Source organism: Arthrobacter sp. NPDC056727 (assembly GCF_042790555.1).
Classification (GTDB): domain Bacteria; phylum Actinomycetota; class Actinomycetes; order Actinomycetales; family Micrococcaceae; genus Arthrobacter.
The window spans coordinates 1-56,177 of sequence record NZ_JBHTZA010000025.1 but is presented as its reverse complement, the minus strand read 5'-3'; the positions used below and the strand labels follow the sequence as shown (position 1 = coordinate 56,177).

Annotated in this window: 55 protein-coding genes and 1 riboswitch (1 of these 56 running past the window's edge); of the genes, 25 read left to right on the top strand and 30 right to left on the bottom strand. The window is 68.1% G+C overall.

Going from position 1 to position 56,177, the window contains the following annotated elements:
- Positions 1-3,301, bottom strand: the 5' portion of a protein-coding gene (locus ACFRAH_RS20200) for an ATP-dependent helicase (RefSeq protein WP_377992695.1). Its footprint begins 176 nt before the window's first position; the window shows 3,301 of its 3,477 coding nt (coding positions 1-3,301); the start codon lies at positions 3,299-3,301; the stop codon falls past the left edge of the window.
- Positions 3,298-3,714: an MGMT family protein gene (locus tag ACFRAH_RS20195; RefSeq protein ID WP_377992694.1), complete on the bottom strand. Its 417-nt coding sequence runs from the start codon at positions 3,712-3,714 to the stop codon at positions 3,298-3,300. The genes ACFRAH_RS20200 and ACFRAH_RS20195 overlap by 4 nt, the downstream gene beginning before the upstream one ends.
- Before the next feature lie 129 nt (positions 3,715-3,843).
- Between ACFRAH_RS20195 and ACFRAH_RS20190 the strand changes: the two genes are divergently transcribed.
- The 4 genes from ACFRAH_RS20190 (at position 3,844) to ACFRAH_RS20175 (ending at position 7,307) form a co-directional block, all read left to right on the top strand.
- Positions 3,844-4,554: a 3'-5' exonuclease gene (locus tag ACFRAH_RS20190; RefSeq protein WP_377992693.1), complete on the top strand. Its 711-nt coding sequence runs from the start codon at positions 3,844-3,846 to the stop codon at positions 4,552-4,554.
- A gap of 285 nt (positions 4,555-4,839) precedes the next feature.
- The gene (locus ACFRAH_RS20185; RefSeq protein ID WP_377992692.1) at positions 4,840-5,790 is read left to right on the top strand and encodes an ABC transporter substrate-binding protein; all 951 of its coding nucleotides are present in this window, start codon (positions 4,840-4,842) and stop codon (positions 5,788-5,790) included.
- 18 nt (positions 5,791-5,808) lie between these two features.
- Positions 5,809-6,573 (top strand): amino acid ABC transporter permease, encoded by a 765-nt coding sequence (locus ACFRAH_RS20180; RefSeq protein ID WP_377992691.1) that lies wholly within the window; start codon positions 5,809-5,811, stop codon positions 6,571-6,573.
- The gene (locus ACFRAH_RS20175) at positions 6,570-7,307 is read left to right on the top strand and encodes an amino acid ABC transporter ATP-binding protein (RefSeq protein WP_377992690.1); all 738 of its coding nucleotides are present in this window, start codon (positions 6,570-6,572) and stop codon (positions 7,305-7,307) included. Before ACFRAH_RS20180 ends, ACFRAH_RS20175 begins: the two co-directional genes overlap by 4 nt.
- Positions 7,308-7,389: 82 nt before the next feature.
- Here the strand turns inward: ACFRAH_RS20175 and hemL are convergent, their stop codons facing one another.
- The 10 genes from hemL to hemE all read right to left on the bottom strand — a co-directional run bounded on the left by hemL (position 7,390) and on the right by hemE (position 18,561).
- Positions 7,390-8,721, bottom strand: a complete 1,332-nt coding sequence (gene hemL / locus ACFRAH_RS20170; protein ID WP_377992689.1) for a glutamate-1-semialdehyde 2,1-aminomutase — start codon at positions 8,719-8,721, stop codon at positions 7,390-7,392.
- 29 nt (positions 8,722-8,750) lie between these two features.
- Positions 8,751-9,836: an LLM class flavin-dependent oxidoreductase gene (locus ACFRAH_RS20165; RefSeq protein WP_377992688.1), complete on the bottom strand. Its 1,086-nt coding sequence runs from the start codon at positions 9,834-9,836 to the stop codon at positions 8,751-8,753.
- Entirely contained in the window at positions 9,836-10,816 is a 981-nt protein-coding gene (gene hemB, locus ACFRAH_RS20160) for a porphobilinogen synthase (protein ID WP_377992687.1), read from the bottom strand. The genes ACFRAH_RS20165 and hemB overlap by 1 nt, the downstream gene beginning before the upstream one ends.
- Before the next feature lie 58 nt (positions 10,817-10,874).
- Positions 10,875-11,762, bottom strand: a complete 888-nt coding sequence (locus tag ACFRAH_RS20155; protein WP_377992686.1) for a uroporphyrinogen-III synthase — start codon at positions 11,760-11,762, stop codon at positions 10,875-10,877.
- 17 nt (positions 11,763-11,779) lie between these two features.
- Entirely contained in the window at positions 11,780-12,778 is a 999-nt protein-coding gene (hemC, locus tag ACFRAH_RS20150; RefSeq protein WP_377992685.1) for a hydroxymethylbilane synthase, read from the bottom strand.
- On the bottom strand, positions 12,775-14,004 hold the full coding sequence (locus tag ACFRAH_RS20145; protein WP_377992684.1) for a ferrochelatase: 1,230 nt from the start codon (positions 14,002-14,004) through the stop codon (positions 12,775-12,777). The genes hemC and ACFRAH_RS20145 overlap by 4 nt, the downstream gene beginning before the upstream one ends.
- Positions 14,001-14,702, bottom strand: coding sequence for a hydrogen peroxide-dependent heme synthase (gene hemQ, locus ACFRAH_RS20140; RefSeq protein ID WP_377992683.1), 702 nt, complete (start codon positions 14,700-14,702; stop codon positions 14,001-14,003). The genes ACFRAH_RS20145 and hemQ overlap by 4 nt, the downstream gene beginning before the upstream one ends.
- A gap of 86 nt (positions 14,703-14,788) precedes the next feature.
- Positions 14,789-15,850 (bottom strand): hypothetical protein, encoded by a 1,062-nt coding sequence (locus ACFRAH_RS20135; protein WP_377992682.1) that lies wholly within the window; start codon positions 15,848-15,850, stop codon positions 14,789-14,791.
- 112 nt (positions 15,851-15,962) lie between these two features.
- Entirely contained in the window at positions 15,963-17,462 is a 1,500-nt protein-coding gene (gene hemG, locus ACFRAH_RS20130; protein WP_377992681.1) for a protoporphyrinogen oxidase, read from the bottom strand.
- A 4-nt stretch (positions 17,463-17,466) separates the two neighbouring features.
- Complete coding sequence (gene hemE, locus ACFRAH_RS20125; RefSeq protein WP_377992680.1) at positions 17,467-18,561, bottom strand: uroporphyrinogen decarboxylase; 1,095 nt, start codon at positions 18,559-18,561, stop codon at positions 17,467-17,469.
- A 159-nt stretch (positions 18,562-18,720) separates the two neighbouring features.
- Here hemE and ACFRAH_RS20120 point away from each other — a divergent pair, with 159 nt between their 5' ends.
- The 3 genes from ACFRAH_RS20120 to ACFRAH_RS20110 all read left to right on the top strand — a co-directional run bounded on the left by ACFRAH_RS20120 (position 18,721) and on the right by ACFRAH_RS20110 (position 23,213).
- A complete protein-coding gene (locus tag ACFRAH_RS20120; protein ID WP_377992679.1) occupies positions 18,721-20,073 on the top strand; it encodes a glutamyl-tRNA reductase in 1,353 nt (450 codons plus the stop codon).
- Between the two features lie 114 nt (positions 20,074-20,187).
- Positions 20,188-20,871 carry a hypothetical protein gene (locus ACFRAH_RS20115; RefSeq protein WP_377992678.1) on the top strand — a complete coding sequence of 228 codons (684 nt, stop codon included), beginning with the start codon at positions 20,188-20,190 and terminating at the stop codon, positions 20,869-20,871.
- On the top strand, positions 20,868-23,213 hold the full coding sequence (locus tag ACFRAH_RS20110; RefSeq protein WP_377992677.1) for a multicopper oxidase domain-containing protein: 2,346 nt from the start codon (positions 20,868-20,870) through the stop codon (positions 23,211-23,213). Before ACFRAH_RS20115 ends, ACFRAH_RS20110 begins: the two co-directional genes overlap by 4 nt.
- Positions 23,214-23,221: 8 nt before the next feature.
- Here ACFRAH_RS20110 and moeB read toward each other — a convergent pair whose 3' ends face one another.
- Complete coding sequence (gene moeB / locus ACFRAH_RS20105) at positions 23,222-24,421, bottom strand: molybdopterin-synthase adenylyltransferase MoeB (RefSeq protein WP_377992676.1); 1,200 nt, start codon at positions 24,419-24,421, stop codon at positions 23,222-23,224.
- An 84-nt stretch (positions 24,422-24,505) separates the two neighbouring features.
- On the opposite strand from moeB, the gene ACFRAH_RS20100 reads away from it, so the two are divergent.
- Genes ACFRAH_RS20100 through ACFRAH_RS20090 form a run of 3 tightly spaced genes read left to right on the top strand, consistent with a single transcriptional unit; the run spans position 24,506 to position 25,766 of the window.
- Positions 24,506-25,174 (top strand): TetR/AcrR family transcriptional regulator, encoded by a 669-nt coding sequence (locus ACFRAH_RS20100; protein WP_377992675.1) that lies wholly within the window; start codon positions 24,506-24,508, stop codon positions 25,172-25,174.
- A gap of 56 nt (positions 25,175-25,230) precedes the next feature.
- A complete protein-coding gene (locus tag ACFRAH_RS20095; protein ID WP_377992674.1) occupies positions 25,231-25,455 on the top strand; it encodes a DUF3107 domain-containing protein in 225 nt (74 codons plus the stop codon).
- 8 nt (positions 25,456-25,463) lie between these two features.
- Positions 25,464-25,766: a hypothetical protein gene (locus ACFRAH_RS20090; RefSeq protein WP_377992673.1), complete on the top strand. Its 303-nt coding sequence runs from the start codon at positions 25,464-25,466 to the stop codon at positions 25,764-25,766.
- On the opposite strand, the gene ACFRAH_RS20085 is transcribed toward ACFRAH_RS20090, so the two are convergent.
- From ACFRAH_RS20085 to thiO, 4 genes are all read right to left on the bottom strand, one after another.
- Complete coding sequence (locus ACFRAH_RS20085) at positions 25,763-26,461, bottom strand: 4a-hydroxytetrahydrobiopterin dehydratase (RefSeq protein ID WP_377992672.1); 699 nt, start codon at positions 26,459-26,461, stop codon at positions 25,763-25,765. The genes ACFRAH_RS20090 and ACFRAH_RS20085 overlap by 4 nt on opposite strands.
- Positions 26,462-26,519: 58 nt before the next feature.
- Complete coding sequence (locus ACFRAH_RS20080; protein ID WP_377992706.1) at positions 26,520-27,314, bottom strand: thiazole synthase; 795 nt, start codon at positions 27,312-27,314, stop codon at positions 26,520-26,522.
- Positions 27,315-27,319: 5 nt separating this feature from the next.
- The gene (gene thiS, locus ACFRAH_RS20075; RefSeq protein ID WP_377992671.1) at positions 27,320-27,556 is read right to left on the bottom strand and encodes a sulfur carrier protein ThiS; all 237 of its coding nucleotides are present in this window, start codon (positions 27,554-27,556) and stop codon (positions 27,320-27,322) included.
- Positions 27,557-27,590: 34 nt separating this feature from the next.
- On the bottom strand, positions 27,591-28,967 hold the full coding sequence (thiO, locus tag ACFRAH_RS20070; RefSeq protein WP_377992670.1) for a glycine oxidase ThiO: 1,377 nt from the start codon (positions 28,965-28,967) through the stop codon (positions 27,591-27,593).
- Positions 28,958-29,079: riboswitch (TPP riboswitch) on the bottom strand. Its footprint overlaps the gene before it by 10 nt.
- A 27-nt stretch (positions 29,080-29,106) precedes the next feature.
- Here thiO and thiE point away from each other — a divergent pair.
- Positions 29,107-29,811, top strand: a complete 705-nt coding sequence (gene thiE, locus ACFRAH_RS20065) for a thiamine phosphate synthase (RefSeq protein WP_377992669.1) — start codon at positions 29,107-29,109, stop codon at positions 29,809-29,811.
- 9 nt (positions 29,812-29,820) lie between these two features.
- On the opposite strand, the gene ACFRAH_RS20060 is transcribed toward thiE, so the two are convergent.
- Positions 29,821-30,507, bottom strand: coding sequence for a ferritin-like fold-containing protein (locus ACFRAH_RS20060; RefSeq protein ID WP_377992668.1), 687 nt, complete (start codon positions 30,505-30,507; stop codon positions 29,821-29,823).
- 41 nt (positions 30,508-30,548) lie between these two features.
- Here ACFRAH_RS20060 and ACFRAH_RS20055 point away from each other — a divergent pair, with 41 nt between their 5' ends.
- The 3 genes from ACFRAH_RS20055 to ACFRAH_RS20045 all read left to right on the top strand — a co-directional run bounded on the left by ACFRAH_RS20055 (position 30,549) and on the right by ACFRAH_RS20045 (position 34,934).
- Positions 30,549-32,075, top strand: coding sequence for an RNB domain-containing ribonuclease (locus ACFRAH_RS20055; RefSeq protein ID WP_377992667.1), 1,527 nt, complete (start codon positions 30,549-30,551; stop codon positions 32,073-32,075).
- Between the two features lie 304 nt (positions 32,076-32,379).
- Positions 32,380-34,056, top strand: coding sequence for a DEAD/DEAH box helicase (locus ACFRAH_RS20050; protein ID WP_377992666.1), 1,677 nt, complete (start codon positions 32,380-32,382; stop codon positions 34,054-34,056).
- A 5-nt stretch (positions 34,057-34,061) separates the two neighbouring features.
- Positions 34,062-34,934 (top strand): DNA-methyltransferase, encoded by an 873-nt coding sequence (locus tag ACFRAH_RS20045; protein WP_377992665.1) that lies wholly within the window; start codon positions 34,062-34,064, stop codon positions 34,932-34,934.
- A 60-nt stretch (positions 34,935-34,994) separates the two neighbouring features.
- Here ACFRAH_RS20045 and ACFRAH_RS20040 read toward each other — a convergent pair whose 3' ends face one another.
- On the bottom strand, positions 34,995-35,840 hold the full coding sequence (locus ACFRAH_RS20040; RefSeq protein ID WP_377992664.1) for a PHP domain-containing protein: 846 nt from the start codon (positions 35,838-35,840) through the stop codon (positions 34,995-34,997).
- 49 nt (positions 35,841-35,889) lie between these two features.
- Here ACFRAH_RS20040 and ACFRAH_RS20035 point away from each other — a divergent pair, with 49 nt between their 5' ends.
- Entirely contained in the window at positions 35,890-37,479 is a 1,590-nt protein-coding gene (locus ACFRAH_RS20035) for an aminopeptidase P family protein (protein ID WP_377992663.1), read from the top strand.
- Positions 37,480-37,564: 85 nt separating this feature from the next.
- Here ACFRAH_RS20035 and ACFRAH_RS20030 read toward each other — a convergent pair whose 3' ends face one another.
- A complete protein-coding gene (locus ACFRAH_RS20030) occupies positions 37,565-38,647 on the bottom strand; it encodes a general stress protein (RefSeq protein WP_377992662.1) in 1,083 nt (360 codons plus the stop codon).
- A 77-nt stretch (positions 38,648-38,724) separates the two neighbouring features.
- Here ACFRAH_RS20030 and ACFRAH_RS20025 point away from each other — a divergent pair, with 77 nt between their 5' ends.
- The 3 genes from ACFRAH_RS20025 to ACFRAH_RS20015 are packed head-to-tail and all read left to right on the top strand — an operon-like array spanning position 38,725 to position 41,849.
- Complete coding sequence (locus tag ACFRAH_RS20025; protein ID WP_307104086.1) at positions 38,725-40,008, top strand: magnesium transporter MgtE N-terminal domain-containing protein; 1,284 nt, start codon at positions 38,725-38,727, stop codon at positions 40,006-40,008.
- Entirely contained in the window at positions 39,989-40,711 is a 723-nt protein-coding gene (locus tag ACFRAH_RS20020) for a DUF1003 domain-containing protein (protein ID WP_377992661.1), read from the top strand. Before ACFRAH_RS20025 ends, ACFRAH_RS20020 begins: the two co-directional genes overlap by 20 nt.
- 10 nt (positions 40,712-40,721) lie before the next feature.
- On the top strand, positions 40,722-41,849 hold the full coding sequence (locus tag ACFRAH_RS20015) for an Mrp/NBP35 family ATP-binding protein (RefSeq protein ID WP_377992660.1): 1,128 nt from the start codon (positions 40,722-40,724) through the stop codon (positions 41,847-41,849).
- 91 nt (positions 41,850-41,940) lie between these two features.
- Here the strand turns inward: ACFRAH_RS20015 and ACFRAH_RS20010 are convergent, their stop codons facing one another.
- The 3 genes from ACFRAH_RS20010 to sigE all read right to left on the bottom strand — a co-directional run bounded on the left by ACFRAH_RS20010 (position 41,941) and on the right by sigE (position 43,997).
- Positions 41,941-42,336 carry a twin-arginine translocase TatA/TatE family subunit gene (locus tag ACFRAH_RS20010; protein WP_377992659.1) on the bottom strand — a complete coding sequence of 132 codons (396 nt, stop codon included), beginning with the start codon at positions 42,334-42,336 and terminating at the stop codon, positions 41,941-41,943.
- A gap of 90 nt (positions 42,337-42,426) precedes the next feature.
- Positions 42,427-43,371, bottom strand: coding sequence for an anti-sigma factor (locus ACFRAH_RS20005; RefSeq protein ID WP_377992658.1), 945 nt, complete (start codon positions 43,369-43,371; stop codon positions 42,427-42,429).
- Positions 43,372-43,379: 8 nt separating this feature from the next.
- On the bottom strand, positions 43,380-43,997 hold the full coding sequence (sigE, locus tag ACFRAH_RS20000) for an RNA polymerase sigma factor SigE (RefSeq protein WP_377992657.1): 618 nt from the start codon (positions 43,995-43,997) through the stop codon (positions 43,380-43,382).
- Positions 43,998-44,259: 262 nt separating this feature from the next.
- Here sigE and ACFRAH_RS19995 point away from each other — a divergent pair, with 262 nt between their 5' ends.
- Positions 44,260-44,892 carry an O-methyltransferase gene (locus ACFRAH_RS19995; RefSeq protein ID WP_377992656.1) on the top strand — a complete coding sequence of 211 codons (633 nt, stop codon included), beginning with the start codon at positions 44,260-44,262 and terminating at the stop codon, positions 44,890-44,892.
- Between the two features lie 88 nt (positions 44,893-44,980).
- On the opposite strand, the gene ACFRAH_RS19990 is transcribed toward ACFRAH_RS19995, so the two are convergent.
- The 4 genes from ACFRAH_RS19990 to ACFRAH_RS19975 all read right to left on the bottom strand — a co-directional run bounded on the left by ACFRAH_RS19990 (position 44,981) and on the right by ACFRAH_RS19975 (position 47,947).
- Positions 44,981-45,148, bottom strand: coding sequence for a DUF3117 domain-containing protein (locus ACFRAH_RS19990; RefSeq protein ID WP_009357720.1), 168 nt, complete (start codon positions 45,146-45,148; stop codon positions 44,981-44,983).
- Positions 45,149-45,393: 245 nt separating this feature from the next.
- The gene (locus ACFRAH_RS19985; RefSeq protein ID WP_377992655.1) at positions 45,394-46,728 is read right to left on the bottom strand and encodes a hypothetical protein; all 1,335 of its coding nucleotides are present in this window, start codon (positions 46,726-46,728) and stop codon (positions 45,394-45,396) included.
- A complete protein-coding gene (locus ACFRAH_RS19980) occupies positions 46,725-47,093 on the bottom strand; it encodes a DivIVA domain-containing protein (protein WP_377992654.1) in 369 nt (122 codons plus the stop codon). The genes ACFRAH_RS19985 and ACFRAH_RS19980 overlap by 4 nt, the downstream gene beginning before the upstream one ends.
- Positions 47,094-47,161: 68 nt before the next feature.
- The gene (locus tag ACFRAH_RS19975; RefSeq protein WP_377992653.1) at positions 47,162-47,947 is read right to left on the bottom strand and encodes a TIGR00730 family Rossman fold protein; all 786 of its coding nucleotides are present in this window, start codon (positions 47,945-47,947) and stop codon (positions 47,162-47,164) included.
- Between the two features lie 105 nt (positions 47,948-48,052).
- Here ACFRAH_RS19975 and ACFRAH_RS19970 point away from each other — a divergent pair, with 105 nt between their 5' ends.
- From ACFRAH_RS19970 to ACFRAH_RS19955, 4 genes are all read left to right on the top strand, one after another.
- Positions 48,053-48,808, top strand: coding sequence for an amino acid ABC transporter ATP-binding protein (locus ACFRAH_RS19970; protein ID WP_377992652.1), 756 nt, complete (start codon positions 48,053-48,055; stop codon positions 48,806-48,808).
- Positions 48,809-48,892: 84 nt separating this feature from the next.
- Positions 48,893-49,780, top strand: coding sequence for a glutamate ABC transporter substrate-binding protein (locus ACFRAH_RS19965; protein ID WP_377992651.1), 888 nt, complete (start codon positions 48,893-48,895; stop codon positions 49,778-49,780).
- Positions 49,781-49,879: 99 nt separating this feature from the next.
- Entirely contained in the window at positions 49,880-50,530 is a 651-nt protein-coding gene (locus ACFRAH_RS19960; RefSeq protein WP_377992650.1) for an amino acid ABC transporter permease, read from the top strand.
- A complete protein-coding gene (locus tag ACFRAH_RS19955) occupies positions 50,527-51,366 on the top strand; it encodes an amino acid ABC transporter permease (RefSeq protein WP_377992649.1) in 840 nt (279 codons plus the stop codon). The genes ACFRAH_RS19960 and ACFRAH_RS19955 overlap by 4 nt, the downstream gene beginning before the upstream one ends.
- A gap of 89 nt (positions 51,367-51,455) precedes the next feature.
- Here ACFRAH_RS19955 and dapE read toward each other — a convergent pair whose 3' ends face one another.
- The gene (gene dapE, locus ACFRAH_RS19950) at positions 51,456-52,580 is read right to left on the bottom strand and encodes a succinyl-diaminopimelate desuccinylase (protein WP_377992648.1); all 1,125 of its coding nucleotides are present in this window, start codon (positions 52,578-52,580) and stop codon (positions 51,456-51,458) included.
- Positions 52,581-52,729: 149 nt separating this feature from the next.
- On the opposite strand from dapE, the gene dapD reads away from it, so the two are divergent.
- Both dapD and ACFRAH_RS19940 read left to right on the top strand, forming a co-directional pair.
- Complete coding sequence (gene dapD, locus ACFRAH_RS19945; protein WP_377992647.1) at positions 52,730-53,758, top strand: 2,3,4,5-tetrahydropyridine-2,6-dicarboxylate N-succinyltransferase; 1,029 nt, start codon at positions 52,730-52,732, stop codon at positions 53,756-53,758.
- A gap of 72 nt (positions 53,759-53,830) precedes the next feature.
- On the top strand, positions 53,831-54,682 hold the full coding sequence (locus ACFRAH_RS19940) for a hypothetical protein (RefSeq protein ID WP_377992646.1): 852 nt from the start codon (positions 53,831-53,833) through the stop codon (positions 54,680-54,682).
- Between the two features lie 39 nt (positions 54,683-54,721).
- On the opposite strand, the gene ACFRAH_RS19935 is transcribed toward ACFRAH_RS19940, so the two are convergent.
- Positions 54,722-55,333, bottom strand: a complete 612-nt coding sequence (locus tag ACFRAH_RS19935; RefSeq protein WP_377992645.1) for a hypothetical protein — start codon at positions 55,331-55,333, stop codon at positions 54,722-54,724.
- 88 nt (positions 55,334-55,421) lie between these two features.
- Complete coding sequence (locus ACFRAH_RS19930) at positions 55,422-56,060, bottom strand: TetR/AcrR family transcriptional regulator (protein ID WP_377992644.1); 639 nt, start codon at positions 56,058-56,060, stop codon at positions 55,422-55,424.
- Between the last annotated feature and the right edge of the window lie 117 nt (positions 56,061-56,177).

Here is a 56,177-nt window from a genome sequence, read left to right as displayed (position 1 = left end):
GCTCCTGGTGCTGGATGCCCGGGCTCTTGGTGGTTGTGCCCAGCTGGGCAAGCACTGCACCGCCGGGCACTGCACCCTCGGTCACTTCACCGCCTGGCTGCACACCGGCGTCGGATCCCCCGGAGGCGCCAAAGCCCCCGGCCAGAACCGCAGCCTGGTAGGCGCCCAGCTGCGGGTGCCTGCCCAGTTCCGCCTTGCCCGGCTGCCGTTTCCCGGTCTTGAGGTCAACGATCACCAGCCGCCCCTCGGCGTCGATCTCCAGCCGGTCCACCTGTCCGCGCAGGACGGCCGACCGGGGCCCCTCATCACTGGGAACGTCGCTGCGGGGCACGGCACCGGGCTCCGGCAGGGCCACCTCGAAGTCCTGCTCGACACCCGCAAGGCGCCGGCCATCGCTGCGCATGACGAGGATGTACTGCGCCAGTTTCCGGACCATGGCTTCCGCCCGGCGGAAGTCCAGCTGGCCCTCCCAGTTGTCCTTCATGCCCAGGGCGGGCCACCTTTTGACGAGCTCTGCAAGGTATTCGGTTCCGCTGGCATCGGGGAGGTCCTGGGCGATGGCGTGCACCAGGGTGCCGAGGCTGCGGGCGAAATCCGTGGCGGCCTCGCCCCCGGCAGCCTGGATGAACCAGTCAAGCGGTGATTTCTGCACCGACTCCACCTTGGACGGCGACACATAGACGGTGCCGCCGGGAGGAACCACCCGGTCCACGGAGGTCAGCGGGGCAAGCCCCCACCACGTCTCCGGGTGGGCTCCGGGAACGGCGGGCTCCGCCGTGGCCAGGCGGGCCAGGACGCGCACGGCCTCATCCGCCTCGGCCGCAAACCTGCCGTCCAGCTGGGCGTACTGGCGGAGTTCGGCCACGAGCGCACGCAACGTCAGGGGCCGTTCCACCGGGGTGTAACCGCGCCCGTCCTGGTCAGGCAGCAGCGGCGCGACGTAGTCCAGGAAGGAGGACGGCTGTTCATCCTCGGACGACACGGCGGTGCACAGCAGCACCTCTTTTGCCCGGGACACCGCCGTGGAAAAGCTGCGGAGTTCGTCATAGCGGATCTCGCGCAGCCGGCTCAGCTGGCCCAACTGGAGCGCGTACTCCACGCCGTGTTCGACGGCGTCCGCAAACAGCGTGCTGCCCAGGAGTTCGCCGCGGAGGCGGGTGTTGGGCCAGACGCCTTCCTGCAGGCCGGCGACGATGACGAACGGCCATTCCCGGCCGGCGGCGCTGGCGGGCGTCATGAGCTCCACGGCGTCGTCAACCTGGGCACGCGCCGCCAGGGTGTCCATGGGCAGTTCCTGGTTCAGCAGGTATTCCAGGAACTGTTCCGGGCCGGATCCGGGCATCTGGTCCACGTAGCGTTCGGCCGTGTGGAACAGCGCCATCATGGCATCCAGGTCCCGGTCGGCCCGGGACCCGACGAGTCCGCCGGCCAGGGCCGCGGCCGTCCATGCCCCCGACAGCCCGGTGGAGTGCCAGAGTGCCCACAGCACCGTCTCCGCATTGGCGCCGGGTTGGGCAACAGCATTCCGTCCCGCCTGGATCATCCGCGCCACCCTGCGCGCCGACCGGCCCTCGATGCCCAGTGAGCCGAGCGCGCCCGGTTCAAGAAGCGCCTCGACGAGCAGCGAATCGCTGGAGCGGCCGCCGCCGCCGAGCAGTTCCTCCCGCCGGAGCGACTGGCGGAGCCGGCGCAGCTCAAGCGACGTGGCCCCGCCTACCCGGGACGTCAGCAGCGACACGGCGGATTCCGGCGTGAGGACCGCCGGATCCAAAGCCACCGCGTAGGCGTCGAGGAGCGGGCGGACGGCCACCTCATCGCGCACGGCGGATTCAGCCACCGGAATCCGCACGGGAATCCCCTGGCCGGAGAGGTAGCGCTGCAGCTGGCTGAGCTGGCCGCCGTTCCGGACAATGACGGCGATGTCCTCGAGCGCCCGCCCGTCCCTGAGGTGTGCCTCGAGGATCCTTTGGGCGACGTACCGCAGCTCATGCACCGCCGAAGGAAGGAGGTGCGCTTCCACGGTGCCGCCAGGCCCGCCGGCGGCATCAGCAGGCCCGCCAGCGGCATCAGCCGGGCCGCCGGCAGTATCAGCAGGGCCGGCGGTATCAGCAGGGCCGGCGCCCACCGGGTCCAGGCGCCGCGCGAGCTGGCCGCCGGCCCGGAGGGAAATCCGGTCCGCGACCCCAAGCCAGGCCCGGGCCACCGCCGGCCGGTGGCGGTGGGCATGGGCCAGCGGCTTCTCAAGAACTGACCGTTCCTCGCCGCCCAGAAGGCCGGGCAGTTCGGCCACCAGATCCGGCCGCGCACCGCGGAACCCCTGCACCACGGTGTCCGGCGCGGACGTCACATAGACGTCCTTGCCGGCGGCCACATCGGCCAGGAGTTCAAAAACGGCGGGGTTGGCCTCCTGGATGTCATCCACAAGGATCAGCTGGAGGCGGTCGCGTTCGGCGGCCAGGAAGTCCGGGAAATCCTGAAAGAGCTGGCGGGCCGCGGTGATGATGCCGGCGGGGTCGAACGCCTCCGGCATGCGCAGGTCGAGGACATCGCGGTACTCGGCATACAGTGCCGCGGCGGCAATCCAGTCCGGCCGCCCGCAGGCGTGGCCAAGGCCGGCGAGGTCATCGGCTGTGCGGCCCGCCTCCGTGATCCGGTCGAACAGCTGGCGGACCTCGTGCCGGAACCCGCGCGTGGGCAGGGCTGCGGTGAGGTCTTCGGGCCAGGGCAGTCCGAGGCCCGGCAGGGCATGGCCCTCCAGCAGTTCCTTGATGATAAGGTCCTGCTCGGGGCCGGACAGCAGCCGCGGGGCCTTCGACAGCGGCAGGAGCCCTTCCGCTTTGGCGCGGCGGATGAGGTCAAAGGCATACGCCGCCCACGTGCGGGCCGGCGTGGTGCTCAGGCTCCGGTTCAGCCGGGCGGTGAACCGGTCACGGAGCGTATCGGCCGCGAGCCGTCCGGGAGCGAGAATGAGGATCCGTTCGGGGTCCACCCCGTCCGCCTCCACCCGGCGGATTGCCGCTTCGATAAGCACGGTGGATTTTCCGGTGCCGGGCGCGCCGGGGACCAGTACGGGGCCAGTACCCCGGGGCACTTCGACGGCGGCCAGCTGGTCCGCGGTGAGGACCGGGACGCGGGAGTGCACCTGGCGAGGGGGCAGCAGACGAAGCCCGGTGGGCGCGAACGAGGCAGCGGAAAGGGAGTCCGTGTGGTCCCGTTCCGCCGTGAGGACGGAGCCCTGGCCGGCTGCGGTGTTATCAGCGTCGGTGTTATCGGCGGCAGTCTGATCAAGTGTTGCGGTCACACGGACATTCCATCATCGGGGACTGACAATTTTCGCAGCGACGCCTCCAGCCGCTCGGCAATCACGTCCAGGGCGTCGAAGTCGGCGTCGGACGGTGCCCACCGGGCGGCGGTCAGATCCACCCGCCACCGTCCTTCACCCGTCCTGGCAAACTCCCGATACTCGCCGCGCAGGGGCGTGCCTTCCTGCAGGTAGTGATTGAGGGCCTCGGACTCATGGCCGTCCGGCGCCAGTCCGCTGGCCCGCAGCACCCGCCACCAGGGAACGCTGCTGCCGTAATGGCTCAGTACGGACCCCACCTGCCGTGGCCCTCCCGCGCCAAGAAGCTCTGCGACATCCCCGTAGGCCACCGCCGAACCGGCCGGGATGAGGTGGACCACCGCCAAAACCGCCTCCACATACTCCGCCCGCATGTCCCCAGACTATCGGCCGGCACGCATCACCAGCCGTCAGGGGAGGCTTCGTGTGCGTCTTCCCACACCGGACCGGACACGCGCGGGGCAAGGACCTTCACTGTCAGTGGCTCCGGGTAATTTGGAGCCATGAGCACTTGGAACACACTCCCCCGGGCCGCGTTCGATCTCGAAACCACAGGGCGCAACTCCCGTGCCGCCCGGATCGTGACGGCTTCCGTCACCGTGGTGGACAGCTCCGGTGACGTGATCCGGGAGCACGAGTGGCTGGCCGACCCCGGGGTTGAGATTCCGGCCGAGGCCAGCGACGTCCACGGCATCACCACGGAACATGCCCGCACCCACGGCCGGCCTGCTGCCGAGGTCACTCAGGAGGTCGCTGCCGTGCTCCAGGGGCTTTTCGACGACGGCGTTCCGGTGATCGCGTTCAACGCCAGCTACGACTTCACCGTCCTGGCCGCCGAGTCAGCCCGCTACGGCGTGCCGCAGCTGAGCCGTTTCCCCGTGCTCGACCCCTACATCATGAACAAGCAGGTGGACCGGTACCGCAAGGGAAAGCGGACCCTGACCGCGCTGTGCGAGGAGTACGGCGTGGACCTGGAAAACGCGCACACGTCGGCCGCGGACGCGCTGGCAACCCTGCGGATGCTCGACGCCATGGCCGGCAAGTTCCCCAAGCTGAGCATGCCGGCGGGCCAGTTGCACCAGCTCCAGGTGGACTGGGCCGTCAGCCAGGCAGCGGACTTCCAGCAGTACCTCCGCAAGACCAAGCCCACCGCGGTCATCGAGGGCGACTGGCCGGTCCTGCCGCCGGAGGACGCCAGCCGCGGCGGCTTCTGACGGACGGGACAGGATGGGACGTAACTCACAGTTCCGCACACACTTTGGCGGACGTTTGCCGATTCTGTGACGGCACCTTAAGTCAGTGCCATCGGCGGGCCAAAGTCTGAATTTCCGGATTATATTCGGGAAAAGGTAGCAAAATCCATTCATTACGCCGTCTAACGGGCAGATTAAGGGCAGGTGAGACAATTAAGTTTTGCGGGCCCGCCCCCTGCGGCGCCGGATCCCGGCTACAGGCGGCTTGATTGCCCGCCCCCGCTACCCCAATGAAAGTGATGCGTGATGAAAGTCAAAGCCTTGAAGTGGCTGTCCACGGTTCCCGTGGCCGTAGTCATGGCCGTGTCCTTGGCAGCCTGCGGTGGAGGCACCGCTGCTCCCAGTGGTTCGTCGACCGACGCCCTAGCCGGCAGTGACCAGCAGACGCTGGACAAGTACACCACCAAGGATGTCACCCCGCTGGACAAGATCGACAAGTCCAAGCTTGGCCTGATCACTGCCGGCACCCTCAAGGTCGGTACCCTTTCCGACGCTCCGCCCAACATCTTCATCGACAAGGACGGCAACTTCACGGGGTACGACAACGAACTCCTGAAGGCCGCGGCGGCAAAGCTCGGCCTCAAGGTCGAGTTCGCCTCCACCAAGTTCCAGAGCCTCCTCGCGCAGGTGAAGAACAAGCAGTTCGACGTCGGATCCTCCTCCATCTCCACCACGGACGCCCGCCGCGAGACCGTAGCCTTCACCAACGGCTACGACTTCGGCTACATGGCGATCGTGACCAAGGACGACGCCAAGGTTAAGACCTTCGACGATCTCAAGCAGGGCGTCCGCATCGGCGTCGTCCAGGGCACCGTCCAGGACGACTTCGTCACCAACACGCTCAAGCTCGAGCCGGTCCGCTTCCCCGACTACAACACGGTCTACGCGAACGTGAAGAGCGGCCAGGTCGATGCCTGGGTTGCTCCTTCACAGCAGGCCGAGGGCCAGGTCAAGAAGGGCGACGGCACGAAGATCGCCGAGAAGAAGGTCAACACCCAGAACTTCACGGCGTACGCAGTGGCCAAGGACAACCAGCCCCTCACTGACGCGCTCAACTCGGCGATCGACGCCGTGATCGCCGACGGCACCTGGACCAAGCTCACCGCCCAGTGGTACACGGACCGCCCCACCCTGAAGGAGCAGACTCCCGAGGGCTGGAAGCCGGGCAGCAAGGCCGTCCAGGTCCCCACGAAGTAACCGACTGACAGGCGCCACATGGATTATCTGAACAGGCTCGCCGAGACCTTCCTCGACTGGAAGGCCATCGCCGAGGTACTCCCGGCCATGTTCTCGGTCGGTTTGCCCAACACCCTCGTCCTCGCAATCGTCTCGGGCATCATCGGCTGCGTGGTCGGCATGGTGCTGGCCCTGATGGGCATCTCGCGTAATCCTGTGGCGCGGTGGGCCGCCCGGGTGTACACGGACGTGTTCCGTGGGCTCCCGGCGGTTCTCACCATCCTCGTCATCGGCCTCGGATTCGGCCCGATCTTCCGCGAGCTGACCGGCATCACCAGCCCGTACCCCATGGGCATCGCCGCGCTCTCGCTCATGTCCAGCGCCTACATCGGGGAGATCTTCCGCTCCGGTATCCAGAGCGTGGACAAGGGCCAGCTGGAGGCCGCCCGGGCCCTGGGCTTCGGTTACGGCCCCTCGCTGCGCATGGTGGTGGTGCCGCAGGGCATCCGCCGCGTGCTCCCGGCGCTCGTGAACCAGTTCATCGCGCTGATTAAGGAGTCCTCGCTGGTGTTCACCCTGGGACTCCTGTCCTCCGAGCGCGAGCTCTTCCAGATCGGCCAGGACGCCGCAGCCCGAAGCGGCAACCTGTCCGGCTACGTGGCGGCCGCCGTGTTCTACCTGGCGATGACCGTCCCGCTGACGCACCTGGTCAACTGGATCGACGCACGCCTGCGCACCGGCCGCCCGCAGAAGATGGAACCGGACGAGGCTGCCGCCGTCGTCGGGAAGGGAGCCCACTCATGAGCCAGTTCACCTCAGGCTCTCTCGAAGCGAAAAACGTCCACCTCGCCTTCGGGCACAACAAGGTCCTGCGCGGCATCGACCTGACCGTCCCGGCCGGCACCACTGCCTCGGTGATCGGCCCGTCCGGGTCCGGCAAGTCCACCCTGCTGCGCGTGATGAACCGGCTGATCGAACCTGATGCCGGGGACATCCTCCTGGACGGCAAGTCGGTCCTGAAGGAAAACCCGGACGAGCTCCGCCGCAGGATCGGCATGGTGTTCCAGCAGTTCAACCTCTTCCCGCACAAGAGTGTTGGCGAGAACGTGGCGTTCGCCCTGCGCAAACTGCGGAAGCTGCCCAAGGAGCAGGCCCGCGAGGAGGCCCTGAGCCAGCTCGACCTCGTCGGGCTCAAGCACAAGGCCGACGTCCGCCCCGCCACCCTGTCCGGCGGCCAGCAGCAGCGGGTGGCGATCGCCCGTGCCCTGGCCATGAAGCCGGAAGTCATGTTCTTCGACGAGGCCACCTCCGCCCTCGACCCCGAGCTCGTCAAGGGAGTGCTCGCACTCATGGCTGACCTCGCCAAGGGCGGCATGACCATGGTGGTGGTGACCCACGAAATGGGCTTCTCCCGCAATGTCTCGGACACCGTGACGTTCATGGACGGCGGCGTGGTGGTGGAATCGGGTCCGCCCGAGCACGTTTTCGAAAACCCGACGACGGAGCGGCTGCAGGGCTTCCTCTCGGACGTCCTGTAGGGCTCACCGGAACATCCGGATACCAAAAAACTCTGGCACCCGCCGCGGCGGGTGCCAGAGTTTTTTAATGCCCGACGGCGGGTCAGGCCTTCGCTGCGGCGGCCGCCTCCGCGGCGGCCGGAAGTGCCTCGAAGATCCGGTTCATGGCGGCGTCGTCGTGCGCCGCGGACAGGAACCAGGCCTCGAAGACGGACGGCGGAAGGTAGACGCCCGAATCCAGCATGGAGTGGAAGAAGGGCGCGTAGCGGTGCGACTCCTGCTTCAGGGCGTCGCTGTAGTTGTGGACCCCGTGCTCGGACGTGCCGAAGGCCACCGAGAACAGGTTGCCGGCCCGCTGGATGGAGTGGTCAACGCCGGCGGCGTCGAGGGCTGCGGACAGGGCGCCGGACAGTTCCAGCGACCTGGCGTCCACGAACGAGTACACGTCCCGGGTGGCGTGCGTCAGGGTGGCCACGCCGGCAGCCATGGCCACCGGATTGCCGGACAGCGTGCCCGCCTGGTAGACGGGACCGAGCGGCGCGAGGTAGTCCATGACGTCGGCACGGCCGCCGAGTGCCGCCGTCGGCATGCCCCCGCCGATGACCTTGCCGAAGGTCAGCAGGTCAGGGGTCCACTTTTCGGTGGAGTCGGCGGCGCCGCCGGTGAGTCCCCAGTAGCCGGAGTAGCCGGTGCGGAAGCCGGTCAGGACCTCGTCGACGATCAGCAGGGCGCCGTGCGCGGCGGTGATCCGTGACAGGCCGGCATTGAAGCCTTCCCCGGGGGTGACCACGCCCATGTTGGCGGGCGCAGCCTCGGTGATGACGGCGGCGATGTTCGGCCCGTGCTCGGCGAAGGCGGCCTCGACGGCGCCGAGGTCGTTGTAGGGCAGCACCAGGGTCTCGGCGGCTGTGGCGGCCGTGACGCCGGCGGAACCCGGCAGCGCGAGGGTTGCCACGCCCGAGCCTGCGGAGGCGAGCAGCCCGTCGAGGTGGCCGTGGTAGCAGCCGGCGAACTTGATGACCAGGTTGCGGCCGGTGAAGCCCCTGGCGAGCCTGATCGCCGTCATGGTGGCTTCCGTGCCGGTGGAAACCATGCGCAACCGTTCGACGGCGGGGACACGTTCCATGACGATGGCCGCGAGGTTGGCCTCATCGGGGGTCGAGGCACCGAAGGAGAGTCCGCGGTCCACGGCGGCGTGCACGGCGTCCAGGACCGCGGGGTGTGCGTGTCCCAGCAGGGCCGGGCCCCAGGAGCAGACCAGGTCAACGTAGTCGTTGCCGTCGGCGTCGGTCAGGTACGGGCCCTTGGCCGCCACCATGAAGCGGGGCGTGCCCCCGACGGAACCGAAGGCGCGGACCGGGGAGTTCACGCCGCCGGGCATCAGCTGGCGGGCGCGGTCGAAAAGTTCCTCGTTGCGAGGGGTACTGGAAGTCATGGTTCCCATTCTTTCAGTCTGCGGGAGTGTCACCGGACAGTGTCACCGGAGAGCAGCTCGGCCACCCGCGGTGCCACCACGGTGCCGAAGAGTTCGATGCAGCGCATCATCGATTCGTGCGGCAGCGTGCCGTTGCCGTATTTCAGGTCGAAGCGGTCTACGCCCAGGTTGCGCTTGAGCAGTGCGATCTTCTGCGCCACCGTTTCAGGTGAGCCGACGTACAGGGCACCCTCCGGCCCGCACATGGCATCGAATTCGCGCCGGTTTCCCGGGCCCCATCCCCGCTCGGCGCCGATCCTGTTCCGTTGGGCAAGCCAGTGCGGAAACAGCTCCTCGCGGGCCGCCTCGTCGGTTTCGGCGATATGCCCGGGCGAGTGGGTGGCGATCTGCTGCATGGGCTGGCCGTACTTGTCCATGGCCTCGCGGTACAGGTCCACCAGCGGCGCGAAGGCGCGGGGCTGGCCGCCGATGATGGCAAAGATGATCGGATAGCCGTACTGCGCGCACCGCAGGACGGACTCCGGGGTGCCGCCCACGCCGATCCAGGCCGGCAGCAGGTGGTGCTCCAGCGGCGGGTAGACGCTCAGCCCGGCCAGGGCGGGACGGGTGCGGCCTTCCCAGTGGACCGGCTTCTGCGCCCGTACCCTGTCGAAGAGCTCGAGCTTCTCCTCGAAGAGCACGTCGTAGTCCGCCAGGTCCAGGCCGAACAGCGGAAAGGATTCGATGAACGAGCCGCGGCCCAGCATGACCTCGGCGCGGCCGCCGGACAGCGCGTCCACCGTGGAGAAGCGCTCGAAGACACGGATGGGGTCATCGGAACTCAGGACGGTCACGGCTGAACCGAGCCGGATGTTGGCGGTCCTGGCCGCGGCGGCCGCGAGGAACACCTCGGGCGCGGACACCGCGAAGTCGCGGCGGTGGTGCTCCCCCACGCCGAAGGCGTGAAGTCCGACGGCGTCAGCCAGGACCGCCTGGTCCAGCAGCTCCCGCAGCACCTGGGCATGCGGCTTCGGCTCGCCGGCGCCGTCCACGCCGACGTCGCCGAACGTGTTCAGGCCCAGCAGGATCTTGCCGGGGCCCACGGGAGCGGTCGGCCCCGTGCCTGGCGCCGGCATCAGGATTCCCTGAGCCAGCCGGCGATTTCGCTCGCCCAGTAGGTAAGGACCATGTTGGCCCCGGCGCGCCGGATGCCCAGGACCGATTCGGTGATCGCCGCCCTGCGGTCGATCCAGCCGTTGGCGGCGGCGGCCTCGATCATGGCGTACTCCCCCGAGATCTGGTAAGCGGCCACCGGCACGGTGCTGATCTCGGCGACGTCGGCCAGGATGTCGAGGTAGCTCATGGCCGGCTTGACCATCACCATGTCCGCCCCCTCGGCGAGGTCCAGTTCCACCTCCTGGATGGCCTCGCGCCGGTTGGCGGCGTCCATCTGATAGGTCCGGCGGTCGCCCTTCAGCTGTGAGTCGACCGCTTCCCGGAACGGGCCGTAGAACGCCGACGCGTACTTCGCGGCGTAGGCCACCACGGCGGTGTTCACGTGGCCGGCGTCCTCGAGTGCCTGGCGGATCACGCCGATCTGTCCGTCCATCATGCCGGACGGGCCCAGCACGTGGGCGCCGGCGTCGGCCTGTGCCACGGCCATCCTGGCGTAGATTTCCAGGGTGGCGTCGTTGTCCACGTAGCCGTCGCTGTCGAGGACGCCGCAGTGGCCGTGGTCGGTGAATTCATCCAGGCAGACGTCGCTCATCACCACGAGGCTGTCCCCCACCTCGGCCCGGACATCCCGGATGGCCTTGTTGAGCACGCCGTCCGGGTCCAGCGACGCGGTTCCCTCGGCGTCACGGGTCTCGGGGATACCGAACAGCATGATGCCGCCGACGCCCAGTTCAACGGCTTCGGCCGCCGCCCGCTTGAGCGTGTCGGTGGTGTGCTGCACGACGCCCGGCATGGAGGCGATCGGGTTGGGCTCCGACAGCCCTTCCCGGATGAACGCGGGAAGGATCAGGTCGGCCGGGGCAAGCCGGTATTCGGCCGTGAGCCTGCGCATGGCCGGGGTGGTGCGGAGCCGCCGGGGGCGGTGGTGCGGAAAGCTCATGTCCTGTCCTTCACTGTGTTGCCTGCTGTTGATGACTGCTGCTTATGGTGGCTGATGCTTAGGGTCCCGCCACGGCCCGGATGACGGCGGCGACGAGCCCTTCCGGTGTGGCTTCGCGGGCCGTGGCGGCAACGGCGAGTCCCTGGGTTTCCGCCTCGGCGGCGGTCGCCGGTCCGATGGCCACCAGGCGGCAGGAGCCGAGCGGCGCCAGTGCCGCGGCGATGCGCCGAACGGCGCTGGGTGAGGCGGCGACGACGGCGGCCAGGACGCCGTCGTCGACGTCGGCTTTCGCTTCGGCGGGCGTCAGCACCGGAAGCGGCGCGGCGGCGCCGTCGGTATCGTCACGGCCGGGACGGCCGGAAAATTTTGTTCCAAGGCGCCGGCCGGGTTCGGCCGGGAAGTCCACCGTGGAATAGGCAACCACCGTGCGGACCCGGGCATCCTTCGCTTCCAGCCCCCGGGCCAGCGCCGGGGCCGCGATGTCAGCCTGTGGCAGCAGCACGGCGGCGGGACCTCCGGGCCACCCGTCCACGATCCCGGCGGCCGAGTGGTCATGCTGCGGCTCGAAGTCCACGGCAATCCCCGCAGCCTCCAACGCGCGGCGGCTGGCGGGGCCCACCGCGGCAACGCGGGTTCCGGCGGGAACCCAGTTCCGCAGTTCCACGGCGTGCTCGGCCGCCTTCTCCTGAAGCGCCAGGACGGTGGTGGCGCTGCTGACCACGAGCCAGTCGAAGCGGCCCGCGCCCAGCGCCTCGAAGGCGTCGTCAAGCGCCGCTTGGTCCGGCGCGCGTTCGGCCTCCGTGAGCGGCAGCAGCAGGGGAACGGCACCGGCCAGCCGCAGCGCCTCCGCGAGGGGGCCGGACCGCCCGGGGCTGCGCGTCACCAGGACGCGGCACCCTTCGAGCGGGCGCCCGCCCACGGGGTTCTTCCCGCTCGTCGTTCGCATTCGGTGGCCGGCTGGGGTCAGGAGGCCGTCAGGTCCGCGATGTCCGCAGCCCCCGCTGCCAGCAGGACCTCGGCCAGTTCGATTCCCAGCAGGGTGGCGCCTACTTCGGTGAGCCCGTCAGTGGCCCGCTTGTCCCGGACCGAGGCGGTGCCGTCCACGGCGCAGACCACGGCTTCGAGGTGGAGCATGCTGCCCTTGCGGTACGCGTAGGCGCCCACGGGGGCGGCGCAGCCTGCCTCGAGCCGGGCGAGCAGCGCGCGCTCGGCCGTGACCGCAAGCCGGGTGTCGGCGTCGTCGAGGGCGGCCAGCGCCTGGGCGAGCACGCCCTGGGACCCCTCGGTGGAGCCGGCACGGCGAGGAGCCTCGGCGGTGCGGCATTCGATGGCCAGCGATCCCTGCCCCGCGGCCGGGAGCATGATGTCCGTCTCCAGGTATTCGGTGACGGTGTCCAGCCGGCCGATCCGTTCCAGTCCGGCAGCGGCGAGGATGACGGCGTCGAGATCGCACGACTTCCCGTCCACCACGGCCTCGGTGGCGTTGCCCGGCAGCCCCGGCACCCGGCCCAGCCGGGTGTCCACGTTGCCGCGGATGTCCACGATGTCAAGGTCCGGGCGGACGGCGCGCAGCTGCGCCGCCCGGCGCGGTGAGCCGGTACCCACGCGGGCGCCCTTGGGCAGGTCTGCCAGTTTGAGTCCGCCGCGGGCGCAGAGGACGTCGCGGACGTCCACCCGGGGCGGGGTCGCGGCCAGCGCCAGGCCCGGGGCGGAACCCGTGGGAAGGTCCTTCAGGGAGTGGACGGCCACGTCGCACTCGTTCCGCAGCAGCGCGTCACGCAGCGCGGCCACGAAAACGCCGGTGCCGCCCATCTGGGACAGCGAGCCGGTGAGGACGTCGCCGTCGGTCCTGACATGGACGAGTTCGACGTCGAAACCCCCGACGGCGGCCAGCCGGTCGGCCGTCTGCTGCGTCTGGGTCAGGGCGAGTTTGCTCGCCCTGGTACCGATCCGTACAGTCACTTCGCGTCCTGCCCTGCCGGGTAGGGGTCGTGCCCCTGGCCCACGGTGGTGTCGGCGCCGGCAATGGTGGGCTTTTCGCCGCGGAAGTTTTCGCAGCATCCGGGACGGCAGACGTCGTACCAGGGCCCGAGGCCGGTAACAGCCTGGCGGTCCGAGACGTTGTTGGCCACGGTCCGCTCGCAGATCAGTTCCACGAGGCCCTCGACAAAGCGGCGGTGCGTTCCCGGCGTGGGCACGCGCGTGGCGGCGATGCCCAGGTCCTTGCAGGTCTGCAGCGCTTCGGTGTCCAGGTCCCAGACCACCTCCATATGGTCGCTGACGAAGCCCAGCGGCACGATCACGATGCCCGCGACGCCCTGCTTGGCGAGGTCCCCGATGGCGTCGTTGATGTCCGGCTCGAGCCACGGGATGTGCGGAGCGCCGGACCGCGACTGGTACACCAGGGACCACGGTGCGGACAGGCCGGAGTCGGCTTCAACGCGGCGCATGATTTCCGCTCCGTTGGCGAGGTGCTGGGCCACGTAGGCGGAATCCTCGGCAAACTCGCGGGGCTCGTCCTCTGAGCGGCCCGCAGCCACGGCATCCCGGGTGGGGATGGAGTGGGTGGCGAAGAGAACGTGGATGGGGGCGTCGGGTTTTCCGGCGGCGGCCAGCTGTGCGCGCACGTCGGAGACACCCTCGGCAGTGCCCGTGATGAAGGGCTCCACGAAGCCGGGGTGGTCGAAGTACTGGCGGACCTTGTCCACCTCCAGCCTGCCGTCGAGGCCGGTTTCGGTCAGGGCCATGCCGATGTCCTCGCGGTACTGGCGGCAGCTGGAGTAACAGGAGTAAGCGCTGGTGGTGAGCATCAGCAGCCGGCGGTGGCCGGCGTCGTACGCGTCCTGGAGCGTCTGCGGAATGTAGGGATCCCAGTTGCGGTTGCCCCACAGCACGGGCAGGTTGATGCCCCGCGCCGCCAGTTCGGCTTCGAGGGCTGCCTTCAGCTCCCGGTTCTGCTGGTTGATCGGGCTGATGCCGCCGTTGGCGCGGTAGTGGTGGGAGACCTCTTCGAGCCGCTCATCGGGGATTCCCCGGCCACGGGTGACATTGCGGAGGAACGGGATCACATCATCCTGGCCTTCGGGGCCACCGAAGGAGGCGAGTAGGACGCCGTCGTACTCCTTGGGGGCCATCCTGCCGGCGGTGACAGGATCCACGGCGTCTTCCTGCGGGTCCAGCGGACTCATGCGAGGACCTCGGCGATCTCACCGGCGGTAATCCGGCGCCCGGTGTAGAACGGGATCTCCTCGCGCACGTGGTTGCGCGCTTCGGTGGAACGCAGGTGGCGCATCAGGTCAACGAGGTCCACGAGCTCGGGTGCCTCCAGGCCGAGGATCCATTCCCAGTCCCCGAGGGCAAAGGAGGAAACCGTGTTCGAAATGACCTGCGGGAAGTCACGGCCGAGCAGGCCGTGGTCGCGCAGCATCTTGCCGCGCTCGTCATCCGGCAGCAGGTACCACTCGTAGGAGCGGACGAACGGGTACACACACAGCCACTCGGCCGGTGCAACGCCGCGTGAATAGGCCGGGGTGTGGTTCTTGGCGAACTCCGCCTCACGGTGGACGCCCATGGCGGACCAGACGATTTCGGTTCCCGCGAACAGCTTGCTGCGGCGGATGTCACGGATGGCCTGCTGCAGCGCCTCCGGCTTGGGGCCGTGGAGCCAGACCATGACGTCGGCGTCAGCGCGCATGGCGGACACGTCGTAGCTTCCACGGTGGGTAACGTCGCCCTCGGCCAGGCGCGCCACCAGGGCGTCGAAATCCTCGGCAGCATCGGCGCTGCGGAGGACCTCGGCGGAGCGCTTGAACACGGTCCAGAGGGTGAAGAACTGCTCGGCTGATTCTTCGGTTTTGGTGACAGATTCGGCAGGAGTGTGGCTCATGGTTACTATCCTGCCCCTTCCATGCGGCCTAAGTCGAAAAACTCAACTTCTACGTCGTGTAGAAGTGGTTAATTTCACAGCCTGGTTCACAGCGCCCGCCGGAGCCGGACTGCGGCCACGCCCGCGGCCCCGGCAAGGGCAAGCAGCCCTGCTCCCCACCACACCTGAGGGGCAATAGTGCCGTTTTGCGACACGCCCATGACGGCGCTTTCGGCCGGCCCGCGCATATACGGCGAGCTGATCGTGGCCATGTTGTTGGGGCCGGACAGCTCCGCCGAGCCCCACACGCCGCCGGCAACACCCGCGGCTGAACGTCCCCGGAGGCCGGCGCCGCCGGACAGGCCAGTGATCGCCGCGAACGGGCTGGCCTCCGCGGCGGGGGTTTCGGCGGTCGCTGCGGAACTTTCAGCGGCCGGAGACCCGACCGTCCCGGGGGCGGAGGATCCCGGGGCTGAGCCTGCCGGGGCCGGTCCGGCAGGAGCCTGGCCGGCCGGCGAGGAGCCAGCGGTTCCCGCCGATGATCCGGACCAGCTGCCCGACGGCGACGCGGCGCCGGACGGGGACTGCGTGCCGGAGGGGGAAGTTTCTGCGGAAGAGGGCGCCGGCGCGGCTGAGCGGGACGGAGCCGGCGTTCCCGAGGAGGTCCGGGCCGGCGATGGCGCGGGACCGGTTTGAACCGGCGCGGTCGGCACCGGAACGGTGGGCACCGGAACGGACGGCAGGGGAACGGGGACCGACGGCGATGGCACGGGAACGGCCGGCGTCGGGCTGGCAGAAATGGTCATGGACGGGGCCGGAGCCGGAACCAGCGGCGAAAGCGACGGCGGGACCGACGGCGACTCGGAGGGTGCTGCCGACGGCGACTCCGAGGGCGCCGGTTCGGCCGGACTGTCGCGCTCGGTCGACAATGCGGCTGCCGCCCAGGCCTTCAGGCCCGCGGCGTCGACGGTGGCCGCCAGCCCCGTGCCGGAGTGCTCTGAGTCCCCCAGCAGGTCGGATGCCGGCAGCTCAGCGGCGGCAGCGTTGGATGCAGGAACGCCTGCGGACAAGACCAGTACCGCTCCGAACGCCGCTGCTGCGGTGCCGCGCCGAAGACCCCCATGGAAACCAGTCAGCGAACGAAAACCATCGGACTTCTGATTGACCATAGTCATCGACCCTAGACACAATTTCGCGCCGGGGAAAACTTGCGGGTGGCCCGGCGAGCAGGTATCGCGGGCGTCAGGGAAGCTGCCTGGCGGGAGCCCCGGAAACTTTTGCTCAGCCCCGCGCCAGGAAGGCAGCGAGCTGCTTTTTCGTGTCGGCCACCACTGCCGCCAGCCCGTTGCCGGCCAGCCAGCCGCCAACCATCAGCAGCCCGTCGATGCCGGCGCAGACCTGCCGCACTTCGGCAACCCGCTGGCGGTGCCCCACAGCGGCAAACGGCAGCGCTCCGGCCCAGGTGACGACGTCCCAGTCCACCAGCGCATCCCGTGTGACAGGCACGGTCAGCAGCGCTGACGCATCCTGCAAAGCCATGTCAAGCAGTTCCCCGTCTGTTGCCGATGCGGTGCCCGTCCCGGCCGCCGCCACATCGGCTGACGCATCCTCGCTGCGCCCATAGGAGAGCCGCAGCACGTGCCTGCCGCGTCCGGCCGCTTCAGCCACCCAGTCCCACTTGCCGGTGGCGTGGGTAAGGGCCTTCGCCCGGATACCCTCCGTTTGCGGGGCCACCAGGATTCCCGTCCCGCGCGGACGCCTGTCCAGCGCGGGCAGATCAACAACGAGTGTCACAAGCTTGACCACAGGTCCAGGTCCGGGCCGATGTCCGGCCAGGGCCGGGACGGCTTCGCCGAGGAGCCGCACTGCGGACGGCCCGTCCAGGGCCACCACCAGTGCGTCGGCCGGATAGCTGTCCTCTCCTGCCGTTACCTTCCAGCCCTGCGGGGTCCGCGCAACTGCCGTTGCCGCCGTCGCCGTCAGCAGCCGCACACCGCGGGCCCGCAGGTCCGCCACCAGTTCCGTGATGAGGGTGTGCATGCCGCCCTTCAGGCCGGCGACGGCGGAGCCCGCCTTGGCGGGCTTGTCCGGCGTTGCCTGCGGTGGCGTGGGCTGCTGTGACCCGGCGGGCGTTCCTGTCCCCTTGCGCTGGGCGGCGACGGCCGCTGCCAGCGACCCGTGCCGGGTGATTCCGGCGCGGAGGCCCGGGGCCACCATATCGACGTCGAGAAGGCCGGGGTCGGCGGAATGCACGCCGCCCACCACCGGTTCGACGAGCCGTTCGAGGACGCGCCGTCCCATGCGGGCCCGCACCAGTGCGGAGACGCTGGAAACCTCTGCGGTGGTCCCCACGGAGGCAGGCAGCAGCTTGTCCAGTGAGGCGCGCAGGGAGCCGCCCAGGCCCAGCGAGCGGCGAACCTCGGGGTCCCAGGGATTGGCCGGGATGCCCAGCACCCCTGTCTTGGGAAGTTCCCGCGGTCCGCCAGGCAGCTGTACCCAGGCGCCGCCGGGCTTCGGGGCAACGATGTGTCCGGCCAGTCCCAGCTCAGCCGCCAGGTCAGCCACCGCGCTGGAGCGGGTGGCGAACGACTCGGCCCCGCTGTCCAGGGCCAGCCCGGCCACGTCGTGCCGGCCGACGCAGCCGCCCCAGGCGTCGGCAGCTTCGAGCACCGTGGTGTCCAGACCGGCCCGGGCCAGTTCCCGGGCGGCCAGGAGCCCGGAGATGCCGCCGCCGACCACCAGCGCCGTGCGTCCGGCGAGCGAGGGACTGCCCGCAGCCACTGCCCTACTCCGGAGAGATGGAGTGGATGAGTTCGACGACGCGCGTCAGGACATCCGGGTCCGTCTCCGGCGGTACCCCGTGCCCAAGGTTCAGCACATGGCCGGGGGCCGCCGCGCCTGCTGCGATGACCTCGCGGACATGCGCCTCGAGGACCTCCCACGGGGCGGACAGCAGCGCGGGATCGATGTTGCCCTGCAGCGGAACGGTGCCGCCCAGCCGGCGGTTGGCTTCGTCCAGCGGCAGCCGGTAGTCCACGCCCACCACGTCAACGCCGACGTCGCGCATGGCCACGAGCAGTTCGGAGGTGCCGGTGCCGAAGTGGACCAGCGGCGCGCCAAGGTCACGGACGTGGTCCAGGGCCCGGGAGGATGCGGCGGCGACGAATCGGGTGTAATCCGCCAGGCCCAGGGAACCCGCCCACGAGTCGAAGAGCTGGCCGGCGGAGGCGCCCGCCTCCAGCTGGGCACGCAGGAACAGACCCGAGGCGTCCGCGGCCCAGTTGGCCAGCGCCGTCCACGTCTCGGGGTCGGCGTGCATCATGGTGCGCGGGCCAAGGTGGTCGCGGGAGGGACGGCCCTCCACCATGTATGCCGCCAGCGTGAAGGGCGCGCCGGCGAAGCCGATCAGCGGGGTCTTGCCAAGCTGATCCACGGTCAGACGGACGGCTTCCCGGATGGGTTCCAGCGACTCCTCGGTGAGCCGGGGCAGGGCCGCAACATCGGCGGCGGTCCGCACGGGCTTGTCCAGGACGGGCCCGACACCCGGCACGATGTCAACGCCGACGCCGGCCAGCTTGAGCGGAATAACAATGTCGGAGAAGAAGATGCCCGCGTCAACATCGTGCCGGCGTACCGGCTGCAGGGTGATTTCCGAGGCAAGTTCGGGCCGTAGGCAGGAGTCCAGCATGGCAACGCCCTCGCGGACCTTCAGGTATTCCGGCAGCGAACGCCCCGCCTGCCGCATGAACCACACCGGGCGCCGGACCGGCTTGCCGCCGCGGTAAGCCGTAATAAGCGGAGAGTCTGCAGTGCGTCCGTCGCGAAGCGGATGGCCTGCGTCGAGTCCGGTACCGGCGGGGGTTACAGCGCTAGAAGTCATGCCTTTGATTGTGCCCAAAATAGTCCCCAAAAGATAACGACAGCTTGTCATCCGGCGGCGGCCGGATCCGGCGGGTGGCAGGAATCACAGGCGCTGGAACCCCCTATCCGTTTGAAGGGTTGTTCTACACCGATGCGAAAAAGCTATGATTGTCCTGCTGTGGTTCTTTTCTCATTGGTGGCTACACACGCCGACATCGACCTCGAAACTGTCGCTCAGTTGAGCAACGGTTCCTCTGGCATTGCCACGTCCGCCCTCGCCGGTTCCCCGGCGGTTAAGGGCGCAGTGGTCCTTGCCACCTGCAACCGCTACGAAATCTACGGCGAGGCGCCGCACGCCGACGACGTGGAAGCCGCACGCGCCGCACTGGTGGGCCAGATCAGCGAAACAAGCGGCCTCAGCGAGCAGCTCGTGTCCCGGTCGTTCAGCACCCACACCGGCCCCGAGGTCACCACGCACCTGTTTGCGGTGAGCTCCGGACTCGACTCCGCGGTGGTGGGCGAACGTGAGATCGCCGGACAGGTGCGCCGTGCACTGATCACCGCCCAGCATGAGGGCACCGCCAGCGCCGGACTGGTCCGCCTGTTCCAGGCCGCTTCCAAGACCGCCAAGGACGTCGGCGCGCAGACCGCGCTCGGCTCCCGTGGCCTGTCCATCGTCTCCGTGGCACTGGACCTCGCCACCGACCTGTCCGAAGAGACCGACTGGTCCAAGAAGAAGGTTGTGGTGTTCGGCACCGGCGCCTACGCCGGGGCCACCATGGCGCTCCTCCGTGAACGCGGCTGCCGCGACATCTACGTGTTCTCGTCGTCGGGCCGTGCGGCCACCTTCGTGGCAACCCGGGGCGGCACCGCCCTCGACGGCGACACCCTGCACGCGGCGGTAGCCGCCGCCGACGTCATGATCGGCTGCAGCGGCTCGGACACGAGGGTGGAGGCCGGCGAACTCGCCCAGGTGCGTGCCGGGTCCACGCAGCCGCTGATCGCCATCGACCTGGCGCTCACCCACGATTTTGATCCCGCCGTCGGGGAGCTCGACGGCGTGGAGCTGCTCACGCTGGAGTCCGTACGGCTCGCGGCGCCCCAGGAGCAGGCAGAGTCGCTGGCCCAGGCCAGCAGCATGGTTTCCGGCGCCGCCCAGGCGTTTGAACAGGAACGCGAGGCGCGTTCCGTGGATTCGGCCATCGTTGCCCTTCGGCGCCACACCATGAACGTGCTGGACGCGGAAATGGAAAAGGTGCGCGCCCGTCACGGCTGCACTGCCGCCGCCGAGGAGGTGGAGTTCGCACTGCGCCGCATGGTGAAGCAGCTGCTCCATGTCCCCACCGTCCGGGCCCGCGAGCTGGCGTCCAACGGCCAGCAGGACGACTACGTCGCTGCCCTGGAAACTTTGTACGGCATCACGGTGGAGCAGCCCGCGGCCGCGGCCAAGGCCGAATGCCCCGTTGACCACAGTGCGCTCGGTGTCGGAACGTCGGCCGCGCAGGACGGTACCCGCCGCAATTCCGCCTAACCGGCGTCTTTTCTGAACACACCGTATGTTCTGACAAACAGCACCCCACAAGCTTTCCATAGGCTCCCCGGGCAGCATGGATGTTGCCCGTGAAAACCATATTGGGGAGCAGTCATGAATTTTTCTTCACCGGCCCCTGCCGTGCCGCCTCTGAGCCGCCGGCAATTCGGACTTCTGGTGGGAGGCGGAGCCGTTCTGCTGGTAGGCGGCGGGACCTACGGTCTCGTCGCCCGCAGCCGTCCGGGCAGCGGAAAGGGCCTGGACACCGCCTTCGGGACCCTCTCACTGGTTGACGCCGGCCGCCTCGCAAGGCTCGATGCGCAGGGGCAGCCTGCCGCCACGCCGCTCGCCTCGGCGGTATCGCAGGTGACCAACAGCGCACGCCGGGCCGCCGCCGCGGGCCAGCCCGGAATCCAGCGCATTTCCAGCCGCCAAAGCGCACCGGTGAACAGCCACCACAGCGATCCCCTCCTGGACTCCGACTGGCCGCAGCCCGGGAACTTCACCTGGGGTGACGTCGTCGTGCTTGAAGTGGCGCTCACGAACACCAGTCCCGGGCCGGCCCTGTTCAGCCCCGGGCAGCTGCGCCTCAAACTGCTGCCATCCGGGATCACCGTGGCGCCGCAGGACGCCGACCACGGCCCGGGAACGATTGCCGCCGGCGCCACCGAGCAGGTCTGGATCAGCTATCTGGCCCCGCACGATTCCGTGGCCATGGAAGTCGAGTACACGGGGCTGGACGACGAAGCCAGGACCCTTGCCCTGCCGCTGCTGAGCGTGGCGAAGGTGCCGTCATGAGCCCGCTGGACCTTTATATCAATGACGGATACCTCCCCATGGTGGACGGCACGCTGGTCTACCACCGCGGCTTCGGGGACCGCCGGACCGCGGTCAAAGACCCGAAGCCCAGCCTGTCCGTGAGTCCCCGGGTGTTCCTTCGCAACGGCTCGGCCGTGGCCAGCCGCACCTATCCCCTCAAGGCCGCCGTGCCTCCCCTCGGCCGTCCCACGCCGGCAGCCAAGGATCCGCTCAATCCCGGCGAGTTCCTGATTCGCCGCGCCCACTGGGCGAGCTTCTTCCCGGACCGGACGCTCATCGCCGAAACCGGGAGCACCATCAGCATCCGGGTGACCAATAACCTCACCCAGGACCACGCGCTGCAGTTCCTCAACGCCGGCGCGTCGAAGGGCCACGTCGGAACCGGCGCCATCAAGCCGGGCCAAAGCAAGACCTTGACCTTCAAGGCGCCGGCAGAGGGCACTTACCTGTACTGCGACCCGGGGGCTGATCCGGCCGACCCGGACGCGGACCCCGTGCAGCGGGTCCTCGGCCTGTTCGGTGCCCTGCTGGTGGTCAATCCAGACTCGCCCTGGCGGGCCGGCCCGCACGGAACGGAGTTTGAGCGCCAGTGGCTGTGGATGCTCCACAACGTGGATCCGGTCTGGGCGGGCATCGCCTCGCGGCAGGGCACCGTCGACCCGGACAAGACTCCCGCCGTGCCCCGCTACTTCACGCTCAACGGACGCAGCGGCTTCCAGTCGCTGGCCGCCTCCACCGACGAGGCTCTCAACCGAATCCGGGAGGAGGACACGCTGATGTCCGGCTCCGCCCGCCAGATCGACGTCCGCAACTTCAGCCTGAGTGCCGCGCCCGGCACAGTCCGGGCCGGCCAGCTCATGCGCTTCCTCAACGCAGGAGTCGTCCATCACCAGCTCCATTTCCACGGAAACCACCTCTGGACGGTTCAGCGCAACGGCGTGGCGTTCCCCCGCACCAAGGGCAGGATCGATGCCGAAGGCCATGTGGTGCTCCAGCAGTGGGAAGACGTCATTGAAATGCATCCCCTGGACCGCAAGGACTCCATCCTTCCGATGCGTCGGCCGCCGGAGGCTATCGACCAGGTCTGGAACGCACGGAAGGAAGACTGGTTTTATCCGATGCACTGCCACGCGGAGCCGTCGCAGGTGGCGCGCGGCGGTCTGTATCCCGGCGGCCTGGTGGGCCACTGGACCCTTGCCGCCCCAGGGCCGGACACCGGCCCGGCGCACGAACTCTTCGGCAGCCAGGTGGACTTCAGCTCGCACCAGATGCATGAGGGCAGCCCGGCGACGGAGTTCCGGCAGACCCCCGATGTTGCCCACGAATTGAAGTTCTTCAACCGCAAGATGAAGTTCGACGACGGCGGCGAATTCGAGATGTGGACGTTCGAGTCGGAAAACTCCGGCCGGGTCTTCCCCGCGCCCCTGCTGCGCGTCACGGAGGGACAGCTGTGGCACGCGACGATCCGTCCGAGCAAGAAGGTCCATACCATCCACTGGCATGGCATAGAGCCCGACCCCCGGAACGACGGCGTGGGCCATACCTCCTTCGAGGTCTCGGGAAGCTACACCTACCAGTGGCGCCCGGAACGCGGCATCCCTGGAAATCCGAACGTGGGCGCGGCCGGGACGTACTTCTACCACTGCCACGTCAACACCACCCTGCACGTGCAGATGGGCATGTTCGGCCCGCTGATCATTGACCCGGTGGTGCACCCCGGCTACCCGGTGACCAAGGGGGCACGGCGGGCGTTCGGGGACGGGCCCGAATACGACATCGCCACCGAGACCCTCCTGGTCCCGTACTCGGTGGACCCGCGCTGGCATGAGCTCAACCACGCTGCCGGCCTGTCAGGGGACGATGCCGGCCTGGACAAGTTCCACCCCGAGCATTTCTACCTGCTCGGCGGCGAACTGGCCCCGACACCCACCACGGAGGGCCCCCTCCAGCTGACCCGCATCCGTGCCCGGGTCTCCAACGGGGGAACGGTCAAACCGACCCTGCTGCGGCTGCTGAACGCCAACTATTTCCCCGTGAACGCCTATTTCACGGATGCCGCCGGGAAACGCGTGGCAATGGCAGAGCTGATCTCGCACGACGGCCGCCCGTTCCGCGACACCTCAAACCCGAATGCGCCGGCCCGGCCCATCTCGCAAACCAGCCCCATGCGCACCGGCCTCATCAACTTCGGCGCCGCGGAACGGTACGACATGCTGCTGCGGCCGCCGGCGGCAGGCGACTACAAGCTCACGGTGGACCTGCTGGACTGGATCACGGGCAAGGTTCTGCATACCCGGCAGATCCCTGTCATTGCCCGGTGAGAACGGGGTCAGTAGACGGGCTTCTGCGGCTCCACGTCGCGCACCCAGGCGAGGATGCCGCCGTCGAGATGGCTGACGCGCTGGTAGCCGGCCTTCCGCGCGGCGGCCAGCACCGTTGCCGAGCGCGTCCCGGCCTTGCAGTGGAACACGATGTCCTTGTCCTGCGGCAGCTCGCCCCACGCCTCGCCGGACAGGATGCGCCCCTGCGGGATCAGCACGGAGCCGTCGATCCGGACAATGTCGTACTCCCCCGACTCGCGCACGTCCACGAGGTCGAAGTCCTTCAGCCCGGCCTGCCGCGAGGCCAGCATCGTCGCCAGCTGGGTCGCCGTCACGGTGTGCTCCGTGTCGGTTGTCTCCGCCGGGGCGATGCCGCAGAACGCCTCGTAGTCGGTCAGTTCGGTGATCCGCGGGGCGTCGGGGTCCTTGGCCACCCGGATCTCGCGCCAGCTGCCGCCCAGGGCGTCGTACAGCGCCACCCGGCCCAGCAGGGAACGCCCGACGCCGGTTATCAGCTTGACGGCCTCCGTCACCATGAGCGATCCGACCGCCGCGCACAGCATCCCGAACACGCCGCCCTCACCGCACGAGGGAACTTCACCGGCCGGCGGCGCCTCCGGATAGAGGTCCCGGTAGGTGGGCCCGTGCTGCTCCCAGAAGACGCTGACCTGCCCGTCGAAGCGGAAGATCGATCCCCACACGTAGGGCTTGCCGAGGATGGCAGCGGCGTCGTTGACCAGGTAGCGCGTGGCAAAGTTGTCCGCGCCGTCCAGGATGAGGTCGTAGTCGGCGAAAAGCTCCAGTGCGTTGGAGGCGTCGAGCCTGGTGTTGTGCAGGCGGACGTCCACCAGCGGGTTCAGTTCCGCGATGGCATCGCGGGCAGACTCGATCTTGGGCCGGCCGACGTCCCGCACGCCATGGATGATCTGCCGCTGCAGGTTGCTCAGGTCCACGGCGTCATCGTCGATGATGCCGATAGTCCCCACGCCGGCGGCGGCCAGGTACAGCAGCGCCGGCGAGCCCAGGCCGCCCGCGCCGATGACCAGCACCCGGGCGTTCTTCAGCCGCCTTTGGCCCAGTGCGCCGATTTCGGGAATGATGAGGTGCCGGGAATACCGCTCCACCTCTTCGGTGGAAAGCGCGGGCCCGGGATCGACAAGGGGGCCCGGGAGCGTGCGGACTGTATTTGCGGTGGACGGAGAAGCCATACTTCAATGTATGCCTGAAGATACCGCGCGGTCATATTACCCCCGGGTAAAGTGAAGTTAACTGAAAAGGAAAGAAGGCCAACAGTGGTTCATCATGCACCGGTTGATCGAACTCAGGCCGCGCAATCCAATGCCGGCACGGTCCGCGCCCCCGGCCAGCGCTCCGCCAGGCTGCCGCGCGATGAGCGCCGTGCCCAGCTGCTGGCCGCAGCCCAGGAGGTCTTTGTCGCCAACGGCTACCACGGTGCTGCGATGGACGAGATCGCGGAGACGGCCCATGTCAGCAAGCCCGTGCTTTACCAGCACTTCCCCTCGAAGCGGGAGCTGTACCTTGCCCTGCTGGACAGCCATCTCGAGGCACTGACCGAGCTCATGCTCGGGGCCATGAACTCCACCACGGACAACAAAGAGCGCGTGCAGGCCGTCATGCGCGCGTACTTCCGCTTCATCGACAGCGACGACCAGGCACACCGGCTGGTGTTCGAGTCCGACCTCATCAACGATGCCGACGTCAGCTCGCGCCTGGAAACGTTCAACAAGACGTTCGCGGAGGCCATCGCGCGGATCATCGCCGAGGACACCAAGCTGCCGCTTCTGGAGGCGCAGCTGCTGGGACGCGGCCTGGCCGGCATGGCCCAGGTCAGCGCCCGCTACTGGCTCGAAACGGACGGCAACCTCGACCTCGATGTGGCCAGCGACCTGATTTACCGTTTAGCTTGGCGCGGAATCTCTCGCTTCCCCAAAGAGACCTAGACTACAACTGAAACTACCTTTGAAATTTCAACCTTGACTGGCTGGGAGGCCCTGCTGTGGAAGTAAAGATCGGCATTCAGAACGTCGGCCGTGAAATTGTGCTGGAATCGGCTCAGGATGCTGACGCTGTAGCCAAAACCGTGGCCGAGGCCATCGCCAAGGGCAGCGAGCTGCGCCTGAACGACGAGAAGGGCCGCCAGATCATCATCCCGGCCAATGTCCTCGGCTACGTCGAAATCGGCGCAGAGGAAGTGCGCCGGGTCGGCTTCGGCGCCCTGTAGGCCCAGCCGTGCTGTCCCTCGCGATCGTGCTCCTGGTGACTGCCGCGGCCGGCTTCATCGTTTGGGCCAACGACAGGCGCCACACCAAGTACGGCGTCCTCCTGCCGGCCGGTACCGCCGCGGCGGTGGGCATGCTCGCCTGGATCATCTGCATCTGGGCGGGGCTGGGCTACCAGCCGGGCTTGACGTGGATACCGTGGGTCCTTCCCATGGTGGCCGGAAGCGGTGCCGCCCTGGCTGTTGCGGTCTACCTGGGCCGTGCGCGCGCCAGGCAGGACACCCAGCGGCTGACGGCAGCGCTGAAGATTTAGCCGGCTTCAGGTCCGGCAGGCTCTTCCGTGCCCAGGTCCGGCCCGTGGCCTTCCTCGGTGCACAGGCAGAGCCGGTTTCCCTGGGCATCAGTGACCACCACCCAGTTGGGTGCGTGGTCACTGTTCATTAAGGCCCCGGTTGCTGCCGTCTTCTCCAGGGCGGGGGCCGACTCGGCCTTCGAGCGGTGGATGTCCAGGTGCAGGCGGTTCTCGTTCGGAGTCGGGGTTTCCTGGAACCACAGGCCGGGTCCGCGGCCGTACGGGTCCACCAGGTCCCCGAACCGGCCCTTCCGGTAACCCAGGGCCACGCGCCAGACCTCGGAGATCTCCGCCGCGTCAGCCGTGTCGATGCCGATGTCCACTGACCGGTAGAGCCCGGGCTGGGCTTCGGCGCCGGCCGCGCCCGCGGCAGCACTGACCGAGGCGGCGGCTCCGGTGTCCCGGGTGGTCACCTCGCCCCCAGCGTCGTGGGAGCTGAACCGGATGAACACGCGGTTGTATCGCCAGTCCAGGTCCGGATGGTGGTCCAGATCCTCTGCAATACGCCCGACGGCGGCAATCAGCTCAAGCGCGACGGCCGCCGTCGGCGTTTTATAGACGGTGACCAGTCCGCCCAGCCGGTAACGCCAGTCCGGAAGGCCGGCGAGCGCTTCGTCGATCTGGGGTCGGGTGAGGATGCTGTCCCTGGCGGCCACGGCTGGCTCCTTGGAAGTACCTGGAGAGCCTGCCCGGAACCGTCAGGGCTGACCGGGCTTAGAGGAACTCCGCCCGGCCTTCCATGGCCGACGACGCCAGTGCATGCTCACGGCGCGGGATCCGCCCGCCCGCACGCGCCAGCCTACCGGCGATGACAGCGTGTTTGAAGGCCTCGGCCATGACTGCGGGGTTCTGCGCACGGGTGACGGCCGTGGCCAGCAGCACGGCATCGCAGCCCAGCTCCATGGCAAGCGCCGCGTCCGAGGCCGTACCGATTCCTGCATCCAGGACCACGGGAACGGACGCCCGGGAGACGATCAGCTCGATGTTGTGCGGATTGAGGATGCCCAGGCCGGTGCCGATCGGTGCACCCAGCGGCATGACGGCCGAGGCTCCCAGGTTTTCGAGCCGGAGCGCCAAAACGGGGTCGTCGTTGGTATAGGCGAAGACCTTGAAGCCGCGGTTGACCAGCTGCTCGGTGGCATCCACGAGTTCCACGGCATCCGGCAGCAGTGTGTGCTCGTCCGCGATGACCTCGAGCTTGACCCAGTCGGTCTCCAGCGCCTCACGCGCCAGCTCGGCCGTCATGACCGCGTCCCGGGCCGTGAAGCAGCCGGCCGTGTTGGGGAGGACGCGGATGTTGTGGTCCACCAGCAGCTGGAAGAGCGAGCCCGTTTCGGCAGGCGAATAGCGCCGCATCGCAACAGTTGTCAGCTGGGTGCCGGATGCAACCAGCGCCGTGCCGAGACCGTCCAGGCTCGGAGCGCCCCCGGTGCCCATGATGAGCCGCGACGCCAGCTCCACCCCGTCAATGACCAGGCTGTCTGCTGTTTCAATCAATGTTTCTGCCATCATGCTCATCCTCCTTGGACTGCCGTGACGAGTTCGATCTCGTCGCCCTCGGCGAGGGCGGTGCTGTGCCACTGGCTGCGCGGCACCACGGCCGCGTTCCGGGCCACCGCAACTCCCAGCCGGCGTCCGTCGGCGGCCTGTCCGCTGGCGGACAGGCGGCGTCCCGTGACCTGGCTGACAAGTGTGGTGACCGAGGCGCCCTCGCCTACTTCCTGTTCAATACCGTTCAAAGTGATGTTCATGCTGATTCCTTGTTTGGGTCAAATGTGACGTGCGTCATGCCGGAGTGCCCGCGGCGGCCGGGGTCACCCGCGGTGGTCGGTTCGGCGCCTGGCCCGGGACCGGGGTGAGCCCCGCGGCAGCGCCCCGGGCATCCGGGATCCCGGGGGAAAACCGGGCCGGCCGGAACGCGGCCCAGCGTGGGTCGGTAATGCCATCCATGAGCTGGCGGCAGATCGCCGCGGCGGCCGGGGTCAGCAGCACGCCGTGGCGGAAGAAGCCCGTGGCGATGATGAGGCCCGCCACGTCCGTGCCGGCATCCTGCCCACGTGCGGGTACGCATGCAGGCACACGGCCCAGCAGGGGCGCGTTGTCCGGAGTGCCCGGCCGTGCCCGGGCGGTGGCTTCGAGCAGTTCAAGTTCGGCGACGGCCGGCAGCAGCGCCTGCGCGTCACGAAGCAGCTGGTAGACGCCGCCGGCGCTGGTGCCCGGCACGCCGTCCTCGCGCTGGGTGGCACCGATCACCACGGTGCCGTCCTGGCGGGGCACGATGTAAACCGGGACGCCCCGCACCATGCCCCGGACGGTGGCAGTAAGCAGGGGCTGCAGGTGCGCGGGGACCCGGAGCCTGAGGATGTCCCCATGGACCGGGCGCAGCGGCAGCTGGAGCCCGTCCGGCAGGTGCTGCAGGTGCGCCGCGGCCAGGCCGTTGGCCACCACCGTCTCGGCCGCCCTGACAGTTCCGCCCCCGGCCAGCCGGACCCCGCAGACACTGCCGCCGTCCCAGAGCAGGCCGGCGGCGTGCTCCCGCACCGCGAACCCGTCGGCCGCCGCAATCTCCTGGCGCAGTAACTCCTGGCCAGAGCCGGCCAGCCCTGCGGCCAGCGCTTTCACAAGCCTGCGCGGATCCACCTGGTGGTCCGCCGGGATGTCCAGGGCGCAGGAGATTCCGGGGCTGAGCAGCGGCTCCCGGGAGCGTGCCTCGCGGATGGTCAGCGGTTCAACATCCAGGCCGTGGGTCCGCTGCACGTCCCGCAGGTCCATCAGGGCGCGCCGGTCGGCGGGATCCGCACCCAAGGCAAGGGTCGGCGTCGTGAGATACCCGGCGTCCCCGCCGGCAGTGAGCGTGGCGGCAAACTCCGGCCACCTGGCCGAGGACTCCAGCATCAGCTCCAGGAGCCCTTCCTCCTGGTAGTGCAGTTCGCTGACCGGGGCGAGCATCCCGGCCGCAGCCCAGCTTGCGCCGCTGCCGGGGGCTTCATCGATGAGCACCACCGAACGGCCGGAACGCCGCGCCTCCCAGGCGATGCCGTGGCCCACCACGCCCCCGCCGATGACGGCCACGTCTGCCTCGACTACTGTGCTGGCCTCAGCTGGTGTGCCGGTCTCAACTGATGTGGCGGCACAATCGTCGCCGCTGGATTCAGGATTCATGATTTCCTTCCCTACGCCGGTACTAACCGGATCAGGTCAAGCGGTCGGCTCTGACGCCCTCTCAGCCCTGCGCCATTTATGACATCGGCAACGGGCTCCCGCGGTACCTGCCCAGTTTAGAGGAACTAAGGTGGTTGCCATGACCGAGCACTCTGCCCACACCGCCGCCCGCCTGTACCTCTGCACCGACGCCCGCAAGGACCGCGGGGACTTTGCGGACTTCGTGGACGCGGCGTTTGCCGGCGGCGTAGACATCATCCAGCTGCGGGACAAGAGCATCGAGGCGGCCGAGGAACTCGAGCTGCTGGAGATCGTCCACGCCGCGGCCCGCAGGCACGGACGGCTTTGGGCCGTGAACGACCGCGCCGACATCGCGTCCATCGCCGGCGCACCGGTGTTCCACATCGGCCAGAAGGACCTGCCGCTGCGCGCTGCCCGGAAGCTGCTGCGCGATGCAACGGTGATCGGGCTGTCCACGCACAGCACGGAGCAGATCGATGCCGCCGTCGCCGCCGCCCACGGGCGCAGCGGCCTTGACTATTTCTGCGTCGGCCCGCTCTGGGCCACCCCCACCAAACCCGGGCGCGCCGCCGTCGGACTTGAGCTGCTGACCTATGCGGCGGAGGCTGTGCGCACCGCGAACGAGGAACGGGTGGGAGGCCTGCTGCTGCCCTGGTTCGCGATCGGCGGGATCGACCGAACCAACGTCGAGCAGGTCCTGGCAGCCGGAGCCAGCAGGATCGTCGTCGTCCGCGCAATCACGGAGGCGTCCGACCCGGCCGCGGCGGCGGCGGAACTGCTCGACGCGCTCGACGCAACGTCCCCGGCAGCCATCGCGCGATAGCCCGGCGCGCTACCCGCTCAGGCCCAGCTGGACCATCCGCTTGGAATGGTTTTCCGCGACCTCGGCGGTGATGCCGCGCACCAGTTCCCGTGCGGTGGCGTCCGTGGCGCCGGGTTCCGCCTCGACGAACAGTTCGCTCAGAAAGGCGTGTTCGTGGCCCACCCGCTGGGCCTGCGTGATCGCTTCACCGAGGAGGCGGCGGCCCCACAGCGCCAGCCTGGACGCGAGCCGGGGGTCGTCGGCCAGCGCTCCCCTGAGCCGCTCCCGGAGGACTGCCGTGGCCTCCTCGGACGACTGGATCTGCTCGATGACCTCCCGGGTTCCGGCATCCACGAACCGCGCGACAGCCTGGTAAAAATCGGCGGAAACGGTGTCCGCCACATACGCCTTCATCAGGGATTCGTACCAGTCCGCCGGGCGGGTCCGTTCGTGGAAGTGGTCCACGGCCGACTGGAACGGCAGCATCGCATCTTCGACGTCCACACCCATCTCCGCCAGCTTGGCACTCACCAGTTCGTAATGCTGGAATTCGATGACGGCGATCCTGCCGAGCACGGCACGGTCATGAAGCGTGGGCGAGTAGCGGGCGTCGGAGGACAGCCGTTCGAACGCGGACAGTTCGCCGTAGGCCATCACACCGAACAGGTCTGCAACGAAGCGGTCGTAGCGTGCGGTGCCAGCCGAGGATGTGCCCATAATCCAAGACTAACGGCGCAATTCGGGCTAACCTGATTTTCGTGTCACATCATCGGCTGTCGCCCAGCGTCCACGAGCAGACCAACGCGCTCGCGGACGCCCTGAGCGCGCTGCGGACGGAACTGGAGCTTCCCGGGGAGTTCCCCGAGGACGTGCTCAAGGAGGCCGAAGCCGCCGTTGCCGGCCGGGAATTCCCGGCCCTGGACCTGACCGGGGTGGAGTTCCTGACCATCGACCCGCCGTCGTCCACCGACCTTGACCAGGCCCTCTTCATCGAACGGCGCGGGGACGGCTACCGGATCCTTTACGCCATTGCCGACGTTCCGTCCTTCGTGCAGCCGGGCGGCGCGCTCGACGCCGAGACCCGGCGCCGCGGGCAGACGTTCTACGCCCCGGACGGCCGGATCCCGCTGCATCCGGAGGTCATCAGCGAGAACGCCGGAAGCCTGCTGGCCGGGCAGCTGTGCTCGGCCTTCGTCTGGGAGTTCGAGCTCGACGCCGCCGCGGAGGTGGCGTCCGTGCTGGTGCGCCGGGCTGCCGTGCGCAGCCGGGCCAAGCTCAACTACAAGGGTGTCCAGGCGGACCTCGACGCCGGCACGGCCCCGCCCATGCTCCAGCTCCTGCGCGAGGTGGGGCTCAAGCGCGTGGACCTGGAGCGCGCCCGCGGCGGGGCCAGCCTGAACATGCCGGAACAGGAGATCGTCCAGCTTCCCGACGGCGGCTACCGGATCGTGGCGGTCCCGCAGCTTCCGGTGGAGGACTGGAACGCGCAGATTTCGCTCATGACCGGGATGGCTGCAGCGTCCCTGATGCTCGAGGGCAAAGTGGGGATCCTGCGCACCATGCCGGCCCCCGATGAACGCTCACTCAGCCATTTCAAGCGGCAGACAGCAGCGCTCGGCAAGCCGTGGGACGGGCAGGAAAGCTACGGCGAATACCTGCGCACCCTCGACCCCACCGACCACCGGCAACTGGCCATCCTCCATTCGGCCGGCATGCTGTTCCGCGGAGCCGCGTACACGCACTTCGACGGCACCGTTCCGGAGGACGCCGTCCAGTCGGCCATCGGCACGGCGTACGCCCACACCACCGCACCGCTGCGCCGCCTCGTGGACCGGTTCGTGCTGGTCATTTGCGAGGCACTGAGCAACAACCGGCCGGTGCCCGGCTGGGCCCGCCAGGCGCTGCCCTCACTGCCCGAGATCATGGCGTACTCGGACCAGCTGGCGGCACGGATGGAACGCCTGGCGCTGGACACCGTGGAAGCCGCGCTGCTGATCAACCACATCGGGCAGGAGTTCGACGCCGTGGTGATCTCCGGGTCAAAGCCCGCCAGGAACGGCAACGGGAACGGCAATGGCAACGGGAACGGCGCAACCGGCGGGAACGGCAAGGGCCTGAACGGCAAGTGGACCAACGGGTCCGGCCCCTCAGGCGTGGTCCAGATCGCCGAACCGGCAGTAACGGCCCGGTGCGAAGGCGAAATGGAGCCCGGCACCAAGGTCCGGGTCCGGCTCATCTCCTCCGACATCACAACCCGGGAAATCCGCCTCGAGCTCGTCGACTGACCCGCTGCGGACGGCAGGTGCTGGCCCCTGCGGCGGCGTGAGTCAAGGAAAACACGGGTTTGCCAGTAGACTGGGTGGGTAGTAATGGATGCCCGGTCGTTGATTTCGTCGATTTGAATTCAACAAGCCCGCCCCTACGCGATCTTGAGTACCACCCGCCGGTCCCCAGTGCCGGCAATTAGATAGCCCGCGATCGGCTTCCACTGGAATTGCTTGCGCGCCTGAGCGTGCTCCGGAACGGCCCCCGCGGCCGCCGCCGTTGAGCAGGCGGCGCCAATGCCTAAATGAATAAGGAAACTCCCCTGTGAGTGAATTGCATACCCACCAGCTGCTCTCCGATGACACCGGCACCGAGACCATCGAGCCGGAAGAGACCATCATCTCGGACGAGAAGCCGCACGAAATAGCCGAAAAGTCGTTCGCCGACTTCGACGTCCGCGCCGACATCGTCGAATCCCTGGCGGACGCCGGCATCACGCACCCCTTCCCCATCCAGGCCATGACGCTGCCCGTCGCGCTGTCCGGCCACGACATCATCGGCCAGGCCAAGACCGGCACCGGCAAGACCCTCGGCTTCGGCATTCCTGCGCTTCAGCGGGTGGTGGGCCGCGACGACGCCGGCTTCGACAAGCTGCCCGCACCGGGCGCACCGCAGGCCATGGTGATCGTTCCCACGCGTGAGCTCGCCGTACAGGTTGCCAACGACCTCCAGACCGCCTCCCGCAAGCGCAACGCCCGGATCGCCACGATCTACGGCGGACGCGCCTACGAGCCGCAGATCGATGCGCTGCAGAAGGGCGTCGAGGTTGTGGTCGGCACGCCCGGCCGCCTGATTGACCTCTACAAGCAGAAGCACCTGGTCCTGAAGAACGTCAAGATCGTGGTGCTGGACGAAGCTGACGAAATGCTGGACCTCGGCTTCCTTCCCGACGTCGAGACCCTCATCGCCGGCACCCCCGCCGTCCGCCAGACCCTGTTGTTCTCCGCCACCATGCCCGGCCCGGTCATCGCGATGGCCCGCCGGTACATGACGCAGCCCACCCACATCCGCGCCGCCGATCCTGACGATGAGGGCCTGACCAAGCGCGACATCCGGCAGCTGATCTACCGCGCCCACAGCATGGACAAGACCGAGGTGGTCTCGCGTATCCTGCAGTCCCGCGGCCGCGGGCGCACCATCATCTTCACGAAGACCAAGCGCACTGCCGCGAAGGTGGCCGAGGAACTGGTGGACCGCGGCTTCGCAGCTGCCGCCATCCACGGCGACCTCGGCCAGGGCGCCCGCGAGCAGGCGCTCCGTGCCTTCCGCAACAACAAGGTGGACGTCCTGGTGGCCACCGACGTCGCCGCCCGCGGCATCGACGTCGACGACGTCACGCACGTCATCAACTACCAGTGCGTCGAAGACGAAAAGATCTATCTGCACCGCGTGGGCCGCACCGGCCGCGCCGGCAACAAGGGCACCGCCGTGACGTTCGTCGACTGGGACGACATGCCGCGCTGGGGCCTCATCAACAAGGCGCTGGGGCTGAGCGTTCCCGAGCCTGTCGAGACGTACTCCTCCTCGCCGCACCTCTACACCGACCTGGACATCCCGGAGGGCACCAAGGGCCGGCTGCCGCGCAGCAAGCGCACCCTCGCCGGCGTCGATGCCGAGGTCCTCGAGGACCTGGGCGAGACCGGCAAGAAGAACAGCCGCCCGGGCGGCCGCGATTCCGGCCGCTCCGGCAGCAGGGAAGGCAGCCGCCGCGGCAGTGACGCGGGCAAGCGTTCGGGCGAGCGCCGCCGTCGTTCTTCAGACAGCCGCGCGTCAGAGTCCGGCGCGGATGCCGGAACAGGCGCCGCCGCCACCGCGACCGTTGAAGGTGAGCAGCCGGCACGCCCGCGCCGCAACCGCACCCGCACGCGCCGCCGCAACGGCGAAGTGGTCTCCGGCAGCGAAGCCGCAACCGGCTCGCAGCCCGGCACCGAGGCCCCATAGCCTCAATGAGTGAAACTGTCTGGGCGCCGGACGGCAGCAACCTGGTGGTGCACGCGGATAACGCGGAGTTCCTCCCCACGCTGCCGGACGGCGCCTTCACGCTGATCTACGTGGATCCGCCCTTCAACACGGGCCGGGCCCAGCAGCGCCAGGAAACGAAGATGGTGCTCAACGCGGACGGCGACGGCGACCGGGTGGGTTTCAAGGGCCGCTCCTACGACACGATCAAGGGCGCCCTGCACCGGTACGACGACGCTTTCAGTGACTACTGGTCCTTCCTCGAGCCGCGGCTGGTGGAGGCCTGGCGGCTACTGGCCGACGACGGCACCCTGTACCTGCACCTTGACTACCGCGAGGTCCACTACGCCAAGGTGATGCTGGACGCCATCTTTGGCCGGGCGTGCTTCCTGAACGAGATCATCTGGGCCTACGACTACGGTGCGCGCGCCAAAAACCGCTGGCCCACCAAGCACGACAACATCCTTGTCTACGTCAAAAACCCGGCGAAGTACCACTTCAACAGCGCCGAGGTGGACCGGGAGCCCTATATGGCCCCCGGTCTCGTGACTCCTGCCAAGCGTGAGCTGGGCAAGCTGCCCACGGACGTCTGGTGGCACACCATCGTCTCCCCCACGGGCAAGGAAAAAACCGGCTACCCCACGCAGAAGCCCGAGGGCCTGATCCGCCGGGTGGTGGCCGCGTCCAGCCGCCCGGGCGACTGGTGCCTGGACTTCTTCGCCGGTTCCGGCACCCTCGGTGCGGTGGCGGCCAAAATGGGGCGCAGGTTCGTCTGCGTGGACCAGAACCAGCCGGCCATCGACGTCATGGCCAAGCGGCTGGGGGCGCACGCCGAGATCGTCTCCTGCCCGCCCAGCTAGCTCGCATTAGTTGTCGTTTTGACGCCTCAAAACGAACAACTGCTGCCGGTCAGTTGGGCTTTAACGAACGACAGCGGTGCCCGTGCCCTGCTCCTCGATCCGTTCGAACACGTCCGGCGCGGTCAGGTTCTCCCCCAGCCGGTTGGGCTTGCCGAGGCCGTGGTAGTCCGAGGACCCCGTCACGAGTAGCCCGTGCCGGGCGGCGAGCTTGCGCAAAAATTCCCGGCCCTCTTCGGGGTTGTCCCGGTGGTTTACCTCCAGGCCGGCCAGGCCGGCGTCGATCATGTTGTGGTACGTGCTTTCACCCACGATCCGCCCCCGCGCGGACGCAACCGGGTGGGCGAAGACGGGAACGCCGCCTGCTGCGCGGACCAGTTCGACGGCGAGTGCCGGCTCCGGCGCGTAGTGCTGCACGAAGTAGCGCGAATGCGACGTGAGGATCGAGGTGAAGGCCTCGGAACGGTCCGCCACCACTCCGGCGGCCACCAGCGCATCGGCGATGTGCGGCCGGCCCAATGTGGCCCCCGGTGCCACGTGGTGGATGACGTCGTCCCAGCTCAGGGGGTAGTCCTCGGCCAGCAAAGTGACCATGCGCTCGGCGCGGGTGAGGCGCGCTTCCCTGGCCTTCGTGATTTCCTCGAGCAGGCCGGGGTGGGCGGGGTCGTGCAGGTAGCTCAGGAGGTGGACGCTGATCCCCTGGTCCGTCCGGCACGAAATTTCCATGCCGGGCACCAGCGCCACGCCGTTGTCCAGCGCCGCCCGGGACGCTTCCGCCCAGCCGTCCGTGGAGTCATGGTCCGTCAGCGCGATAACGTTCAGCCCCGCCGCGGCCGCGGCTGCCATGACGTCGGCCGGTGTCTCCGTGCCGTCGGAAATATTCGAGTGGGCGTGCAGATCTATCCTCACCAGCCCAGCCTAGTAGATGGCGTGCGTTGACGGGTGAGACTATGGGACGGTGAACGATGCAGACAACACCCACAACGGTGAACCCACAGCTTCCCAGCCCCTGGAAGAGCGCGTCAACAACCGCTCCCAGCGGCCCACTTCCGCTGCCTTCAAGGCCTTCATGGCCAGCAACTGGGCGCCGGCGCCGGAGGAGACCCCTCAACGCGACGCCGTCGCCAGCCACGCCGCGAGGAGGCGGCGGGCCATCTCGGACCAGTTCAAGGGCGAACGCCTGGTGCTTCCGGCCGGGCCCCTGAAGGTCCGGTCCAACGACTGCGACTACCGCTTCCGGCCGCACTCCGGCTTCGCGCACCTCACCGGCCTCGGGCTGGATCATGAGCCCGACGCCGTGCTCATCTTCGAACCCGTCGAGGAGGGAAAGGGCGACGACGGCGGCAGCCACCGCGCCACGCTCTACTTCCGGCCGCTGGCCGGGCGGGACACCGAACAGTTCTATGCCGACGCCCGGTCGGGCGAATTCTGGATCGGCGCACGGCCCACACTGGCGGAGTTCGAGGCCCGGCTCGGAATCCCCACCGCCCACATCGACGAACTCGAGGTGGCCGTCACCAAGAACGTCGGCGCCCCCGAAATCGGCGGCATCTCCATCCGCCTGGTGCGCAAGGTGGACGAAAACATCGATGCGCTCGTGGACACCGCCCGCTACAACACGGCCAAGGACCCGGACAACCTCGACCTTGGCGTGCTGGACGCCCTCGACGAGAAGCTCTCCGAGGCACTCTCCGAGCTGCGCCTGACCAAGGATGAGTGGGAAGTCGGGCAGATGCAGGCCGCGGTGGCCGCCACCGTGGAAGGCTTCACCGAAGTGGTCAAGGCGCTGCCCCGCGCCCTGACGCATTTCCGCGGCGAACGCGTGGTGGAAGGCGCCTTCTTCGCCCGTGCCCGGGAGGAAGGCAACGAACTCGGCTACGACACCATTGCCGCCTCCGGGAACAACGCCACCGTGCTCCACTGGACCCGCAACACCGGCAAGGTCAACGCCGGAGAGCTCATCCTGCTGGACGCCGGCGTTGAGGCCGATTCGCTCTACACCGCCGACATCACGCGCACGCTCCCGGCCAACGGCAAGTTCTCGGACATCCAGCGCAGGATCTACGAAGCCGTCCTGGACGCTGCCGACGCCGGATTCGCGGCCGCCCAGCCCGGCGTGAAGTTCCGCGACATCCACACGGCCGCCACCACCGTGCTCGCGGAGCGGCTGGCGGAATGGGGCCTGCTTCCGGTCTCCGTCGAGGAGGCCCTCGGCGAGGACGGCCAGCAGCACCGGCGCTGGATGCCGCACGGCACCAGCCACCACCTTGGCCTCGACGTCCACGACTGCGCCCAGGCCAAGCGGGAACTCTACCTGGACGGCGTGCTGCGGGAGGGCATGGTCTTCACCATCGAACCAGGCCTGTACTTCAAGCAGGAAGACCTCGCCGTTCCCGAGGAGTACCGCGGGATCGGCGTGCGCATCGAGGACGACATCCTGATGACCGCCGAGGGCCCGGTGAACCTCAGCGCGGCGCTGCCCCGCACAGCGGACGACGTCGAGGCCTGGATGGCCGGCATCTACCAGGAGGCCGACGCCAAGGCATAGCGCCTGCCTGCACCAACGAAAGAGGGACGGCCACCGGATGATCCGGTGGCCGTCCCTTCGTGCTGGACGTAAACAGCGTCCGCGGCTAGTGCTGCTGACCGTCCCGGCCCTGCTCGGCCTGGTTGGGGTCCACCCGAACGCCGTACTGCGGCCGGCCGTCCGGCAGGTCCGGATAGCGGACGGACGACGCCGGGCGCTGGCCGGCTGCCGGCGCGCCCTCTGCGGCCTGGTCCTCCTGGTTAGCCCCGTACTGCTGGTTGGCAGCGTTCTGCTGGGCCTGCTGGTTGGCACCGTAGTGCTGTCCGGAACCGTATGGCTGCTCTGCATCGTAGGGCTGGTTGGGGTCGTACGCCTGGCCCGGCTGGCCTGCTCCATACTGCTGGCTGTCCTGCTGCTGCCCGCCGTGGGCGTGCTGGTCCGCTCCATGCTGCTGGTCTGTGCCGTATTGCTGACCTGTGCCGTATTGCTGGCCTGTGCCGTACTGGTGGGTTGCGTCCTGCCCGCGCTGGCCGTAGGGGTCGTTCCACCCGGCCGGCCGCTGCGGCGCCTGCCCCTGGGATGCGCCCTGCGGCGGACCCTGGTGCCGGCCCGGCTGCTGGTGGGGCTGGTTCTGGTAGTCGTGCTGGGTGTAGGACGCCTGGCGGGAACCGGCAGTGGCGTCGGACGGCGTCATGGGGAGCTGCTGCAGCAGCCTGCGCGCTTCATGGGCAGCCTCGAAGGCAACGATGACGTCGTAGTTGGTGGCAACCACCTGGCTGGTGGAAGTGAAGTCGCGCTTGCCGCGCTGCATGGCGTAGGTGACGATCCCGAACAGCATGAAGAACGCCGCGCCCATCAGCACCGAACTGATGATGGAGAACGTTCCGCCGGCGGGTGTGAAGAAGGAGAGCATGACGCCGACGAACAGGCCGAACCACATGCCGCTCAGCGCACCGGAGAGCGCCACCCGCGGGTAGCTGAGGCGGCCCGTCACCCGTTCCACCATCTTGAGGTCGTTCCCCACGATGGACACCAAGTGCACCGGGAACTGCTGGTCGGCGAGGTAGTCCACGGCCTTTTGGGCGTCCAGGTAGGAGGTATACGAGCCGACGGTATCCCCGGTGGGGACGGTCTTCGATTCGTCCGAGCCGTTGGGCGCAGCCTTCGGAGCACCAAAAATGTTTGCCATAACCCCATTCTTGCCCATAAGGATGGGTGAAAGCTGAAAATTCAGCTAAAAGAGAGCAGACTCGGTAGCCTGTAGAGGTGAGCACGAATCCTACCCGCGTCTTTGTTGCGCGCCTCCTGGGACTGGACGTCTTCGACCCCTTGGGCGACCGTCTGGGGCGGTTGCGTGACGTCGTCGTGCTCTCCCGCGGAACCCGCGGCGCCCCGCACGTGGTGGGCATCGTCGTCGAAGTTCCCGGCAAGAAGCGCGTCTTCGTGCCCATGACCCGCATTACCTCCATCGACCAGACACAGATCATCTGCACCGGGCTGGTCAATCTCCGGCGCTTCGAGCAGCGCGGCGCGGAGACCCTGGTGGTGGCTGAAATGTTCGACCGCCGGGTCACCCTCACCGATGGCAGCGGCGACGCCACCATCGAGGACATCGCCATGGACCAGCACCGTTCGGGCGACTGGTTCGTGAGCAAGCTGTTTGTCCGGCGCGGGCATTCCCTCGCGCCCCTGAGCAGGCTGCGGCGCAACGAGACCATGATCATCGACTGGGCCGACGCGCACCAGGGAGCCAAGACGGAACCGCAGGCCGCCACCCAGTTCGTGGCCAACCACGAGGACCTCAAGCCCGCGGACTTCGCCGAAGCGCTGCAGGAAATGAGCGACAAGCGGCGCTTCGAGGTTGCCAGCGAACTGCAGGACGAGCGGCTTGCCGACGTCCTCCAGGAACTGCCCGAGGACGACCAGGTGGAAATCCTCTCCGCCCTCGACGTCCAGCGCGCCGCAGACGTCCTGGAGGAGATGGACCCTGACGACGCCGCAGACCTCCTCGGCGAGCTGCCGTCCGCCCAGGCGGAGGAACTCCTTCAGCTGATGGAGCCCGAGGGCGCCGAGGACGTCCGGCGCCTCCTCGAATACGACGAGGACACCGCCGGCGGCCTCATGACCCCCGTTCCCGTCATCCTGCCGCCCGAAGCCACGGTGGCCGAGGCCCTCGCCCACGTCCGGCGCGAGGAACTCTCCCCCGCCCTTGCCTCATCCATCTTCATTGCCCGTCCGCCACTGGAAACCCCCACCGGCCGGTTCCTTGGCGTGGTGCACATCCAGCAGCTGCTGCGCTTCCCCCCGTTCGAGTCGCTGGGCAACCTCGTGGACAAGAACCTCGAGCCGCTCTCTGACCTTGCCCACATCAGCGAGGTGGCCCGCACGCTCGCCACGTACAACCTGAACTCGCTGCCGGTGGTCAACCAGGCCGGCCGGCTGGTGGGCGCGGTGACGGTGGACGACGTCCTGGACCACCTGCTGCCCGATGACTGGCGGGCGAACGACGGCGAAGCCCCGGTCAGGAAGCTTGGTGGCCGCATTGGCTGAGAACACGGTAAAAGGAACCCGCCCGGGCGGGAAACCGGCGGCCCAGGGCAGCCTGGATACGCCGCTGAGCGGCCGGCAGCGCATCCTCCCGAAGTTCTCGCCGAACCCTGACGCGTTCGGCCACGCGACGGAGGGCTTCGCCCGTTTCATGGGCACGCCGCAGTTCCTGCTCTACATGACCGTGTTCTGTGTATTCTGGCTTGCCTGGAACACCTTCGCCCCCACTGAGTGGCAGTTCGACAAGGTCGAACTCGGGTTTACGCTCCTGACCCTCATGCTGTCCCTGCAGGCCTCCTACGCCGCGCCGCTGCTGCTGCTTGCGCAGAACCGCCAGGACGACCGCGACCGCGTGTCGCTCCAGCAGGACAGGCAGCGGGCCGAACGCAACCTGTCGGACACCGAATACCTCACCCGGGAACTGGCCTCGCTCCGGATCGCGCTGCGTGAAGTGGCCACCCGCGACTACGTCCGGGCGGAGCTGCGCAGCCTGCTGGAGGACCTGCTGGAAGCGCAGGAGGAGCTCCGCACCCATGAGACCACCGGGCCCGGAATCCATGAATCGCCGCGCGAACTGGTCCGGGAAAAGCTGAAGGAGAAGCGGGAGCGGCAACGGAATCCGCGCACCCAGCAGATCCCCAAGGTCAAGTCTGAAAAAACGCGGCAGGGCCGGGCAGCCCACCGACCCACCACTCCCGAAAGCTGAGCACCACGGCATGAGCACCACCCTCGTTCAGGCAGTCAACGCTGCCCTGGCAACCGTCATCGACCCGGAACTCCGGCGCCCCATCACCGAGCTGGGCATGGTTGATTCCGTGGAGATTTCCGACGACGGGACCGTCCGCCTGGCGGTGCTGCTCACCATTGCCGGCTGCCCGCTGCGCGACACCATCACCAGGGACTCCGAATCGGCGCTGCTGGACGTCCCGGGCGTCACCGGCGTTGAGGTTGACCTGAAGGTCATGACCCAGGCGCAGCGCGACGCACTGAAGGAGCAGCTGCGCGGCCCCGGCGGCCAGCGCGGCATCCCGTTCAACCAGGCGGGGTCCCTCACCAAGGTCTTTGCGGTGGCCAGCGGCAAGGGCGGCGTGGGAAAGTCCTCGGTGACCGTCAACCTCGCCTGTTCCCTCGCGGCACAGGGGCTGCGCGTGGGCATCGTGGACGCGGACGTGTACGGCTTCTCGGTGCCGGCCCTGATGGGGATCACCCAGGCGCCCACCCGGGTCGACGACATGATCCTGCCGCCGGTGGCCTACGGCGTGAAGGTCATTTCCATCGGCATGTTCGTCACCGGCAACCAGCCCGTTGCCTGGCGCGGGCCAATGCTGCACCGGGCCCTGGAACAGTTCCTGACCGACGTCTACTTCGGCGACCTTGACGCGCTGTTCCTGGACCTCCCGCCGGGCACCGGGGACATCGCCATCTCCGTGGCGCAACTGCTGCCCAAGGCCGAGATCCTGGTGGTCACCACTCCCCAGGCCGCCGCGGCCGACGTCGCGGAGCGTGCCGGGGCCATCGCTACCCAGACCGGACAGACGGTGGCCGGGGTCATCGAGAACATGTCCTTCCTGGAAATGCCCGACGGCGGGCGGATGGACCTGTTCGGCAGCGGCGGCGGGGAGGTGCTAGCCGAGCGGCTCAGCGCGTCCACCGGCACGGACGTGCCGCTGCTGGGCCAGATTCCGCTGGACATTCTCCTGCGGGAGGGCGGCGACTCAGGCAAGCCCATCGTGCTGGGCGGCCCGGATACACCCGCCGCAACGGCCCTGGCCGGCATCGCCGGAAAGCTCGCGGCCAGGCCGCGGGGACTGGCCGGGATGAAGCTGGACGTCCAGCCCCGCTGATTGAGCCCGTGCCCGCTGACTGAGCCCGGGCCGGGGCCGACGCCGGCGAGGGACCCGGCCTGAGATTGCGAAGGCTGGGAGCCGGTGGGGACTACGTCGCCTCGGAATCGAACGGGGCCGCTTCGCCGTAGGGCAGCTGCTCGATGATGCGTTCCGGCCGTTCCTCGGAGTGGGAGGCGGCGGCCGCGGCTGCGGCTACCGCCGCGGGACCGCCGGCGCTGACCGGCTTGGAGTCGTCCTCGAGGAGCGCTTCCTTGATGATGCGCCGCGGGTCGTACTGACGGGGATCGTACTTCTTCCAGTCGACTTCATCGATGTCGATGCCGACTTCTTCCTTGATCTGTTCCCGCGCGCCGGAGGCCATCCGCCGCACTTCGCGGACCAGGTTCGCCAGTTTCTGGGTGTATTCGGGCAGCCTCTGGGGGCCGATCACCAGAATGCCGATGAGCAGCAGAAGGATAAACTCCGGGCCGTTGATTCCAAACACGTTAGGAAGATTACCCTTTCCCGGGAGGCAGTGACGATTTCGACCCGGCCAGCGCCCCGGTGGGGCATGCTGCAGGGACCCGGAACCGTCTCAAAGCCCCAACTGGCGGGCCATTTTGCGCAGGCCGCGCTCGACCCTGTCCACGACGCCTTCCTGCGCCGGCCCTTGGGCGTCTGCCGTGCCTGCGGCCGCGTCCGTCCCGGCCGCGAGGCCCGGGCCCGCCGCGCCGGCTGGCCCTGCGAGCATCGCCACGGCGTCGTCGGCCGCGGTGGCGGGCAGGTCCGACACGTAGGTGAAGGTGCTCCGCGCTGTCTGGTAGATCGCACTCCACGGTGACCCCGCCTTGACCCAGACCCGGCTGTCCGCCGTCGTTCCGGGCATGTCAGCGGCAACATAGCCGTCGGCTCCCGCCGGGTGGCCCGTCAGCGGGTTGAGCGGCCACGGAGCCGCCAGCGACTCCTGGTGCTGTTCCAGAATCCGTGCCGTGTGCTGCCCGTCCGTGAGGCGCAGTTCAACCGTGGGCTGCCCCGCCAGGACCGTTGTGCTGGCGGATACCAGGCGGAAGCCCATCGCGCGCAGTTCAGGGCAGGTCCAGCCGGAGGACCGCAGCGCGGCAAGGCGGCTGTCTGTTCCCGGTGAGTGCCCGGACTGGCCATAGAGCGAGGCGGTGCCGGCGGCGTACTGCCTGGGCTCACCGGCCACGGTGTACGCTCCGACGGCGACAGCCCCGGCCGCCACCACGGCTACCCCGCCGGCCAGTCCTGCCAGCATTACCCGGCTGGGCCGGGAAACGGGGGCAGGCGCCATGGCCAAATGCTGGGTACGGAGCAGGAGCCGCGCCGTCAGTTCGTCACTGGCTGCCGGGACCGCGGCAGTACGGAGCCGCTCGATGTACTGGCGTTGCCGGTGCAGGGCGGCGGCACACTCGGCGCACACGCGGATATGCTCCGTCGTCTGCGGGTGCCGTCCGCCCGCAAGCGGCGGGATCCCTGCGTTCTTCCTGAGCCCCTCCAGCAAGCGATGTAGCTGACGCATGTCGCCGATCAGAGAACGCCGGCGATGCGGGGCATCTTCAGCCGCGGCTTGCGTGCCTGCTGCGGGCGCGGATCCCGGTGGGCAAGCTTTTCGCGGAGCATCGTCCGGCCGCGGTGGATGCGTGAGCGCACGGTGCCCAGCTTCACGCCGAGGGCCTCGGCGACTTCGTCATACGACAGTCCCTCAAGGTCGCACAGGACGACGGCGGCACGGAAGTCCGGCGGGAGTTCCTCGAGGGCGGCCTGGACATCGAGGTCCAGGTTGTTCAGTTCGAAGCTTTGCTCGGGGCCGGGCTCCCGGCCGGGCAGCCGCGACTCGGCGTCCTCGGCCAGGGCGTCAAAGCGGATCCGGCTCTTGCGCCGCGCCTGGTCCAGGAAGAGGTTGGTGGTGATCCGGTGCAGCCAGCCGTCCAGGGTTCCCGGTTTGAAGTTCTCCAGGGAACGGAAGACGCGGACAAACACCTCCTGGGTGAGGTCCTCGGCGTCGTACTTGTTGCCGGTAAGCCGGTAGGCGAGCCGGTACACCTTGGCGGAGTGGTTGGTGACCACTTCTTCCCACGTGGGCACGGCCCACTCGGCGGCTTGCTCTTCAGTTGCAGGGACAGGTGCCGCAACGGATGCTGACATCGTCCACTCCCCTCGTGGATGTAATAACGCCTGACGTGCTTTACATCATTGGTTCGGCGCCGGTCACCACTTGGATGAGCGGATTATTATCATGTCAAAGTTGGCTGGGAATTTCCTGACTGCGGGGTTCCTCTCTGCTAAAAGCGCAACTCCAGGACAGTATCCGCCATCACAGGCACCCCCGCTGTCACTTGCCGCTTGGGCGCCGTCCAACCAAGTACGCTGTAATAACATGCCCCCTGCCGCCCAGAAAGCGAAACCCATGAGCGCCGACAAGTCCACGAGCTGGTCCTATGCAGAAGATCTGCCTGCCGAGGATGAGGTCCTGCTGCGCGCCCGGGAGCGTTCGTTCGAGCTGGGCGTGACACCCATCGGCCGTGGCGTTGGCGCCGTGCTGACCGTGCTGGCGGCGGCTTCCAAGGCGCAGACCGCCGTCGAGATCGGCACCGGCGCCGGCGTCTCGGGCGTCTGCCTGCTCCGCGGCCTCGGCCCGCAGGCCGTGCTCACCACCATCGACGTGGACGTCGAGCATCTGAAGGCCGCGCGGGAGGCGTTCCAGGAAGCCGGCAGCCCGGCGAACCGCACCCGCACCATCTCAGGCCGTGCCGGCGATGTCCTGCCGAGGCTCACCGACGCCGCCTACGACCTCGTTTTCATCGACGGCGACAAGCCCAACTTTCCCCGCTATGTGGAACAGGCCGTACGCCTGCTCAAGACCGGCGGCCTGCTGATCGTCAACGACGCGCTGGACAAGGACCGGGTGTCCAACCCCGCGGCCCGCGATGCCACCACCGTGGTGCTGCGCCAGGTGGGCAAGGCCGTGCGCGACGACGAGCGGCTGGCGTCCGCCATGCTCCCCACCGGCGACGGGCTGCTGGTAGCCGTTAAGAGATAGGCCGGACAGAAAGAGGCAGGGCCCGCAGCCTTCCGGCTGCGGGCCCTGCCTTTACTCTTGTCCTGCGCCCCTATTTCGGTGACGCTGGCTATTCGGTGACGCCGACGAGGCATTCCTTGAGGTTGGCCGCCTCTGCTGCATTTAGTTCAACCACGAGCCGGCCGCCGCCTTCGAGCGGCACACGCATGATCAGGCTGCGGCCCTCCTTGGTTACTTCCATAGGGCCGTCGCCGGTGCGTGGTTTCATAGCCGCCATGAGGAAAATCCCCTCCAGTAGTCCAGGACCGAGCAGCCCGGCCGGGCTGAGTCCGCGTGGTCAAAAACAAAGCCGCTCTGGCGGTCCTTTCGGCAGCCGCCATGGCCGAACAATCCGAATGCTTTTTGTCCTTGCTTAGTTCCTATTATCCTGTAATTACCCGCCTGTAGCTAATCGATGGACAATTGTTCACGTGCGGAATCCTGCGCGCTTCTGCGGCCTGAACTGGGAAAACCCCCAGGGCATCAGGGCGGATAGTCCCCGCCGCCAGGCAGTTGCGCCCACGCCCACAGCCAGACCACCCATACGATCTGCAGCAGGACGAACATCGTGACCACAGCGCCGCGGTAGGCCCGCGACCGGGAGACGAGCGCGGCAGCCAAAGCCAGCGGAAACAGCGGAAGCAGCATGCGGAAAGTGCTGGTCTGCGGATGCAGGAACACCACGAGGTATCCCATGTAGCACACGCACCAGAGCCGGAGCTCCGTCCCCAGCCGGCGCACCGGCGGGGACGCCATGAACAGCCCGAACACCGCCACGAAAACGAACGGTGCCACGAGCCCCAGCACGGGCCCGAAGAGCAGGACACCGGTGTCGAACCAGGGTTTGAAGGGCACGAGGTCGTCCCCGCGCCACACGGTTTCGGTCTTGGTGTAGGCAGCGATGTCGCCGGTGGCCGCCCATGCGATGCCGGGCCAGGCGAGGGCGCCTGCGCAGCTGACGGCAGCCAGCCCTGCCAGCGACCACAGCTCGTTCCGGCCGTGGACGCGAAGCCCCCCGGCAGCCGCTCCGCTGAACCCCGGACCCCGGTTCCGTGCCGCAAGCCAGGCCTCCGCGGCGCGGTACAGGAACAGGATCCCGACGGCCGCCGCAAACGGTACGCCCGTGGGCCGGGAGAGGCACATGGCCAGAACCACCGGAATGGCCCACAGGTACTGCCGCCGGACCACCAGCAGCAGCGCACCGGCCAGCAGCAGGAGGTTCAGGGATTCCGCGTAGGGCACCTGCAGCACCGGCGACACGGGAAACGTGGAAAAGAACGCGGTCCCCCACAGGGCCGGCCAGTGGGCTGCCCTGGTGCGGAACAGCAGATAGACCACCAGCGAGGCCGCCAGGCCGGCGAGCATCGCGATCACGATCAGGGCGGCGGCGGGGCCCATCCCCGTGGCAGCAGAAAGCATCCGCCCGAGCGTCGGAAACAGCGGGTAGAAGGCCCAGGTGTTCTCCTGGACGTTGCCGGACGCATCCACCGGCAGTTCGGACGGATACCCGCCGGTCATGACGGACTCGTACCACCGCGCATCCCAGATGTTGATGAAGTTCCAGTAGTCAGGCTTGGCCGGGAACCAGGGGTTGAATCCCTGGTGCAGGGCCGCCGACATGAAGATGCAGGCACTGACCAGCCGGGCGGCCACGAAGACCGCCGCCACCTGGGCCCACCACGGCCAGCGGACCAGGCTGCCGCCGAGCCGGGACGCGGCCGTCCGGAACACCGTGTCCAGCCGTGTCCCGGAATTCCATGACGGGGGCTCGGCGGTTGCAGGCGGCACGGGGCCCGGAGGCGGCATCGGGGAGCTCACGTCCGTTCCCCGGCGGCCGGCTGTCCGGCAGAGGCCCGCAGCTGCCCGCGGAGACTGTCTATCTCGGCGTTCTTGGCGGCCAGCTGGTCGCGCAGGTCGTCCAGCACCTGGTCCACCTGGTCCATCCGGTAGCCCCGCAGCCCCAGCGCAAACCGGACATGGTCGACGTCGGCCGGTGTGGCGTCGTCGGGAAGCAGCACCGGCGGCAGGGACGCCACGGGTTCATCGAACCCGTCGTTGAAGCCGTCCTTGGCGAGCGGCGCACGGGCGCGTTTCCTCCGCAGCATGCCCGCCCCGATGTCAGTGCCGATGAGGGCGGTGGCTCCAATCAGGACGATGGCGAGGAAGACGAGGAAGAAACTCACATCACCAATCGTGCCAGACGCAGCCGCGCCTGCCCCTCTTGCCCGCGCAGCTGCTCCCTGCCCAACTCCTACTCCGGACGCTGGTCGCCGTTGGTGGAGGGTGCCCGGACGTGGCCGTGGAGGACCAGGTTCACGGCTTCCTCCGGGCTGTCCACCACCTGGATGAGGTCCAGGTCCTTTTCCGAAACCATTCCCTCAGCCACCAGGGTCCCCTTGATCCATTCGATCATCGGCCCCCAGAATGCCGCGCCCAGCAGAACGATCGGGAACGAGGTCACCTTTTGCGTCTGGACCAGGACCATGGCCTCGAAGAGCTCGTCCAGGGTGCCGAGGCCGCCCGGTAGGACGATGAAGCCCTGGGCGTACTTCACGAACATGGTCTTGCGGGCGAAGAAGTAGCGGAAGTTAATCCCGAGGTCCACCCACTGGTTCAGGCCCTGCTCGAACGGCAGCTCGATGCCGAGGCCGACGGAGACGCCGTTGCCCTCCACGGCTCCCCTGTTGGCCGCTTCCATCGAGCCCGGCCCGCCGCCGGTGATGACAGCCACCCCCGCTTCAGCCAGTTTCCGTCCCACCTCGACGCCCATGTCATAGAACACGCTGCCGGGCTTGGTGCGCGCGGAGCCGAACACGCTGACGGCCTGGCCCAGGTCGGAGAGCGCACCAAAGCCTTCCACGAACTCGCTCTGGATCCGCATGACCCGCCAGGGATCGGTGTGGATGAAGTGGCCCGGCCCCTTGGTGTCGAGCAGGCGCTGATCCGACATCTCCACCGCGGCCTGCTTGCGGCGTAGCTCTAGGGGCCCTTTGCGGCGGGGCTGTACTGATTTTGACGGATCTGCGTTGATGCTCATCCCCCAAGGCTAACCTGCTGACCTGCAGGTATCTCTTGAATTACGATCGCGGGAAGTTGGGGTGATTCCGGTCATAACCGGGCAATGTTCGCTAGATTCGTTCTTATGACTACTCAACTGCCCGGCGATGCACTCGTCGCTCTGAATGCCGTCAACAAGCATTACGGTCAGCTGCACGTTCTGAAGGACATCAATCTCCAGGTCCGCAAGGGCGAGGTGGTTGTGGTCATCGGCCCGTCAGGTTCGGGAAAGTCCACGCTGTGCCGGGCCATCAACCGGCTTGAAACCATCGACGACGGCGACATCGCCATCGACGGCAAGCGGCTGCCCGAGGAGGGCAAGGAGCTCGCCCGGCTTCGCGCCGACGTCGGCATGGTGTTCCAGTCCTTCAACCTGTTCGCACACAAGACCATCCTGGAAAACGTGACCCTGGGCCCCATCAAGGTCAAGGGCATCTCCAAGGCGGAGGCGGACAAAGAGGCGATGGCCCTGCTTGAGCGCGTGGGCGTGGGCCATCAGGCCCCCAAGCTCCCGGCGCAGCTCTCCGGCGGCCAGCAGCAGCGCGTGGCCATCGCACGTGCCCTCGCCATGAAGCCCAAGGTCATGCTGTTCGACGAGCCCACCTCGGCCCTCGATCCGGAAATGATCAACGAGGTCCTGGACGTCATGATCCAGCTGGCCAAGGAGGGCATGACCATGATCGTGGTGACCCACGAGATGGGCTTCGCCCGCAAGGCCGCCGACCGTGTGGTGTTCATGGCCGACGGACAGATCGTGGAGGACGCCACACCCGAGGAGTTCTTCACCAATCCGAAGAGCAGCCGCGCCAAGGACTTCCTGTCCAAGCTGCTCACGCACTGACAACCGATTCAGCAGCCCCAGCTTCAAGACCACCCGATTTCGCACCCAGGCCGTCACCGGCGGCCGCCCAATGAAAGGAATGTCATGAAGGCATTTTTGACCCGAAGGAAATCCCTTCTGGCAGCAGCATCCGCGGCCATCGCTCTTACACTGAGCGCTTGCGGCGGCGGCGGCACCGGGACCGGCTCCAACCCCACGCCGGTCGAGAAGCCCAGCTTCGCTGCAGGTACCACCATGGAAAAGCTCGCGTCCGCAGGCAAGATCAGCATCGGCACCAAGTTTGACCAGCCCCTGTTCGGCCAGAAGGGCCTGGACGGCAAGCCAGTCGGTTTCGACGTCGAAATCGGCAAGCTGCTCGCCGCCAAGCTGGGCATCGCCGCGGACAAGATTGAATGGGTTGAAACTGTCTCCGCGAACCGCGAACAGTTCATCCAGCAGGGCAAGGTGGACCTGATCGTGGCCACCTACACCATTAACGACAAGCGCAAGAAGGAAGTCGACTTCGCCGGCCCGTACTACGAAGCCGGCCAGGCCCTCATGGTGAACAAGGACAACACGTCCATCACCAAGCCGGAGGACGTCAAGGGCAAGAAGGTCTGCTCCGTGACGGGCTCCACCCCGGCGTCCACCATTGTCGAGAAGTACGGCGCGGTCCTGGTGCCCGCCGCCACCTACTCGGCCTGCCTCGAGCCGCTGCGCAACAAGCAGGTTGAAGCGGTGACCACGGACAACGCGATCCTCGCAGGCTTCGTCAACAAGGAGCCCGACGCCTTCAAGCTGGCATCCGAGGACACCTTCACCAAGGAGCCTTACGGCATCGGCCTGAAGAAGGGCGACACCGAGTTCCGCAACTGGGTCAACGACCAGCTGGAAAGCTTCTCCAAGGACGGCTCCTACAAGAAGGCCTGGGAAGACACGGCAGGCGCGGTCATCAAGAAGGCACCGGAACTTCCGGCCATCGACCGCTACTAAGGCGATCGTGGCGGTTACCGGCGGCTGTGCATCCATAGCCTGCCGGTAGCCGCCGCTTCCGTTTTCCGCACATTCCCCTGAACGCAGCTAAAGGATCCTATGGACGTCATTATTGAAAGCCTCCCCCAGTACTGGGACGGCTTTCTCAGAACCCTGTTCCTGGCCGCCGTTTCCGGCATCATCGCGTTGGTTGTCGGCACCCTGCTGGCCGCCGCCCGGGTTTCCCCCGTGGCCGCCCTCCGCGGGTTCAGCATGTTCTACGTGGAGGTGGTGCGTAACACCCCGCTCACCATCGCGTTCTTTTTCGCGGCGGTGGTGCTCCCCCGGCTGGGCGTGACCTTCCAGCAGTTCGAGGTCGCAGCCATCATCGCCCTGAGCGCCTACACAGCCGCGTTTATCGCCGAGGCGGTCCGCTCGGGCGTCAACAGCGTTCCCGTCGGCCAGGCCGAGGCCGCCCGCAGCATCGGCATGAAGTTCAGCCAGGTCCTGTCGCTGATCATCCTGCCGCAGGCGCTCCGCACCGTTGTCCCGCCCCTGATCAATATCCTCATCGCGCTGGTCAAGAATTCCTCGGTGGCCGGCGCCTTCTACGTGCTGGAGCTCTTTGGCTACGGCAAGCAGCTTGCCAACGACCATGGCGACGCCGTCATGTGGGTCCTCGTCGGTGTTGCCTTCTTCTATCTCCTGATCACCGTGCCACTGGGCTACCTTGCCCACCAGGTCGAACGAAAGGTGGCGATCGCCCGATGAGCTCGGTTCTTTACGATGTCCCCGGCCCCAAGGCCCGCCGCGTCTCGCTGATCGGCTCCGTGATCGGCGTCGTGCTGATCGCTGCGCTGCTGGCCTGGGCACTCATGACCCTGGCCCAGCAGGGCATCTTCCAGGCCCAGCGCTGGGCGATCTTCGGCCAGGCGGATGTCTGGACGCTGATCGCCAACGGCATGGGCGCGACACTGAGCGCGGCGGCCATCGCAGCCGTAATTGCCTTTCCGCTGGGGCTCCTGCTGTGCCTGATGCGCATTTCCGATGTGGCCTGGATCCGGGTTCCCACCAGGATTGTGCTGGAATTCCTGCGCGGCATGCCCGTGGTCCTGATGATGCTGTTCGTGCTGCTGGTCTTCGCCACCAGCTCGTTCATCGCCGTGGTGGCCGGCCTGGTCCTCTACAACGCCGCCATTTTCGCGGAGATCATCCGGGCAGGCATCCAGTCACTCCCCCGCGGCCAGCGCGAGGCGGGCCTGGCAATCGGACTGACCAGCTTCCAGTCGCGGCTGAGCATCGAACTGCCGCAGGCGGTCCGCCGCATGCTGCCGTCCCTCGTGGCGCAGCTGGTGGTCCTGCTGAAGGACACCTCGCTGGGGTACATCGTCGCCTACGGCGAACTGCTGCGCGCGGTGCAGGTGATGGCTGACTTCCTGGGCCCGCAGTTCCTGTTCCCGGTCTTCTTCGTGGCCGCGGCCATCTACATTGCCATCAACCTGGCAGTGTCCCGGCTGGCCATCTGGATTGAGCGGCACGGGTCCAAGAAGGCCGCCGGCGGAGTGGCCAAGGCCCCCACCGCAGGCGTGTCCACCGTCGTGAAATAGACGTGGTGAAGTAGCACGGCAGGCTTTGCCACGAAGGGTCCGCAGCCAATCCGGCTGCGGACCCTTCGTGTTTCAAGTCTGTTCGGTGCTCAGGCCAGCCACGTCTGCAGCGCCCGCAGGCAGGTGCGGATGCCTTCGGCCCCCACGTGCTCGTTGTCCTTGTGCGCCAGGAGCGCATCCCCGGGCCCGAAGTTCACGGCCGGGATGCCCAGCTCACTGAAGCGTGCGACGTCGGTCCAGCCGTATTTGGGTTTGGGCTCGCCGCCCACGGCGGCCACGAAGGACGCGGCGGCAGGGTGGTTCAGTCCGGGGCGCGCGCCGGCGGCGCTGTCTGTGCGCACGACGTCGAACCCGTCCAGCAGCGCGCGCACGTGTTCTTCCGCTTGGTCGGGGGTCTTGTCCGGGGCGAAGCGGTAGTTGATCTCCACGACGCAGCGGTCCGGGATGACGTTGCCCGCGGTGCCGCCATGGATCTTCACCGCGTTCAGGCTTTCGCGGTAATCCAGTCCGTCCACGGACACGGTCTGCGGGCTGTACGCCGCAAGGCGTTCCAGGATGGGCGCCGCCGCGTGGATCGCGTTGCGCCCCATCCAGGCCCGGGCAGAGTGTGCGGCCTCGCCGGAGGTGGTGGCGTGGAAGCGCATGGTGCCGTTGCAGCCGCCCTCCACTATGCCGTCGGTCGGTTCGAGGAGGATGGCGAAGTCGCCGCCAAGGAGCCCGCCGTGGTTCCGCACCAGCCGGCCCAGCCCGCTCTTGACCGCTTCCACCTCCTCATGGTCGTAAAACACAAAGGTGACGTCCTTGCCCGGTTCCGCCCCGCCGTCGAACATTGAGGCCGCCAGTGCAAGCTGGACCGCAACGCCGCCCTTCATGTCGGTGGCGCCGCGGCCGTACAGGACACCGTCGCCGGGAACCCCGGACGGCCAGGTGGACGGCACCGTTCCCAGCGAGCCTTCGGTGACAGGCAGCGGCACGGTGTCCAGGTGGCCGGCCAGGATGACCCGCTCGCTGCGGCCAAGGTTGGTCCGGGCGATGATGGAGTCGCCGTCGCGGACCAGTTCCAGGCCGGGCAGCTGGCGCAGTGCCGACTCGACGGCGTCCGCCAGCCGGCGCTCGTTGCCCGAGACGCTGTCGACGTCGATCAGCGCGGCGGTGAGCAGTGCCACGTCCTGGCGCAGGTCAAGGGTTACGGGGGCTGTTTCGGCAATCACCATCCCACTGTACCCGCGCCCGGCCGGCCGCTTCCGGTCGGCATCCCGGCAACAGCCCGGGCGTTCCCGGCTTCCCGGCAGGCCGTCAGGCCCGGCTCAGATAGGCGGCTACCGGTTTCGGTGCGTCCGCGTCGTCTCGATAGACTTGGCGCATGACTGAAACCGCTTCTTCCGCCGTGCCCGCTGCCCAGACACTGTCCGGCGAATCCCGTTCGGCTTATGGCTTCGGCGTAGCCACCATCGCCACGCGGAACGGCGAAGCCACCGTGCTGGATGCCTGGTTCCCCGCCCCCGCCCTGGGTGTGGCCGCCGAAAGCCTCCGCGCCGTGGAAAACGCCGATGAAACCCTGACGGACATCGCGGCTGCCGGCACCGACGCCGACCGCGGCACCGAGCAGAAGGTTGTGTTCGTCCAGATCAACCTGGATGAGGCCCCGGCCGACACCGCCGACGCCTACCTGCGCCTGCACCTGCTCTCGCACCGCCTGGTCCAGCCCAACAGCATCAACCTGGACGGCATCTTCGGCAAGCTCCCGAACGTCGTCTGGACCAACTTCGGCCCGTGCGCCGTGGACGGCTTCGAACTGACCCGTGCCAAGCTGCGCAAGCGCGGCGCGGTCACGGTGTACGGCGTGGACAAGTTCCCGCGCATGGTGGACTACGTCGTTCCCGCAGGCGTCCGCATCGCCGACGCCGACCGCGTGCGCCTCGGTGCCCACCTCGCCGAGGGCACCACCGTCATGCACGAGGGCTTCGTGAACTTCAACGCCGGCACCCTGGGGACCTCCATGGTTGAAGGCCGCATCTCCGCCGGAGTGGTGGCCGGAGACGGCACCGACGTCGGCGGCGGCGCCTCGATCATGGGCACCCTCTCCGGCGGTGGCAAGGAAAAGGTGTCGCTGGGCCAGCGGGTCCTGCTGGGTGCCAACTCCGGCGTCGGCATCAGCATCGGCGACGACTCCGTGGTGGAGGCCGGGCTGTACGTCACGGCAGGCACCCGCGTCCGCCTTGCCGGCCCCAAGGACGCCGACGGCGAGGACACCAGCAAGATCGTCAAGGCCGTGGAACTGTCCGGCGTGCCGAACCTGCTCTTCCGTCGCAACTCCACCACCGGTGAAGTTGAAGTCCTCCCGCGCAAGGGCCAGACAGTGGAACTCAACGACGCCCTGCACGCCAACTGACCGCACGCGAACCGACCGGACACAGCCGGCACGCCGCCCACGGGCGTGCCGGCAGATTGCTGGAGTAACCACGTGACACGCAGACGCAGGCTGCGCAGGACTCTCATCACCGGCCTCTCCCTCGCCCTGGTGGCCGGCGGCATCTACACCGCGGTCTCTTTGGTGCAGCGCTCCGAGCAGCTGATCACCGAGGAGTGCACCGCCGCCGTCGGCTCGCAGCGCGCCGACCTCGCCACCGACCAGGCCGCGAACGCGGCGCTGATCACGGCTGTCTCAGTGCGCCGCGGGCTCCCTCCGCGGGCAGCCAGCATTGCCCTGGCCACCGCCATGCAGGAATCCAAGCTCCGGAACATCGGCCACGGCGACCTGGCCGGCCCGGACTCCCGGGGGCTCTTCCAGCAGCGCGCGTCGCAGGGCTGGGGCACCCAGGAACAGATCATGGACCCCGTCTACGCCACAAACGCCTTCTACGATGCCCTCGTCAAGGTGCCCGGCTACGCCACGCTGGAAATCACCGACGCCGCCCAGCGGGTCCAGCGCTCCGCGTACCCGGCTGCCTACGCCGAGCACGAAGCGATGGGACGCTCCTTCGCCTCGGCGTTAACGGGTGAGACTCCGGCATCCCTGAACTGCACCCTCCGGTCACCGGACACCGCCGGTGACCCCTCCGCCCTGATCGACGGGCTGGAGGCCGCCTACGGCAGCGTTCCCGCGACGGCCACCGGCCAAACGCTGGAGGTCGACGTCGCCGACAGCTATGCCTGGTCGGTGGCACACTGGGCGGTGGCAAACGCCAAGGAATTCTCGGTGGAACGCGTTGACGTGGACAACAAGCGGTGGGACAGGAAAGCCCGCAACGGCTGGCAGGCTGCGCCTGACGTCGGCGGCGGGGTGTCGATCACGCTGGCCGCCGCGGGCTCCTGAACCTCGACAGCCTAATCCTGGAAAACTTAGCCCGGATTACTAGACGAGGATCTCCACAACCGGCTGCACATAGCTGCGGAACACCTCGGGCTGGGACAGCAGTTCGTGGCTCATGATGATCTTGTCCGGCTCCAGGTACCACGCCCGCTGCTCATCCAGCGGCAGTTCGATAATCGTTAACGCGAAGTCCCGTGAATCCCGGCCCACCTCCAGAAGCCGGTCCTCCACGATGTCCTCGAGCAGGTGCGCGGAGCCTCCGGCCACGCGTTCGGCTTCCAGCTCGGCGTACTCCGCGCGCCGTTCCCGGGCCCAGGTCAGGGCTGCCCCGAAGTGCGCCTGCAGTACCTTGCGCAGCGCCGGCGAGTTGGCGAAGGAGCGGAATCCCGGCGGCGATAGCTCGGGCGACATCTGCGGGTGTGATTTGAGGAGCTGCTGCCACCAGGCCTCCCACTCCGTTTTCAGGGCGCTGATGCCGCCCACTTCGGCCGTGAGATGGGCATGGTCCACGTGGCGGACCTTTGGCGCGGCATGCGACAGCGCCGGGAAACCCGCGCCGTCGAGCCCGGCGACGTCACGTATGTAAAGGGCGATGAGCATGGGCCCCGACGTGTCCATAGTGATCTTCCATCCTGGACCGCCTGTGTGCTGCATGCGCATGCCTCCTTGCATCTTGATGCCCGCCCAGTCTTGCCGGCTACCCGCTCTCCGGCTCCCAGTCTATTCCCCCAGACCGGGGACGTTAATGGCTGGCGCCGACCCTCCTGCGCAGCCCTTCGACATGGGATACGAGCACGTCGCGGCAGATTTCCGGGGACATCCAGCCCGGCTGCAGCAGGGCGTGCATGGTGAGGCCGTCCATAGCGGCCAGGAGGTGCTCGGCCGCCGTCACCAACTGCGGCCCGGCAGCGGCTGCCGAGGCGCCGTCCCCGTGCAGGATCCGGGTGATCACCTGGCCTACGACGGCGGCCACGGCACGGTGGCTCCTGTCCGCCTCGGCGGCCAGGAAGGGCCGGATCCGCGCTGCATTCCTGAAGGCGAGCCAGGCGCACGCGTCCAGGGCACGTTCCTCGTCCAGGGGCAGGAATTCGCCCAGCAGTGTTAATACCGCCCGGTCCTGGTCGGCTTCCCCGGCTGAGGCTTCCACCCCGGTGAGCGCCGCGGTGAGCCGCACCAGGATACGGTCCGAAACGGCGGCGAAGGCGAAGGCCAGCAAGTCGTCGCTGCTGTCGAAGTAGTGCCGGACCGAGCCCACGGCCAGGCCGGCCTCCTCCGCCACCTCGCGCAGGGACGCGCGTTCCAGGCCGTCCGTGGCAATGATCCTGCACACGGCCCCGACGATCTCCTGCCGGCGCTGCACGGCGTCCACGATTTTCGGCACCCTTGTTTTTAGCACGGCCGTGCGGCGAAATGGCGGCGGCGCTCCGGGCCTGATCCCGGCAGGGCCGGCCAGCGGTTAAATGCACGACGGCGGCCGCCCACCGAAAAGGTGGGCGGC

Coding starts and splice junctions, on each gene's coding strand:
- ACFRAH_RS20155 (WP_377992686.1), bottom strand. CDS start 11,762: ATGCGAACGACGAGCGGGAAGAACCCCGTGGGCGGGCGCCCGCTCGAA.
- sigE (WP_377992657.1), bottom strand. CDS start 43,997: ATGTCAGCATCCGTTGCGGCACCTGTCCCTGCAACTGAAGAGCAAGCC.
- ACFRAH_RS20145 (WP_377992684.1), bottom strand. CDS start 14,004: ATGAGTCCGCTGGACCCGCAGGAAGACGCCGTGGATCCTGTCACCGCC.
- ACFRAH_RS19965 (WP_377992651.1), top strand. CDS start 48,893: ATGAAGGCATTTTTGACCCGAAGGAAATCCCTTCTGGCAGCAGCATCC.
- ACFRAH_RS19970 (WP_377992652.1), top strand. CDS start 48,053: ATGACTACTCAACTGCCCGGCGATGCACTCGTCGCTCTGAATGCCGTC.
- ACFRAH_RS20110 (WP_377992677.1), top strand. CDS start 20,868: ATGAGCCCGCTGGACCTTTATATCAATGACGGATACCTCCCCATGGTG.
- ACFRAH_RS20175 (WP_377992690.1), top strand. CDS start 6,570: ATGAGCCAGTTCACCTCAGGCTCTCTCGAAGCGAAAAACGTCCACCTC.
- hemE (WP_377992680.1), bottom strand. CDS start 18,561: ATGACTTCTAGCGCTGTAACCCCCGCCGGTACCGGACTCGACGCAGGC.
- ACFRAH_RS20165 (WP_377992688.1), bottom strand. CDS start 9,836: ATGCCGGCGCCAGGCACGGGGCCGACCGCTCCCGTGGGCCCCGGCAAG.
- ACFRAH_RS20180 (WP_377992691.1), top strand. CDS start 5,809: ATGGATTATCTGAACAGGCTCGCCGAGACCTTCCTCGACTGGAAGGCC.
- ACFRAH_RS19935 (WP_377992645.1), bottom strand. CDS start 55,333: ATGCAGCACACAGGCGGTCCAGGATGGAAGATCACTATGGACACGTCG.
- ACFRAH_RS20015 (WP_377992660.1), top strand. CDS start 40,722: ATGAGCACCACCCTCGTTCAGGCAGTCAACGCTGCCCTGGCAACCGTC.
- ACFRAH_RS19990 (WP_009357720.1), bottom strand. CDS start 45,148: ATGGCGGCTATGAAACCACGCACCGGCGACGGCCCTATGGAAGTAACC.
- ACFRAH_RS20030 (WP_377992662.1), bottom strand. CDS start 38,647: ATGGCAAACATTTTTGGTGCTCCGAAGGCTGCGCCCAACGGCTCGGAC.
- ACFRAH_RS20135 (WP_377992682.1), bottom strand. CDS start 15,850: ATGGTCAATCAGAAGTCCGATGGTTTTCGTTCGCTGACTGGTTTCCAT.
- thiS (WP_377992671.1), bottom strand. CDS start 27,556: ATGAACATCACTTTGAACGGTATTGAACAGGAAGTAGGCGAGGGCGCC.
- dapE (WP_377992648.1), bottom strand. CDS start 52,580: ATGGTGATTGCCGAAACAGCCCCCGTAACCCTTGACCTGCGCCAGGAC.
- ACFRAH_RS19995 (WP_377992656.1), top strand. CDS start 44,260: ATGAGCGCCGACAAGTCCACGAGCTGGTCCTATGCAGAAGATCTGCCT.
- hemL (WP_377992689.1), bottom strand. CDS start 8,721: ATGACTTCCAGTACCCCTCGCAACGAGGAACTTTTCGACCGCGCCCGC.
- moeB (WP_377992676.1), bottom strand. CDS start 24,421: ATGGCTTCTCCGTCCACCGCAAATACAGTCCGCACGCTCCCGGGCCCC.
- thiO (WP_377992670.1), bottom strand. CDS start 28,967: ATGAATCCTGAATCCAGCGGCGACGATTGTGCCGCCACATCAGTTGAG.
- dapD (WP_377992647.1), top strand. CDS start 52,730: ATGACTGAAACCGCTTCTTCCGCCGTGCCCGCTGCCCAGACACTGTCC.
- ACFRAH_RS20045 (WP_377992665.1), top strand. CDS start 34,062: ATGAGTGAAACTGTCTGGGCGCCGGACGGCAGCAACCTGGTGGTGCAC.
- ACFRAH_RS20185 (WP_377992692.1), top strand. CDS start 4,840: ATGAAAGTCAAAGCCTTGAAGTGGCTGTCCACGGTTCCCGTGGCCGTA.
- hemB (WP_377992687.1), bottom strand. CDS start 10,816: ATGAGCTTTCCGCACCACCGCCCCCGGCGGCTCCGCACCACCCCGGCC.
- hemQ (WP_377992683.1), bottom strand. CDS start 14,702: ATGAGCCACACTCCTGCCGAATCTGTCACCAAAACCGAAGAATCAGCC.
- ACFRAH_RS20060 (WP_377992668.1), bottom strand. CDS start 30,507: ATGGGCACATCCTCGGCTGGCACCGCACGCTACGACCGCTTCGTTGCA.
- ACFRAH_RS20195 (WP_377992694.1), bottom strand. CDS start 3,714: ATGCGGGCGGAGTATGTGGAGGCGGTTTTGGCGGTGGTCCACCTCATC.
- thiE (WP_377992669.1), top strand. CDS start 29,107: ATGACCGAGCACTCTGCCCACACCGCCGCCCGCCTGTACCTCTGCACC.
- ACFRAH_RS20005 (WP_377992658.1), bottom strand. CDS start 43,371: ATGCGTCAGCTACATCGCTTGCTGGAGGGGCTCAGGAAGAACGCAGGG.
- ACFRAH_RS19975 (WP_377992653.1), bottom strand. CDS start 47,947: ATGAGCATCAACGCAGATCCGTCAAAATCAGTACAGCCCCGCCGCAAA.
- ACFRAH_RS19960 (WP_377992650.1), top strand. CDS start 49,880: ATGGACGTCATTATTGAAAGCCTCCCCCAGTACTGGGACGGCTTTCTC.
- ACFRAH_RS20115 (WP_377992678.1), top strand. CDS start 20,188: ATGAATTTTTCTTCACCGGCCCCTGCCGTGCCGCCTCTGAGCCGCCGG.
- ACFRAH_RS20080 (WP_377992706.1), bottom strand. CDS start 27,314: ATGGCAGAAACATTGATTGAAACAGCAGACAGCCTGGTCATTGACGGG.
- ACFRAH_RS20190 (WP_377992693.1), top strand. CDS start 3,844: ATGAGCACTTGGAACACACTCCCCCGGGCCGCGTTCGATCTCGAAACC.
- ACFRAH_RS19955 (WP_377992649.1), top strand. CDS start 50,527: ATGAGCTCGGTTCTTTACGATGTCCCCGGCCCCAAGGCCCGCCGCGTC.